This is a genomic window from Microbacterium sp. Root322, from assembly GCF_001425645.1.
In the GTDB taxonomy this organism is placed as follows: Bacteria; Actinomycetota; Actinomycetes; order Actinomycetales; family Microbacteriaceae; genus Microbacterium; species Microbacterium maritypicum.
Genome location: NZ_LMCS01000003.1, coordinates 55,849 through 112,010 on the forward strand (window position 1 = coordinate 55,849; position 56,162 = coordinate 112,010).

Below are 56,162 nucleotides of genomic sequence, written 5' to 3' on the forward strand. Positions count from 1 at the left end.
CCCCGCGAAGCTCGCGAAGGTGCACGACTACGTGCGCGCGCACCTCACGCTCGATCACGTGCCGACCGTCGGCGGCACGGCCGACGTGGCCGCCGTCCGTGCGGCACTGGGCGATGACGTGGCCGCGGTCTGGGTCGAGACGCCCAGCGCCACGGGAGCGGTCGAGGCCGCGCTGTCGGAGATCGCGGATGCCGCGCACGCGGCGGGCGCCGTGGTCGTCGTCGGCACCGACCCGATCGGCTACGGGGTGCTCACCCCTCCCGCGGTGGCCGGAGCCGATATCGTCACCGGTGACATCCAGTCCCTCGGCCTGCACCAGTGGTTCGGCGGCGCCCACGGCGGCTTCATCGCCGTGCACGACGATCCGACCTTCGTGATGGAGATGCCGTCGCGGCTGTTCGGGCTCGCCACCACCGATGTGCCCGGCGAGTACGGCTTCGGAGACGTGGCCTACGACCGCACCTCGTTCGCCCATCGCGAGGACGGGAAGGAGTGGGTCGGCACGGCCGCGGCCCTCTGGGGCATCGCTGCCGGGGTCTACCTCGCACTCATGGGACCTGCCGGCATGGCCGAGCTCGGCGAGGTGCTCCTCGCCCGCACACGGTACGCGCAGCAGGCGCTCGCCGCGGTGCCCGGTGTCGCGCTCGACGACGATGCCGTTCATCTGCGGGAATTCACGGTGACGACCGCCGACGTCACGGCGCAGGCGGTCGTCACCGCGCTGCGCGCCCGCGGCATCGAACCCGGGGTGGTCGTGGACGAGCACCGCCTGCTCGTCTGCGTCACCGAACTCACCTCCCAGGCCGACATCGACACTCTGGCGGGCGCACTCGCCGAGGTCACGGCATCCGATCTCTTCGCGAAGGAGCAGAACCGATGAGCCTCCCCGTCGCCCCGAAGCCGGCGCTGCGCCGCTTCCAGCAGGCTCGCTGGGACGAGCCGATCATCTTCGAGCTGACCACGCCCGGCGAGCGCGGCGTGCTGGTCTCGCAGGTCGAGCCCGGCGTGCGCGAGGCGGTGGGCGACGTGGTCGCCGCACTCCCCGCCTCCCTGCGCCGTGCGTCGAAGCCGAAGCTGCCCGAGATGGGGCAGATGCGTGTGCTCAAGCACTATCTGCGTCTGTCGCAGGAGAACCTCGGCGCCGACTTCAACGTCGACATCGGGCAGGGCACCTGCACCATGAAGTACGCGCCGAAGATCAACGACCAGCTCGCGAACACCCCGCAGCTCACCGCGATGCATCCGCACCAGGATCCGGCCGACGCACAGGGTGTGCTCGAGATCGTCTGGCAGCTCGAGCGCATGCTCGCCGAGATCTCCGGCATGGACGAGGTCTCGCTGCACACGCAGGGCGGGTCGGCCGCGATCTGGGCGAACATCGCCATGATCCGCGCCTTCCACGAGGCCAACGGCGAGGGCGAGCAGCGCCGCGAGGTCATCACAACAATCTTCAGCCACCCCTCGAACGCGGCCGCCGCGAAGGCCGCGGGCTACGAGGTCATCACCGTGTATCCCGACGCCGAGGGCTACCCCTCGCTCGACGCGCTGAAGGCGGCACTGTCGCCCCGTACCGCGGCGATCATGGTCACCAACCCCGAGGACACCGGCATCTACAACCCGGCGATCCGGGAGTGGGTGGATGCCGCGCACGCGGTCGGGGCCCTCGCCTCGTACGACCAGGCCAACGCGAACGGCATCCTCGGGGTCACGCGAGCCCGCGATGCCGGCTTCGACGTGTGCCACTTCAACCTGCACAAGACCTTCGGCACCCCGCACGGCAGCGGCGGACCCGGATCGGGCGCGAACGCCGTGAGTGCGGCGCTGGCCCCCTTCCTGCCGGGGCCGCGGGTGGTGCGCGACGATGACGGGACCTTCGCGGTCGCCGAGGGCGGAGAGCTCTCGATCGGTGCGGTCGGGCCGTTCTTCGGCGTCATCCCCGCCCTCGTGAAGGCCTACTCGTGGATCATGGCGCTCGGAGCCGAGGGGCTGCTGGCCGCGGCCGAGACCGCCGTGCTGAACAACAACTACCTGATGGCTCGCGTTCTCGGGATTCCCGGAGCCTCGGCCCCGTACGCCACCGGCCGCCGTCGCATCGAGCAGGTGCGCTATTCGTGGGAGGAGCTGTACCAGGAGACCGGCATCTCGTCGGAGGAGATCGGCGTGCGCATGACCGACTTCGGCATGCACTACTGGACCAGCCACCACCCCTACGTGGTGCCGCAGCCCTTCACGCTCGAACCGACCGAGTCGTACTCGATGGCCGAGCTCGACGAGTACGCGGCCACCCTGGCCGAAGTGGCGCGAGAGGCGCGCGAGACCCCCGAGGTGGTGCGCACCGCCCCGCACAACCAGACCGTGCACCACACACACCACGACGATCTGGACGACCCCGAACGGTGGGCGATCACGTGGCGCGCGTACCAGCGGAAGTACTTCCCCGCGGAGTCTGTCGCGTCGTGATCGGCCTCGTCGTCAACCCTGTCGCCGGAGTCGGCGGGCCTGCGGGCCTCGCCGGCTCCGACGGCGCGGACGTGCAGCGCCTCGCCCTCGCGCGCGGCGCCCGTTCGCGCGTGCAGGAGCGGGCGGTCCTCGCCCTGACGACGCTCGCCGAACGGCATCCCGGGCTCGTGGTGGCGACCGCCGCCGGTGCGATGGGCGCCGACGCCGTGCGCGCGGCCGGTCTGGTTCCGCGTGTCGTGGCTCCCGCGCCCGGTGTCGAGCGGAGCGAGACGGAGGCGGGGGACACCTCGCATGCGGTGGCGGCGCTCGCCGCGGACGGCGTCGACCTGATCCTCGTGGTCGGCGGTGACGGGACGCTGCGGGATGCGGTCGCGGGTCTCGAAGTGGCCGAGCATCCGTCGGGAGCCGGAACGGATGTCGGGAGACACGCCGAAAGATCCGCACCCGGGGGCATGGACGCCCGACAGGTGCACGCGGATGCCGAGCACGCCGATACGCGGATGCCCGCCGTGCTCGGGGTGCCGGCCGGAGTGAAGATGTACTCGCCCGTGTTCGCCGTCAGCCCGCGGGCGGCGGGGGCGATCGCCGCGGACTGGATCGACCTGGGAGGGCTTCCCACCGACGAGCGCGAGGTGCTCGACATCGACGAGGCCGCGATGCGGCGCGCCCGCGTCGACCCCACGCTGTACGGCATGCTGCGGGTGCCGTACCGGAGCGGCCGCACCCAGGCGCGCAAGGCGCCGACACCCGTGACCGAGGCGGCGGCGGTCGAGGCGGCGGCCCGTGGCGCCGTGGCCCGCATGCTCCCGGGCGTCCGCTATCTGCTCGGTCCCGGCGGCACGACCGCCGAGATCTCCCGGCAGCTGGGCGTCGAGGGATCCCCGCTCGGAGTCGATGTCGTGCTCGACGGCACGGTCGTCGTCTGCGGCGCGAGCGAGCAGGAACTCCTCGCCGCGATCGACCAGGGCCCCGCTCAGGCCGTGGTCACTGTGATCGGCGGCCAGGGATTCCTGCTCGGGCGCGGCAACCAGCAGCTCTCGGCTGCCGTCCTGCGTGCTCTCGGCGACGACCCGCTCCTCGTCGTCGCCCCCGAGCAGAAGCTCATCGATCTGCACGGCCGCCCGCTCCTCGTCGACACCGGCGACCCGGAACTGGATGCGAGACTCGCCGGACACATGCGCATCGTCACCGGCTCGGGTACCAGCAGCCTGTACGCCGTGAGCGCCCCCGAACTGATCCCCTGACTGCGTCTGACATCTTCTGAACGAACCCGAAAGGACACCCCATGCGTCTCGAGAACAAGAAGGCCATCGTCACCGGCGGTGCCGGCGGCATCGGTCGTGCCACCTCGCTCGCGCTCGCCGCCGAGGGCGCGGCCGTCGCTGTCGTCGACCTGAACGCGGAGGCGGCAGAGGCCGTCGCGCAGGAGATCCGTGCCGCGGGTGGCACCGCCATCGCGATCGCGGCCGACGTGGCGAGCGAGTCCGACATCGAACGCGTCGTCGCCACTTCTCTCCAGGAGCTCGGCGGAGTGAACGTCGTCTTCAACAACGCGGGGATCATCCGTCGCACCACGGCGGTCGAGACGACCGTCGAGGAGTGGGATCGCGTGTTCGGCGTGAACGTGCGCTCGATCTTCCTGATGTGCAAGCACATCGTGCCGATCATGGAGGCGGCGGGCGGTGGCTCGATCATCAACACCGGATCGGGCTGGGGCCTCAAGGGCGGCGGCCAGGCCCTCTCGTACTGCGCCTCGAAGGGGGCGGTCGTGAACATGACGCGTGCACTCGCGATCGACCACGGCCCTGCCGGCATCCGGGTGAACTCGGTCAACCCTGGCGACGTGAACACCGGGATGCTGCGCGACGAGGCCCGTCAGCTCGCGCAGGACACCGACGCCTTCCTCGCCGAAGCCGCCGATCGTCCGCTGCGACGGATGGGCGAGCCGAGCGAGGTCGCGCAGGCCGTGGTCTGGCTCGCGAGCGACGACTCCTCGTACGTCACGGGGTCGGCACTCGTCGTGGACGGCGGCGGGATCGCGTAGCTGCGGTGAGCCCGCGCACTCCGTCGAGTGCGCGGGCTCTCGACGTCGCGCCGTGTGCTCGACGACCGGCTCATGTGCCCCGCGGGCGCGGTCGGGCGTACCCCCAGGACACTCGCGTAAAATCAGCACAATGACCGACGCCCCCTCCGACGCTGCACCCGACCTCGGACCGGGCGTCGACCCCGACGATCTCGCCACGACTCTTCGCGTACTCGCCGAGCTGCACCAGATCGACAACGAGCATCCGGACTTCGTCGCCGTGCGCCATGCGACCGCGGCGATGTTCAAGGCCGTCAAGCGGGTGCGCCGCAAGGAGATCCGCGATGCGATCGCCGAGGCCGACAAGGCCGTGGTCGCCCGCACCGCCACCGGAGCGCCCGACCGCATCGACGACGAGACCCGCGGCAACGACCTCGCCACGAGCGTGATCGACGCCCCGATCGCGGGCGAGCTGCTCAAGCCCCGCAACTGCTACATCTGCAAGCAGCCCTACACGCAGGTGGATGCGTTCTACCACCAGCTCTGCCCGGACTGCGCCCGCTTCAGCCACGGCAAGCGCAACGCCCGTACCGACCTCACCGGCAAGCGCGCCCTGCTCACGGGTGGCCGCGCCAAGATCGGCATGCACATCGCGCTGCGGCTGCTGCGCGACGGGGCGCACACCACGATCACCACCCGATTCCCGCGCGACGCCGTCCGTCGCTTCTCTGCTCTGCCCGACTCGGCGGACTGGCTGCACCGTCTGCGCGTCGTCGGCATCGACCTGCGCGATCCCGCCCAGGTGATCGGCCTCGCCGACTCGGTCGCGGCCCAGGGTCCGCTCGACATCCTGATCAACAACGCCGCGCAGACCGTGCGCCGCTCGCCGGGCGCGTACTCGCTGCTGGCGGATGCCGAGCTGCAGCCGCTTCCCGACGGTCCGCTGCCCGAGATGGAGACCTTCGGTCACACGGCCGATCCGCACCCGCAGGCGCTGCAGGCATCCGTCGACGCGCATCCGCTGCTCTCGGTCGCGGCCCTCGGCGGCACGGTCGCCGAGCAGGGCGGCCAGGCGCTCACGGCCGAAGACCTCGCACGCCTCGCGATGGCCCCCGGATCCTCGTCGCTGGAGAAGCACGCCGACGGCACCGCGATCGACGCCGGCGGCCTCGTGCCCGACGTGAACCGCGTGAACAGCTGGGTGCAGTCGATCGAGCAGGTCGATCCGCTCGAGATGCTCGAGGTGCAGCTCGCCAACACCACGGCACCGTTCCTGCTCATCAGCCGTCTGCGCGCGTCGATGGCTGCCTCGGATTCGCACCGCAAGTACGTGGTGAACGTCTCGGCCATGGAGGGGCAGTTCTCCCGCCGCTACAAGGGGCCAGGCCACCCGCACACGAACATGGCCAAAGCCGCGCTCAACATGCTCACGCGCACCAGCGCGGGTGAGATGCTCGAGAAGGACGGCATCCTGATGACCGCCGTCGATACCGGGTGGATCACCGACGAGCGTCCGCACTACACGAAGGTGCGGCTGGCGGAAGAGGGCTTCCACGCCCCGCTCGACCTCGTCGACGGCGCCGCCCGCGTGTACGACCCGATCGTGCGCGGCGAGGCCGGCGAAGACATCCACGGCGTGTTCCTCAAGGACTACGAGCCCAGCCCCTGGTGAGCTCGCGCTCCCGTATCGGTTCATCCGTCGGGAGAAAGGGCGGATGTCGGGCCGAAGATCCCCATCTGCTCCGGCATCCGGAAGATCTTCCGACATCTGAACCGGGACGGGGACGGCAGCCTGGTCAGGCGGAAGGCTCGACCGGGTACGGATGCGGCAGCCACACCGTCACGATCAGGCCGCCGTCCGTCCGCGGGGTGAGCACCAGCGTGCCCCCGTGGGCCTGCGTGATGCGGTCGACGATCGCGAGACCGAGTCCCGCCCCGGCATGGTCGTCGCTGCGGGTGCGCTCGGCACCGCGCTGGAAGGGTTCGATGAGCGTCGCCACGCGGTGCGCCGGCAGCAGCTCGCCGGTGTTCTCCACGACCAGTGCGACGGCGTGGGGCATCGAGTGCGTTCGCACGGCGACGGCTCCGCCCGACGGCAGGTTGTGCACGATCGCGTTGAGCACGAGGTTCGTGACCAGCTGCGGCAGCAGCGTGGAGGAGCCGAGTACAGGGGCCGGGGCACCGCCCACCTCCACGGCGACGCCGCGACGGTCGGCGAGCGGCACCAGCGCCTCGACCGCTCCTTCCGCGAGGAGCGACAGATCCACGATCTCGCGGGTGAACGCGCGACGGTCCGCCCGGCTGAGCAGCAGCAGCGCTTCGGTGAGTTCGATCGCGCGGGCGTTGACCTCCTGCAGGCGGGCGATCAGCGCATCGACGTCGCGCTCGGGGTCATCGCGGGCGACCTCGAGCAGCGTCTGCGAGATCGCGAGAGGGGTGCGCAGCTCGTGCGAGGCATTGGCGGCGAACCGCTGCTGCTCGGCGACGTGGGCCTCTAGCTGCTCGAGCATCGAGTCGAAGACGTCGGCGAGGTCGCGGAACTCGTCGCGGGGGCCGGGGAGGGCGATCCGGTGCGAGAGCGACCCCTGCGCCGCCAGCCGCGCCGCGTCGCCGATGCGCTCGAGAGGCGCCAGCATTCGACCGGCGAGCAACCAGCCGCCGCCGAGTCCCAGGGCGAGCAGTACCACCATGACGACCGAGGCGACTGGCACGAACGCCCTGATCAGGTCGGAGCGGTTCGGCACCCGGAAGTCGATGTAGGGGATCTGCACGTCCGGTACGTAGCGCAGCAGATACAGGCCCACGGCGGCGAGAAGCAGCAACCCCGACACCAGCACGACAGCCGCATAGCTGAGCGTGAGCTTCAGGCGGGCGCTCATGCCGGGGCGCCTACGCATCGGCGTCCGTCCCGATCCGGTATCCGACACCCGGCACGGTGAGGATCAGCCATGGTTCCCCCAGGCGCTTGCGCAGCGAGGAGACCGTGATGCGCACGGCGTTCGTGAACGGGTCGGCGTTCTCGTCCCAGGCGCGCTCCAGCAGCTCCTCGGCGCTGACCACCCCGCCCTCGGCATCGACCAGCACCTCCAGCACGGCGAACTGCTTGCGGGTCAACGCCACATAGCGGTCGTCGCGGTACACCTCGCGGCGGAAGGGGTCGAGTCGGAGCCCCGCGACCTCCAGCACGGGCGGCCGGCTGCGCTGTCGTCGGCGGTCGAGGGCGCGCAGTCGCAGCACGAGCTCGCGCAGTTCGAACGGCTTCGTGAGGTAGTCGTCGGCGCCGATCTCGAAGCCGGTCGCCTTGTCGTCGAGGCGGTCGGCGGCGGTGAGCATCAGGATCGGGATGCCGCTGCCGGAGGCCACGATCCACCGGGCGATGTCGTCGCCGGAAGGGCCGGGAACATCGCGGTCGAGCACGGCGAGGTCGTAGGAGTTGATGCTCAGCAGCTCGAGGGCGGTGTCGCCGTCGCCCGCGATGTCGGCGGCGATCGCTTCCAGGCGCAGCCCATCGCGTACCGCCTCGGCGAGGTAGGGCTCGTCCTCGACGATCAGTACACGCATGGCTGCGATCCTACGCAGTGCGGCATATCGGCAGCGTATGCAAAAGCGCATACGCCCTGGCAACCGGCCCTCTTCTTCACTGGGAGCATGAACACCCGCACCACCCCTCTTCCGCTCCGAGCGCGCCGTCGCCGCAGGGTCATCATCACCGCGATCGCGTTCGCCGCCGCCGTGATCCTCGCGATCGCGGTGCAGCAGTCGCTGTCCGTGGCCTTCGCCGACGCCACGCATTCGGACCCATCGCCCGCGTCCACCCCCGTTCCGACCGGAGACATCACCGGATCCGTCATCGCCCCGAGCGAGGCCGACGGGGTGATCCGCGACGACGACAAGCCCACGGTCTTCGAGGTGGACAGAGTCGCCGTGGGTAACCTCGACCCCGCCCTGCTCGAGGCGCTGCAGCGCGCAGCATCCGATGCGGAGCGCGACGGCGTCACCTTCCGGGTGAACAGCGGATGGCGCTCGCCCGCACTCCAGGAGCGGATGCTGCAGGACGCGATCATCCAGTACGGATCCGAGAACGAGGCGCGCCGCTGGGTGGCCACCCCCGAGACCTCGGAGCACGTGACGGGCGGTGCCGTCGACCTCGGCCCCTGGTCGGCGCTCGACTGGCTCGCGCAGCGCGGTTCGCGCTACGGACTCTGCCAGATCTACGCCAACGAGTCCTGGCACTACGAGCTGCGCCCGGAGGCCGTCGACGACGGATGCCCCGAGATGCTCGCCGACCCGACCGCCGACCCGAGGACGAAGCGATGACCACTCTGCTCGCCACCGAACCCGTGACCTTCTCGCGCCTGCACGCGCCGACACTGTGCACCCTGCCCGATGCCGTCGCCGAGAACCTGAGGCGCGTGCGAGCCGTGACCGTCGTGCCGATCATGGCCGTGGTGAAGGCCGACGGCTATGGACACGGGGCCGTCACCGTCGCGAGAGCCGCGGTCGCCGCCGGCGCCGACTGGCTGGGGGTGACCGACGTCGCCGAGGCGGTCGCGCTCCGCGAGGCCGGACTCGACGTGCCGATCCTGTCGTGGTTGAACCCGTCGGGCGTCGATGCCGAAGCCGCCGCCGCGCACCGCATCGACATCGCGATCGGCTCGGTCGAAGAGCTGCGCCAGCTGATCGCCGACGCCGCGGAGCCGGTGCGCGTGCATCTGCATCTCGACACCGGCATGGCGCGGGGAGGGTGCCCTCTCGACGACTGGTCCGAGCTGTTCCGACTCGCGCGCTCCGGACGGGGCAGGGTCGAGGTCGTCGGGCTGATGGGTCACCTGCCACGAGCGGACGAGGCCGATCCCACGGCGAACGCGGCTGCGGTGCTGCGCATGCGGCAGGGACGCGATGCCATGCTGCGCGCCGGTCTGGGCCCTGTGCTCGTGCACCTCGCCGCGACATCCGGCGCCCTGACCGACCCCGCCACGCACTTCGGTATGGTGCGGATCGGCGCGGGGCTGGTCGGCATCGACCCCTCGGAGACGACCGCGCTGGTCGGTGCGTCGCGCTGGACGGCGCCCGTCGTGCACAGTGCTCTCGTGCCGGCGGGGACGGCCGTCGGCTACGGCGGCACCCACCTCACCGCTCGGGAGACGCATCTGGCCGTCGTCGGCGTCGGATACGCCGACGGTGTCCCGCGCGAGCTCGCGGTCGGCGCGGGGGTGGCGATCGGCGGGGTGCGGCATCCGATCGTCGGGAGGGTGTCGATGGATCAGATCGTGGTCGATACGGGCGCCGCGCTGTTGCCTCGGGGTGCGGTCGCGACGGTGTTCGGACCCGACGGAGGGGCCGTGCCCTCGGTGCAGGAATGGGCGCGGTGGGCGGGGACCATCCCGCACACGGTCGTCACCGGGATCGGGGCGCGAGTGCGCAGGAGCATCGCATGACGACGAAGGTGCTGGTCGTCGGCGGCGGGCAGAACGCCGAGCACGAGGTGTCGCTGGCGTCTGCTGCCGCGGTCGCCGCCGCCCTGCGGATGGGCGATCACGAGGTGACGTGCGTGACCATCGACCGCGACGGGATCTGGCGCGTCGACGGTCGCCCGAACGGGGGATCGCCTGCCGAGTCGCTGGCGCTGGCGCTTCCGCTGCTCACACGGACCGATGTCGTCTTCCCCGCGGTGCACGGTGCCCTGGGCGAAGACGGCGCTCTCGCGGCGCTGTGCGCGCTCGCCGGAGTGCGTGTGGTGGGTTCGGGGCTGCGCGCCGGGGCCATCGGCATGGACAAGTGGACGACGAAGCTGGTGGCGGATGCCGTCGGGCTCGGAACCGCGCGCGGTCGTCTCGTCTCGGCCGACGACATCGGCGACGTGGAGTTCGAGGGCGAGATCGTGGTGAAGCCGGTGTCGGCCGGGTCGAGCCACGGCGTGAGTCTTGTGACGCGCGAGGAGGATCTGCTCGCCGCGCTGCACGAGGCCGCGCGCTTCGACCGCCGGATCCTGGTCGAAGAGGTCGTGCGGGGGCGCGAGATCGACGTGGCGGTGCTGCGTGAGAAGGGCGGCATCCGCTGGGCGGCACCGCCCCTCGAGATCCATGCGACGGGACTGTTCGACACGGCCACGAAGTACGACGGCAGCGCGCGGTTCACGGTTCCGGCGCAGCTCGATGCGGCCGAGGTGGCCGCGCTCAAGCGGGCGGCGATCGCGGTGTTCGACGCCCTCGGATGCGACGGCGTCGCACGGATGGACTTCTTCCTGACCGATCGGGGCCCGGTGCTGAACGAGGTCAACACGATGCCAGGTCTGACGGCTGCGTCGCAGGTGCCGCGGATGTTCGCGGCGGCGGGCGTGACCTACGTCGACCTGGTGGCGCGGCTCGTACGCGCGGCGTCGTGACGGCGTCTCCTGCGCACCGCGTCGGATGGCCCGATGTCGCGAAGGGCATCTGCATCATCCTGGTGGTGCTCTGGCATGTGGTGACCAAGCATGCGATCGATGTGGCGGGCGCCGGTCCCGTGACCGACGCCTGGGCGATGCTGAACGCCCAGCTGCTGCCGTTGCGGATCCCGCTGTTCTTCCTGGTCTCCGGGATGTTCGCCGCACGGGCCGTGCTCGCCGACGACGGGCACTCGTGGCGACGACGGGCGGCACGGCTCTCGCTGCTCTACGTCGTCTGGGTGCTCATCCAGACGTTCGTGCTCGCCCTCGCGCCCGACTTCGACACGGCGCGGGCGACCGACGGGTGGGAGCTGCTCGCGCAGCTGACCATCAGCCCGACGAACCTCTGGTATCTGCTTGCGCTCGCCGTATACCTGGCGATCGGTCGGCTGACCCGCGCCCTGCCGACCGCCGTGGTGCTGTCGGTCGCCTTCGTGGTCGCGGCGGCCGCCGGGGCCGGAGTCATCCCCGATCTCGGCAACCTGTGGCAGCTGGTGCAGAACCTGTTCTTCTTCCTCGTGGGGCTGCGGCTGCGTGCGGTCGTCGAACGCTTCGCGAAGAGCGTCGGGGTGTGGCGCACGCTCGCGCTCGCGGCCGTGTACGTCGCGGCGCTGGCGCTCGTGGCAGGCCTCGCCATCCGCCTGCTGCCGGGAGTGTGGCCCGCGCTCGCGCTGATCGCGGTGGCGTTCGGGGTGTCGCTCAGCGTGCTCCTCGATCGGCGGGTGGGAGTGATCGCGCGACCGTTGCGCTGGATCGGACAGCGCACCCTGCCGATCTACGTGCTGCACATGATGCCGCTCGCGCTCATCGATGCGGGGCTGGATGCTGCGGGAGGGAGGACGACGCCGGTGCTCGAAGCCATCGGCCCCATCGTGCTGACGGCGGCCGTGATCGTGATCTGCCTGGGCGTGCATGCGCTGCTGATGCGCTGCGGGCTCGGGGTACTGTTCGACCCCTTGCAGGCGACCGACCGCCTGGTGCCGCGACTGCGCCGATGAAGGGCGCCGATGAAGGGCCTCGACAATCGGCGGAGGACGGCGGATGCTGGAACCATGGCGGCCTTCACAGCGGACAACGCATTCAGCGGATTCAGCGTCGACGACATCGACGCGGCGGAAGAGTTCTACGGCACGGCCCTCGGGCTCGATGTCGAGCGCAACGCGATGGGCTTCCTCGATCTGCGGCTGCCGAGCGGCGGGTCGATCCTCGTCTACTCGAAGCCGAACCACACGCCGGCGAGCTTCACGATCCTGAACTTCCCTGTGGCGGATGTCGATGCCGCGGTCGACGAGCTCATCGCCCGGGGCGTGCAGACCAAGATCTACAGCGACGAGGAGTTCCCCTCCGATGAGCGCGGTATCGTCCGCGGCAACGGTCGCGGCCCGGACATCGCGTGGTTCCGCGACCCGGCCGGCAATGTGCTCGCTGTCATGCAGGCCTGACGACGAACTCAGAGGGGACGGCACCCCGGAGACCGAGGTCCCCGGGGCGCCGTCGTGCGGCCGTGCGGATCAGTCGAAGACCGCGTCGGGGTAGAGCTCCTCGGCGATCAGCCGCACCGCCGATACGTTGCCGAGCGTGCCGGGGAACAGGTCGGTCGAGGGCACCGCGATCAGTCGCCCGTCGCGCACGGCGGGCATGTCGGGGAAGGTCGCTGCGAGGTACGAGCGGACAGCGGCCTCGTGCGCGGAGTCGGTCACCGCGAACACGAGTGCATCGGGTGCTTCGGCGGCGAGGGATTCCGGGGTGATCTCGGCGGCGAAGAAGTCGGCGAATGCGGGGTCGTCCGGTGTGAAGACGTTGTCGGCGCCGGCGCGCTGCAGGATGTCGTACTCGATGCCGGCGCCGATCGCGGTGAGGGTCGTCCCCTCCACGAAGACCTGCGCGACGCGCGGGCGGTCCTGCCCCTCGATCGCGGTGTCGACGGTGGCGAGCTCGGCCTGGGACGACGCGATCAGGTCGTTCGCCTCCTTCTCGACCTGGAAGATCGCGCCGAGGTTGTCGAGGTCGATGAAGAGGTCGTCGACGGTGCCCTCCATGCGGCGGTCGAAGCATCCGCCGGTCGCGGTGTACGCGGCGACACCGGCGTCTGCGAGCTGCTCGATGCTGGCGAAGCCCTGCTCAGCGGTGAACTCGTAGGTGGTGGGCGAGTACACGAAGTCGGGTTCGACGGCGAGCAGTTCCTCACGGCTCGGCGGGGAGTCTCCGCCGATGACCGGCACCTCGGCCGCCATGCCCGCGACGTCGGCCGGCAGCTTCTGGGCCGTGGCCTGCGCTTGACCGACGAGTGAATCGGCGAGACCGAGGCGCAGCAGCAGCTCGGTCTGCGACGGGTGCAGCCCGACGACGGCGGTCGGCGTGGTCGGGATCTCGACCGTGCGGCCGCAGTTCTCGATCGTGATCGCCTCGCCGGCGGAGTCGGGTGCGGATCCGGCGGAGACGCCGCCGCCGCATCCGGTGAGGGCAATCGCGCCCAGTCCGACGGTGACGGCGGCGAGCAGACGGGTGGTTCGGGTACGGGGTGTCATTCTTCTTCTCCTTGGTAGGGGTGTGGGTTCAGGTGTCGAGCGGATCAGCCGGCGGACTGTCGCGGATGGAACGTCATCGCCCGCGCCCCGGTGTCGACCTCGATGGCGACGCGGGCGGTGACGTGGAAGACCTCGTCGACGAGCGTGGGGGTGAGCACGGTGTCGGGCGGACCGAAGGCGACGAGCCTGCCCTCGTCGAGCACGGCGACGTCGTCGCAGAACGCCGCGGCGATGTTGAGGTCGTGCAGGGCCGCGATCACGGTCGTGCCGAGTCCGCTCACGACGCGCATCAGGTCGAGCTGGTGCGCGATGTCGAGGTGGTTGGTCGGTTCGTCCAGCACGAGGATCTCGCCGCTCTGCGCGAGCGCACGGGCGAGCATCACCCGCTGGCGCTGACCACCCGAGAGCCGTCGCACCAGGCGGTCGCCGAGGTCGTGCACGTCGGCGGTGCGCAGGGCCTCGTCGACGATGCGCTGATCCTCCGCGGTGTCCCGGCTGAAAGGCGGACGATGCGGCGAACGGCCCACGAGCACGGTCTCCCGCACGGTCAGATCGAACTCGGACGGGGAGTCCTGCAGCATGACCGACACGGTGCGCGCGAGTGTGCGCGGGGCCAGCTGCGACACGTCGGCGCCGTCGATCAGGACGCGTCCGGCGTGCGGACGCTGACCCGTGAAGAGCGCGCGCAGGAGCGTGGACTTGCCGCTGCCGTTGGGGCCGAGGAGTCCCACGATGCGCCCGGTGCCGACCTCGAGGTCGATGCCGTGCAGCACGGTGCGACCGCCGCGTGCGACGCTCACGTCGTCGAACAGCACGCTCATCGGTCGAACCCCGCCCGCTCGCCGCCGCTGCGCATCAGCCACAGGAAGAACGGAGCCCCGACGAACGCGGTGAGGATCCCGAGGGGGATCTCGGTCGGCATCGCGACCGTGCGGGCGAGCAGATCGGCGACCATGAGGAACAGCGCGCCGCCGAGGACCGTGATCGGCAGCATCCGCCGATGATCCGAGCCGACGAGGAGTCGGGCCATGTGCGGCACGACGAGGCCGACGAAGCCGATGCCGCCGCTCACGGCGACGATCGCACCGGTCAGGAGCGAGGCGAGCACGAGCAGCAGACCGCGCAGCCGGGTCGTGCGCACGCCCACCGCCATCGCGGATTCGTCGCCCGCGAGCAGCGCGTTCATCGACCGCGAGAGCCCGAACACGGCGATGCAGGCGATCGCGAGCGCGACCGCGGGGATCAGCAGCGACGACATGTCGGCGGCCGACACGCTGCCGAGCAGGAAGAACATCACGCTGACGACGTTCTGGGCGTCGGTGGTGAGCGTGAGGTAGCTGGTCACGGCACTCAGCAGGGCGCCGAGTGCGACACCGGCGAGGATCATCCTGGTCGGCGACAGCTCTCCGCGGATGCGCGCGAGCATGGCGACGAGGATGCAGGCGAACATAGCGCCCACGAAGGCCGCCCCGCTCATCGTGAGGCCGAGGAACGTGGCCCCGCCCGAGACGATCACCAGTACAGCGCCGACACTCGCCCCGGACGAGACGCCGAGGATGTACGGCTCGGCGAGCGGGTTGCGCACGACGGCCTGCATCATCGCCCCGGCGAGAGCGAGCCCTGCGCCCGAGAGCGCGGCCAGGAGCGATCGCGGCACCCGGAACTGCCACACGGCCTGGTCCTGCAACGGGGTGAGCGTGCCATCGGACATCCAGGGCATGCCGGGGATCAGATGGCCGATCACGATCTTCGCGGCGTCGAGGGGGGAGACGGCGACGGGCCCGGTGGCCGCGGAGAGCACGAGGACGAGCACGGCGAGCACGGCGATGGTCGTCACGGTAGGGCCGACCGGCAGCATCCGGCGGCCTCCGCTCCGGGCCCGGCGGCGCTCGCCGCCTCGGCGCCGGGGGAAGCGGATGCGCCGTTCGCGCCGTTCGACGAGGGTGGCGGTCGATGCGCTCACAGGGAGGCTCCGTTCGGGGCGTCGGAGGGCATGGCGGTCGTGACCTCGGCCGCGAAGTCGAGCACGGTGAGACCGAGCGCGTGCAGGGCAGCGGATTCGTTCGCGCCGTGCCCTGCTCCGGCGGCCGTCCAGAGGCGGGCCGAGCCGCCCGCCTGCTGCAGCGCCTCGACCATCCGGTGCGTGTCTCGGGCAAGCACCCGGGTGTCCTCACCGAGCACGACACCGAGGTAGGAGGGGATCGGAGTCCCGACCGGGAGTGCTTCGGCCTGAGCGAGGGGAGAGAGGGTGCGGAGGCGAGCGCGTGATCCCGGGGTGCCGTCATCGCCGAACTCGGCTCGCCAGCGCGCCCCGAGCGGATGATCGTCCAGGGCGAGCAGGTCGAGGGGAGCGGCGGTGGTCACGAAGCCCGCGCACAGCTCCGGATGCTCGATCGCGCACCTGGCCGCGATGACCCCGCCCAGGGAGGCCCCGGCGAGCACGAGCAGATCGGGGCGGGTGATCCCGGCCGCGATGAGTCCGCGTGCGACGTCGGCGAGGTCGGCGATCGTGCGATGCTTGCGGGCGCCGTGGCCCGCTTCACGCCAGGCCCTTCCGCGCTCGCCGCCACCGCGGAGCTGCGCGGAGGCGTAGGCGCCGCCGAAGGCGACCCATGCGGGCACGGTGGGTTCGAACAGCGGGAGATGGGGCACGCCGAAGCCGCCGTAGCAGGTCAGGATCAGCGGCACCGGGCCCTCTGCGCCCGGCGGAGCGGTCACGTGGACGGTCAGGGTCGCGCCGTCGTCGGCGGGCAGATCGTGGCGCACGGTGGCACCGAGGGTCTCCGCGGGAGAGGGAGCGATCGTGGCGTTCTCCTTCGTGCGCTCGACGATCCGCGGTGGGGTGAGCGGCCCTTCGACGCCCAGGTGCAGCACACCGTCGTCGAACCCGATCGCCGTCGTCGTGAGGGTGTCGGTGCTGGCCGAGTCCGCTTCGGAGCGTTCGATCTCGACGCCGTCGACCAGGTCGACGAGCACGCTGCGCCCGTCGGCGACGGCGAGCACGATGACACGGTCCCCGTGCGCTGCGACATCGACGATCTGCGCGTCGGGATCGCTCCAGCGCCAGAGCAGGCCGTGCTTCGCGTCGCCGTCGACGCCTGCACCGTCGTTCGCCACGGCATCGAGCCCGCCGTCGTGCCACACCAGCACGCCGGCGTCGAGCGGTGCGGCGCGCAGGAGCGCGGGCCACCGTCCCAGAAGGGTCCCGGTGGCCCGGTCGGTCAGCGTCGTGCCTCGGGAACCCGAGCTCAGGGCGCACAGTCCGCTCTTCCCGCCCGGGAACAGCCGCAGTCGCGCCTCGGACTCGAGGGGGACCGCCCGTCGTGTATCCGTCTCGAGGTCGAGGGTCACGAGCATTCGGTCGCGGCTCGAGACGACGTCGAGGCTCCGCGAGTCCGCTGCCCACACCACGGTGTCGTAGCGCAGGCGGATGTCGGGATGCAGGCGCAGCGTGCCGGCGGCGACGTCGACGATGCCGAACACGGCGTTCTCGTCGGCGGAGGGTGCCCACTCGACGGCGACGAGTCGGCGGTCGGGGGAGGGGAAGATCCGGTGCAGGTGGCCGTCGGGCTCGATCACGGTCGTGCCGTCGACGCGGTGGATGCCGCGGCGGGAGCGGTCGTCCGCTCTGCCCAGCGTGAAGCCGCCGACCGGCAGGCCCGGACGGCCGTGGCGCTCGGCGCGCGCGAGGGCGTCGTCGAGCAGGGATCGGTGCGCGCTCATCGCCCCACCAGGTCGTCGATGCGGTCGCCGCCACCCGCCCACAGCAGGTGTCCGCCCTCGTCGAGCGGGGTGGGCAGCTCGATCGTGGAGATGCCCTCATCGTCGAGGAGGAGGATCGTGCCGTCTCCCCCGCTGGTGACCGCGATCGTTCGGGTCCTGGGATCGATCGTGAGGGAGCGGCGCTGCGCGGGACGACCATCGACGCCGTCCCACGGCAGCTGTCCTGCGCGGGGCGGGTGTGTCATCGCCGGGATCGGAGTGATCCGCGAGACGCGCGCCTGTGCACGATCGATCACCACCACGACATCGCCGTCGGGGTGGATCACGCACACCGCCGCGATGCCCGTGGCGAGTGCGAACCGGAAGGCGAGTCCCGGTGGCAACGGCACGGAACGGGTCGCTCCCGACGCGAGGTCGATCTCGACGAAGGTGTTGGTCCACTCCGGCCACGCTCCGGGGGAGGCCGGTCCGCCGCGGACGATGCCCGTGGCTCTTCCCGTGTCACCGGCGAGGCGCAGGTAGTACGCGCGTCCGGGGACGGGCCAGGGGACGATGCCGATGGCGCGGGGCAGCCCGGCGTCGACGACGAACCGTTCGAGGCCGCGGCTCGTCGCGATGCCGACGACACCGGAGCCCGGGTCCATCACGTCGCCGTGGCCGTCTGCGGCGAGGTCGTCGAGGAGGTGTCCGCGCAGAACCGGGGCGTGGGCTCCGACGTCGAGGGCTCTCGCCAGGGGCAGCGCCTCCACCGCGCCGGGCTCGCGATGGCGGAGCACGATCGTCGGTTCTCCAGAGGCCTGATCGGGGGCGAGCACGACCCCGGGTTCGCCCGTGCGCACCCGGAAGCGCACGGAGGAGTCGGTCGTGAGGTCGACGACCGACACCAGGTCGCTCCACGCCTCCTCGTTCATCCCCAGACCGGAGGTGACGACCACGTGGCGGCCGCTCGGATCGCAGGCGAGGTGCTCGGCGGGGATGGCGATCGGGATGCGCCGCACGGCGTCCGTGTCGCCGACAACCAGCGCGCCGCCGCGGTCGTCGGCGAAGGCCCAGCGCCCGGCTGCTCCGGTGGGCAGGCGGAGGAAGCCCGCGTGCTCGGCGAGCCAGCTGTCGGCGACCGCGACACGCCGGGAGCCGTCGTGGATCTCGTAGACGACTCCGGCCCGGTGATCAGCGGCGAGGAGGGGTGTGGAGGAGGACATGTCAGCGATCCTAGTAGATATTGAGAATCATTATCATTTAGGGTCGTCAGTGTTCACACATCGTGAACCCGCCCCGCACACCGCGGGACGGACCACCTCACTGAAGGAGAACGAAATGGAAAAGCAGATCCTCGCCGAGATCGAAGAGTCCGAGCAGCTGGCGCACCTGTCGGCATCGCACTCGAACGCACTGGTCGAGAACCCCTTCGACTGATCGCGGATCCTTCCGTCGCGCTTTCGAGCGCACTCCCGTCCGGCCGGGCGTTCGCGCCCGGCCGGGCCCATCACCGAGAGAATCCATGACTTCCGAACCCCGCATCCTGCCGCTCCCCGGCTCCGGCGCCCATCTCGTCGTCGGTGCCGACGGTCGCCCCCGGATCCGCCTGCGCACCGGACGATTCGCCCTGGTCGACGCGCCGCCCGCAGAGCTGTTCGGCGCCCTCGAAAGCGACGCCGAGAGCGGCGCCGCTGTCACCCTCGACCGCGTCACCCGTGAGGTGCAGGAGCGCGAGGCTGCCGACGCGCTGCGCCGGTGGCCGGTGGATCGCCGTGCTGTCTGCCTCATCGGCACCGGCCCGTTCGTGGACGAGCTGGAGCGCATGCTCGCGGGCTGGGGCGCGCAGGTCACCGTCGTGGACACCGCGTCGGAACCGGTGGACGACGCCGCCCTCGTGATCGCCTACGCCGAGGGTGCGCACGATCGTCGACGATGGGCCGCCCTCGATCGTCTTCCGCACCGCGGAATCGCCTGGCTCCGCGTCCACAGGGAGGGCGAGAGCATCCTGATCGATCCGCTCGCGATCGATGCGAGCGACCCGACCTCCAGCCAGGTGGCCACACGGCGGCTGGCGGCCAGCAGTGCGCCGGCGTCGAGCGAGGCCTGGCAGCAGGCGGGTCCGCCTGCCGCCGTCCCCGTCGACGACGCGACCAGGGTGCTCGCCCTCGCCCGAACGCTGCACGTGATTCTCACCTGGGCGCAGGACGGTGCGGAACTCGACCGCCTGCGCACGACCCTCTGGAAGCTGGTGCCGGCGACCGGCGCCGTCAGCGAGCACACGGTGCTCCCCTTCCCCGCGGCCCCGCGCCGGGTGCTCCGATGACCCCGCCGCGTGATGCCCGCCTCCACACCGTCGTCGCGGATGACGGCGCCCTGTTGCGCGGCTGGGCCTGGGAGCCCGCCGATCCTCGGGGCGTGGTGATCATCCGCACGCCCTACGGGGCCTGGCGTCACGGCGACACCGCCCGCGCCTGGACCGGCCGGGGCTACCGCTGCGTGATCCACGACGTGCGCGGACGACACTCGTCCGACGGCGAATGGCACCCCTACCTCGCGGAACGCAGCGACGGACGCGCGGTGGTCGAGGCGGTCAGGGCCGAGAACCCCGGGCTCCCCCTCGTGCTGTCCGGCGGCTCGTACGCCGCGCACACCGCGCTCGAAGCCGCCAGGGCCGCCGACGTCGACGCGCTGGTGCTCCTGGTCCCCGCGCTCGGGCTTGCCGAGACCGCCTGGGACGAGAACGGGCGCCCCCACCTGCACCACCGAATCGGGTGGTGGCACCAGCACGGCCGGGGAGCGCGCTCCCAGCCGCCGCTGACCGATGAGGAGCTCGCGGCACGCGTCGCGCGGGCGACCGAGGTCGGCGTGCACCGGGCTGCCGAGGAGTGGGGCTGGTCGCGCGTGGCACTGTCCGGGTGGCGACGACTCTGGTCCGCCCCGGCTGTGGACCTCGACCGTGCGTACGGCGCGCTTCGCGCGCCGCTGCTGCTGATCCGCGGCGATCACGACTTCTTCTTCGCGGATGCCGGTCGGCTCGCTGCCGCCTGGCGAGGGCCCGTCCACCTGGTCGACGGTCCGTGGGGGCACCGGCTCGCCGCAGACATCGACGACGACGAGATCCGCTCCCGGTTGCGCCGCGCAGGCGGCATCGGACGCGTGCTCGATTCCTGGCTCGCCGAGAACGGGCTGCCAGCGGAGGAATCGGCGCCCGTGTCCGCGCCGGCATCCGCCGCGCGCGAGCCGGGACCGCCCGTGCTCCGCCGCACCCGATCCGCCTTCGAACCCGACACCGGTCGCTGGCGATACGAGAGGACAGCATGACCGCGCACGACACCCTCGACCACGCCCCCGACCGCGCGACGCTCCCGGCCGAGGCGCTGGTCGATGCGGAGACCGGCATCATCCGTTCCGTGCGGGAGGTGCCGCACCCGGTCGGTGCCCCGCACCGATACCTGGCGCTGACGGCATCCGTCGCCGACGCGCGCATGCTGGGCGAGTGGCCCGCCGACCGGGTCTCCCTCGGTACGTCGTTCGGCGACCCCGCCCAGGCACGCATCGCCGCGATCGGCGAGGGGGTGGAACGGTACTGCGGCAACTGGCTGCCCGATTTGCTCCCTCGTGACGAGCTGCGCGTCGCCACCGCGCAGGAGCTGCGCGCCGAAGGGGAGAGCGTCATCGACGAGGACGATCTCCCGCGTTTCGCCGACTGGCAGCTCACGCGCCCCGGCTTCCCCTATCAGCGGCTGCTTTCCTCGACTCCGACGCTCTGGGCGCGCTGCGAAGACCTCGACGGCGGCTCGGTGTGGATGCCGGACGCGCTCGTGCACCTGAACTGGCGGCAGTCGCGCTTCCGCTCGCTGCCGCGGACGCACCACCTGAACTATGCGGGCATCGCCACCGGGGCGGGTTTCGACGACGCCCGCGACCGCGGGGTGATCGAGGTGATCGAGCGGGATGCGCTCGAGGTGTGGTGGCACCTCGACGGGCCGACGTTCGGCATCGACCCGGCAACGGTCCCCGGTCTTCTCGACGATCTGCGAGGCAGCAGCCTGCGCGTGTGGCTGGTGGCGATGCCCTCGGAGTTCGCCCCGGCGATCGGCGCGCTCGTGCACGACGAGGAGCGCGGGCTCTACGCCGCCGGCTTCTCGGCCGCGCTCGATCCGGCACGCGCGGCGCGGAAGGCGGTGCTCGAAGCCGTGCACACCTGGATCTACACGCAGGGCTGCACGACCGCGGACGGATGGGTGTTCCGTGCGGTCGCCGAGGGGTTGATGGCGAAGGGCCTGACCCTCGACTTCCGCCCAGACGCCGGCTACACGGCCGCTGCGGGGTCGCAGTTCGAGAACGTGATCGACCTCGGAGCGCACGTGCAGGTGTGGCTCGACCCGACCGTGCACGACCAGGCGCGTCGCTTCCGTGCGCCCGCGCAGGGGGTGCATCCGCTGAGCACGATGAGCCCGGTGACGATGGACGAGGTGTACGAGCGCCTGCGCGCTCGTGGACACCGTGTGCTCACGCGCGACCTCACGACCACCGATGTGCGCCGGACCGCCCTGCGCGTGGTGCGCTCGATCGTGACGGGGCTCGTGCCCAACGCTCCGGCGGCGTTCTCGTACCTCGGGATGCCGCGGTTCCAGGAGGCGGCGGAGGATCGCGGCTGGCGCGCGACGTGGACCGGGGCCCCGGAGGACTTCACGCTCCTCCCGGCCCCGCACATGTGAGGTCGGCCATGAGCCCATCGATCAGCGCGCTCCCGGGTCTTCCCGCCCCGCTCGACGAGGCGCCGACGTCGCGCCTGCCCGCGGGTGCATTGCCGCCGGGGCCGCGGACGAACGCCTGGCACCGCACCGGCGCGGTGGCGGATGAACCCCACCGGGGTGTGCGGGAGCTCGTGGATGCCCTCTGGCACCCGGGGCGGTTCCATCGGAGTGCGGACGGGCTGAGCACACGCATCCGTCAGCGTGCTGTCCCGTCGGCCGGGGCGTGCTACCCGGTGCAGACGCACCTGATCGACGGGGCCGGCACCCACTGGGCGGTCGATCACGAGGAGGGCATCTTCCGCCGTCGCGACCTCGCCGCCGATCGTGCGGACGGATGGCCATCGCCCGCCGCGCACGACGGCATCGCGCGCGTGGTGTTCACGGTGCTGCCCGGTCGTTCTTTCGGTCGCTACCGGCATCGGGCGTGGCCGCTATGGATCGCCGATGTCGCCTACGCGGTCGCCGGCGTGCTCTTCCTGCTGGGGGTGCAGGCCGGACCGGTGGAGGTCGGCCCCTCGACCCGGCTCCGTTCTCTGCTCGGGGTGCCGCGCGCGACGGATGCCGATGCCTGGATCCGTCGCGGGCTCGCGCCGGAGATCCCGCTCGCTGCGATCGAGATCCCCCACGACCCGGTGCCGGATCCCGCGGCTCGTCGTGCTCTCGGAGCCCGGCGCTCGCCCGCGACCGCGGAGTTCGGTGCCCGGATCGGCGGCACGCCCGCTCCCGCGATCGAGCGCATCGCGAGAGCTTCCGGGCAGGCCTGGGTGCGCGGGGCGACCGAGGTCCACTCCTGGTCGGTGCCGATCACGGCCCCTTCGACCGTCGTCGACGCCGCGCTCTGGAGCGCCCATCTCGACGCGGCTCGCCTCTGCTACGAGGCCGCGCTCCTCGGGGACAGGGGCACCCGCCCCGTCTCCGGCTTCTCTGCGACCGGTGACCGGTGGATCCTCCATGCGCTCGCCTTCCTCGACTCTCCCGGAGGTGCACGATGATGATCGTCCCCGAGCTGTGGCGCGAGGCGCGACGCCATCCCTGGCTCCTGACGGGGAGCATCCTGCTCCTGCTCCTCGTGTTCGCCACGCACCTCCTGCAGGCGCTCGCGCTCGCCTGGTCGCTCGCGGCATTCGTGCGCGGCGACGCGGCGGGGGCCGTGGGAGGCATCGGCGCGATCCTCGCGATCGGGCTCCTGCGGATGGTGCTGACGCTCGTGCAGGGTGATGTCGCCTCCCGCCTGGGCGGAAGGGTGAGAGAAGACCTGCGGGGCGCGGCGGTCGCGGCAGTCCTCGTACCCGAACGGCTGCACGACGCCCGCCTCCGCGACGGCTCGACCCAGCTGGCACTCGGCGACGGCATCGACGGCACCGACGCCTACGTGTCGAAGTACATCCCTGCCGTGATGCAGCTCGTCGTCGGCAGCGTGGTCGTGGTGTGCCTGGTCGCAGTGCTGTCACCCCTGATCGCGCTGTGCGTCGCCGCGGGGATCCTGCTCGCGGTGCTGGGCCCTCTGCTGTGGAAGCGGATGCTCGCCCGGCGCGGATTCGAGCACTGGGACAGCTACGAGACTCTCAGCGGCGACCTGCTCGAGGCGCTCCGGGGCATGTCGACGCTGCGTGCGCTGGGCGACGTGCCGGCCACGCGGTCGCGCCTGCACACCAGGTCGGAGGCACTGCGGGCGGCCACCGAACGCGTGATGCGGTCATCGCTCGCGGAGACCGCCATCACCGACTTCGCCGTGCAGGCGGGAGTGGTGATCGCCGCCGGGCTCGCGGTCGTCTCCGTCATGACCGGGCAGCCGCCGGCTGTCGAGGTCTACGCGCTGCTGCTGCTCTCCTCGGAGGCGTTCCGTCCCGTGCGCGAGCTCTCCCGCCACTGGCACGCCGGATTCCTCGGGCTCACGGCCGTTCCGGGCCTCTCCGCGCTCGGGGCGTTCCGCCGGTCGCCCGCAGCTGCGACGGAGCGCGAGACGACACCGGCGACCTCCGCCGACGTGCTCCGCATCTCCGGGCTCTCCTACCGCTACCCCGGCGCCGATCACGATGTGCTCCGCGGCGTCGAGCTCCACGCCGAGCGCGGCCAGGTGCATGCGATCGCCGGCCCGTCCGGCGCCGGCAAGTCCACCCTCTTCGACCTCGTGCTCGGCTTCCTGCCGGCCACGGCGGGCACGGTCGAGCTCGACGGGCGTCCGCTGCACCCGAGCGACGTGGCCGTGGTCTCGCAGCGGCCGGTCCTGTTCGCCGGAACCATCAGAGAGAACGTCGATCTGTTCGACGCCGGGCAGGAGGCGCTGGAACGCGCGTGCGCGGCGGCAGGGGTGCTCGATGAGATCCGAGCGATCCCGGGAGGCTTCGACGCGATGGTGGCCGAGGCGGGGACGAGCCTGTCCGGCGGGCAGCGGCAGCGCCTCGCCCTCGCCAGGGCGCTGCTCGCCCACCGCCCCGTGCTGCTCGTGGACGAGCCGACCAGCGCCCTCGACGACCGCAGTGCCCTGACCGTGGCCGAGACGCTCGAACGCGTCGCCGCAGAGAGGATCGTGCTCATGATCAGCCACCGTCCCGAGGCCCTGGCCCGGGCCGCCGACGTGCGGGTGCTCCGCGACGGAGTGCTCGTGAAGGAGGCCTCATGACCTCGTCGGCAGGCATCCTCGCCCGGTTGCTCCCGCCGCTGAGACCGGAATGGCGACGCATCGCCGGCAGCTACCTGATCGCCACCACGAGCCTGTGCGCCCTCGCGGCCATCGGGGTGCTCACCGCCCTCGGTGTGGGCGGGGCCGTCGTGCACGCGGAGTGGCCGCCGGTCGGCTGGTGGCTCGCGCTCGGCACCCTCGTGCTGCTGCGCACGTTCCTCACCTGGCGCGAGATGGACGTCTCGCACGCCCTCGCCTACCGGGTGCTCGCCCGGTTGCGGATGGCGTTGTTCGACGCCTACGCGCGCAGCGTTCCCGGGCGCCGACGCGAGCACTCCGGGCGTGCGGCATCCGTGGCGATGACCGACATCGAGAAGCTGGAGTTCTTCTACGCGCATACGGTCGCTCAGATCGGCGCCGCGCTCACGCTGTTCGCCGGAGCGCTGGTGTGCGCGTTCCTCGTGATGCCGGTGGCGGGGGTCGTGATGCTCGGTGGAGCGGCGGCGGTCGCCCTCACCGCCGGGGCCGGAGCGGGTCCTGCGCGACGGATCGGTGCGCGCGAACAGCGGGAGCGGGAGGAGCAGTCCGAACGGCTGGTCGACGCGCTCGGTGCGCTGCGCGAGATCCTCGCCTACGGCCTGCAGGATCGGGTGGTGCGCGAGGCCGTCGCGGGAACGCGGAGGTCGGCGCGCATCAGCCGCCGGCGCGAGGCCATCGCCCACCTCGTCGACGGGATGCGCGAGCTGATCCTCACCGCCGTCGTGATCGGCGTGATCGCGGCGACCCTGGCTCTCGACGGCACGGTCGGGGGCGCACAGGCCGCGCTGCTGCCCGCCGTGATCGCACTCGCCGTGGCCGGAGTCGCCGCGGTCGCGGATGCCGCGCACACCGTGTCCGAGCTGCATCCGCTGATCGCCAGTGCCGCTCGCGTGGGTGCGGGGCTCGACCGCCCACCGGTGGTGTCGCCGGTCGATCGTCCGCTGCCGCTGCCCGACGGTCCGCTTGGCGTGCGCTTCGAGAAGGTGTCGTTCTCGTACGACGACCGCACGGAGGTGCTGCACGGCTGGTCGATCGACGTCGATCCCGGGGAGCACGTCGGGCTCGCGGGGCCGTCCGGAGCCGGCAAGAGCACGGTCATCGCGCTCGCGGCGCGGCTGTGGGATCCCGCTGCGGGCACGGTCGCGCTCGTCGATGCCGCAGGTCTCGCGTACCCCCTCGGCCACATCCGTGACGACGATCTCCGCCGGACCGTGGCCGTGGTGGAGCAGGATGCGCGACTCTTCCACGGCACCGTGCGCGACAACCTCGTGCGCGGCGCCGACGCCCGCACCGACGAGGAGCTGCGTCGCGCGCTCACGCGGGTGGGCGCCGACGGCTGGATCACCCTCGACGACGACCTCGGCGAGCACGGGGTGCGTCTTTCCGGTGGTCAGCGTGCGCGGCTGGCGCTGGCTCGTGCGCTGTGCCGGGAGCCGAGGGTGCTCATCGTCGACGAGATCACCGCGAGCCTGGATGCCGAGTCGGAGCGCATCATCTCCGACGTGCTCGAGGACTTCGACGGGACGGTCATCGCCGCCTCCCACCGGCGGGAGACGCTGGGGAGATTCGGACGGGTGGTCGGTGTGGAGAGAGAAGGTGTGGAGCGCGAGGAGGCTGCGGCTACAGCCGGTCCACTCCGGTGACCGTGACGACGGCCTGACCTGCGTCGTCGGAGTCGGCGAGGTCGATCGTCGCGGTGATGCCCCAGTCGTGATCGCCGGCGGGGTCGTCGAAGATCTGCCGCGCGCTCCAGGAGGTGGCGCCTTCGGTGAGGATCAGCAGCTTCGAGCTGCGGGCATCGGCACCGGTGAGGATCTCGTCGTGGTCGGCGAAATACCCGTCGAGGGCATCGGACCAGGCGTCGGCGCCGAAGCCCGGATCGAGCTCGGCCAGCGTGTCCACGTCTTCCCTCGCGGCGAGCTGCACGCGGCGGAACAGCTCGTTGCGCACCAGGATGCGGAACGCGCGGATGTTGCTCGTGAGGCGCTTGGGCGCGGGCGGGACGATCGGCTCGTCGGGCGCGTGCGGATCGAAGCGCCCGTTGTCGACGCCGGCGATCAGCTCCTCCCACTCGTCGAGCAGGCTGGAGTCGACCTGTCGCACGAGCTCGCCGAGCCATTCGATCAGGTCGCGCAGATCCTCGTCCTTGAACTCCTCCGGGATGGTCTGCGAGGCCGCCCGGTACGCGTCGGAGAGGTAGCGCAGCACCACGCCCTCGGAGCGCGCGATCTTGTAGTACGCGACATATTCCCCGAACGACATGGCGCGCTCGTACATGTCGCGCACGACCGACTTGGGGTGCAGCTCGAAGTCGCGGATCCAGGGCTGCGCCGCGCTGAAGGTCTCGAAGGCCGCGGTCAGCAGCTCGTCGAGCGGTTTCGGGTAGGTGATCTGCTCGAGCAGCTCCATGCGCTCGTCGTACTCGATGCCCTCGGCCTTCATCGCCGCGACCGCTTCGCCGCGGGCCTGGAACTCCTGCTGGCTCAGCACCGCGCGCGGATCATCGAGCGTCGACTCCACGATCGAGATCATGTCGAGCGCATACGAACCGGTACCAGTGCCGGCGGAGGGATCGGGGTCGAGCAGCTCGAAGGCGGCCAGGGCGAACGGCGACAGCGGCTGGTTGAGGGCGAAGTTCGGCTGCAGATCGACCGTGAGGCGGATGTCTCCCTCGGGGGTCTTCTCGACGATGCCCGATTCGCGGAGCGTGCGGTAGATGCCGATGGCCCTGATGGCGAGCTCGCGTTGGCGCTTCCGCGGCTCGTGGTTGTCGTATACCAGCGCACGCATATTCGCGAACACGTCACCGCCACGGGCGATCACGTTGAGCATCATCGCGCTCGTGATCTGCATGTGCGAGGTCAAGGTCTCCGGCACGGCGTCGATGAGCTTGCGGAAGGAGGGCTCTCCCCACGACACGAACCCGTCCGGCGCCTTCTTGCGGACGATCTTGCGCTTCTTCTTCGGGTCGTCGCCGGCCTTCTTCACGGCCGCGACGTTCTCGCTCTCGTGCTCGGGCGCCTGTGCGACCACCGTGCCGGCGGTGTCGTAGCCCGCACGTCCTGCGCGACCGGCGATCTGATGGAACTCGCGGGCGTTCAGCTGCCGCATCCTGGTGCCGTCGAACTTCGTGAGCGCGGTGAGCAGCACGGTGCGGATCGGCACGTTGATGCCCACGCCGAGGGTGTCGGTGCCGCAGATCACGCGCAGCAGTCCGCGCTGGGCGAGCTGCTCGACCAGTCGCCGGTACTTCGGCAGCATGCCGGCGTGGTGCACGCCGATCCCCGCGCGCAGGAAGCGGGAGAGAGTCTTGCCGAACGCGGTCGTGAAGCGGAACTCGGCGATCAGCGCCGCGATCTCGTCACGCTGCTCGCGGGTGGCGACCTTCGTGCTGGAGAGCGCCTGGGCCCGCTCCATCGCCGCGGCCTGAGAGAAGTGCACGACGTAGATCGGCGCCTGTCCCGTGCTCAGCAGGTCATCGATGGTCTCGTGAATCGGCGTCGTCTCATAGAAGAAGTGAAGGGGGACGGGACGCTCGACACCGGTCACGGTCGCCGTCTCGCGACCGGTGCGCCGGGTGAGGTCGGTCGCGAGCTCTGTCACGTCGCCGAGAGTCGCCGACATCAGGATGAACTGGGCCTGCGGCAGCTCGAGCAGGGGCACCTGCCATGCCCAGCCGCGGTCGGGGTCGGCGTAGAAGTGGAACTCGTCCATCACGACCTGACCGACGTCGGCATCGGTGCCCTGGCGCAGCGAGAGGTTCGCGAGGATCTCCGCCGTGCAGCAGATGATCGGGGCATCGGCGTTCACGGAGGAGTCGCCCGTGACCATGCCGACGTTCTCCGCGCCGAACACGTCGACCAGCGCGAAGAACTTCTCGCTCACGAGCGCCTTGATCGGCGCGGTGTAGTAGCTGCGGCGTCCGGCGACGAGGGCGCTGAAGTGCGCGCCGATCGCGACGAGCGACTTCCCCGTGCCGGTGGGGGTCGAGAGGATCAGGTTGTTGCCGGAGACGATGTCGATGACCGCCTCGTCCTGCGCCGGGTAGAGGCTGATGCCGGTGGACTCCGCCCACTCGACGAACGCGAGGTAGACGGCATCCGGATCCGCGGCGTCCGGAACGAGGGCGGGATCGAGCCGCGGAGTGGAAGTCATGGTCCCTCGATCATCCCATCCGCCCGCGACGGTCGCGCCCGGGGCATTCTGAGCCGGTATATTCGCGCGGCTTTCGTAGGTGGCCGCACGCTCCCCGTGGCATCATCGACGGACCACGGAGCGGTGACCGCACCGCCCAGGGGGGACGACGATGCCCGACCAGATCTTCACGTTCGCAGCACTCGCACTGTACTTCGCGGGGATGCTGCTCATCGGCTGGATCGCCTTCCGGCGAACCGGCGATCACGAGGACTACATGCTCGGCGGTCGGAACCTCCCGCCGTGGGTGGCCGCGCTCAGTGCCGGCGCCTCCGACATGTCGGGCTGGCTCGTGATGGGTCTCCCGGGGGCGATCTACGTCTCCGGTCTCATCGAGGCGTGGATCGCGATCGGCCTCACGATCGGCGCCTACCTGAACTGGCTGCTCGTCGCGCCCCGTCTTCGCGCATACACGCAGGTGTCGCGCAACTCCATCACGGTGCCGAGCTTCTTCGAGAATCGGCTCCGCGACACGACGCGACTGCTCCGCGTGGTGTCCGGCGTCGTCATCCTCGTGTTCTTCACCCTCTACATCTCCTCGGGCATGGTGGCCGGTGGCGTCTTCTTCGAGAGCTCGTTCAACGGCGACTATCTCACCGGCATGCTGCTGGTGACAGGTGTCACCCTCGCGTACACGCTCTTCGGCGGGTTCCTCGGAGCGTCGCTGACCGACGTCGTGCAGGGACTCATGATGGTGATCGCGCTGATCGTGATCCCCGTGGCGGCGATCGTCGCCATCGGTGGATTGGCCGAGACGGGCGCGCTGATCGACGAGGTCGCGCCGGACCACCTCTCGATGCTCTCCGGGACGGCCCTCACCGGCGGCACCGTCCTCGCCATCGTCTCCTCCCTCGCCTGGGGTCTCGGGTACTTCGGACAGCCGCACATCATCGTGAGGTTCATGGCTCTGCGCTCGCCGCAGGAGGCGAAGAGCGCCCGACGCATCGGCATCTCCTGGATGGTCGTCTCCCTCGGGGGCGCTGTGCTGTCGGGTCTCGTGGGCCTCGCCTACATCGCCAAGACGGGCATCGACCTCGCCAACCCCGAGACCGTCGTGCTTCTCATGTCGCAGACGCTGCTGCATCCGTTCGTCGCCGGCCTGGTGCTCGCAGCCGTGCTCGCCGCGATCATGAGTACGATCTCCAGCCAGCTGATCGTCTGCTCCTCGGCGCTCATCGAAGACCTGTACGGCGTGTTCCGGCGCACGCCGCCCTCGCAGAAGACCCTCATGCTGATGGGGCGACTCGGGGTCCTCGGCGTCGCCATCATCGCGGCGGTGCTGGCGATCACGCCGAACGACACGATCCTCGGACTCGTGTCGTTCGCGTGGGCGGGATTCGGCGCCGCATTCGGGCCCGTCATCCTGCTCAGCCTCTACTGGCGCAAGCTCACCAACTGGGGTGCGCTGGCAGGCATGTTCGTCGGTGCCGCGACGGTGTTCATCTGGAAGGCGCTCGACACCGGGCTCTACGAACTGCTTCCCGCCTTCGTGTTCGCCCTGATCGCGGCGGTCGGTGTGAGCCTGGTCACCTACCGGCACGACGATGAGATCCAGCAGGAGTTCACCGACACCGGCGTCATGCTGGCGCTGCCCCGCCCGCACGCCGTCGGCGACACCCCGTAGCTTCCGTGCGGGGGCGGCGGCCCGCCGAGCTACGCGGTCGCGGCGCGCAGGGCGATGCGGATCATGTCGCCGAAGGTCTGCTCGCGCTCCTGCGCGGTGGTCTCCTCGCCGGTGACGATGTGGTCGCTGACCGTGCAGATCGCGAGAGCCCGCCGGCCGTAGTACGCCGCGAGCGTGTAGAGGCCGGCGGCCTCCATCTCGACGCCCAGGATGCCGTGCTGCACGAACGGCTCCGTGAGCTCGGGGCGGGTGCTGTAGAACTGGTCGCTCGAGAACAGCTGCCCCACGTGCACGGCCGATTCCAGGGGCTCGGTCTCACTCGCCTCGACCGCGGCGCGCAGCAGCGAGAAGTCGGCGACGGGTGCGAAGTCGAGGCCATGGAAGCGCACCCGGTTGATGCCGGAGTCCGTGCTGGCGCCGTTCGCGATGATGATGTCGCGGATCTTCACCTTCTCGGTCAGTGCGCCGCACGAGCCGACGCGAACGATCGTCTGCACCCCGTAGGCGTCGAACAGCTCGTTCGCGTAGATCGCCATCGACGGCTGCCCCATGCCGGAGCCCTGCACCGAGACGCGGTGCCCCTCCCAGGTGCCGGTGAAGCCCAGCATGCCCCGCGTCTGGGAGTACAGCTCGGCATCGTCGAGGAAGGTCTCGGCGATCCACTTCGCCCGCAGCGGGTCGCCGGGGAACAGGACGATGGGGGCGATCTGACCGGGTTCTGCGGCGATGTGGGTGCTCATGGCCTCAGCGTAGTCAGCCTCATCCCGGTGCGCCCGCGAGCCCGAGCGCGGTGATGAGCTCGTAGGCGGCCGAACGGGCCTGCACGATGACGGTCCCCACCTGCACCCCCTTCGCCGACACCGACAGGAGCAGCTGACCGTAGGGGGCGAGGATGAAGCTGAGCAGCGACAGCTGACTCTGCCCGATCGACACCGAGACCACGGCGGAAAGGCTCGGTTCCGTTCCCTGCGAGATGATCTCGGCCTCGGCCCTGGCGACGGCGAACAGCGAGCCGTTCATGGCGGCCAGGCGGTCGCCGGTCTCCCCGAGGGTGCCGACCGATGCGATGTGCAGGCCGTCGGCGGTCGAGAGGACCGCCGTCGTCAGCTCGGGGAATCGCTCCTCGAGGTGACGCAGCCGGGTGAGCGCCGCCTGGCTCACCACGCCGGACCAGAGCGCCCAGTTCGCGGCGAGGTCCGGATGCATGAGCACGGCGTCCTGCGCCGATGCCGGTTCTGTCGTCGGAGCGGGGCCATCCGCTCGAGTGGAGGCGTTCATGACTCCTCTTCCGGGAGGTCCAGTGCCGCGCAGGCCGCCCGCATGACGCTCTCGCGGTCGCGGGCGTCCGTCGCGAGAACACGCGTGGGCGGTATGCCGTATCGCTCCAGGCTCTCGGTGAGCGCGGCGCGCACGGTGTCGATCGCGTCGTCGGTGCAACGGGTCACGGCGATCGCCAGCCGATGGTGGTCGCCGGTGAAGCGCGGCAGCCAGTCGTCGGCGTCGTCGGCGATGCTCTCGCTGTCGGCGCGCAACCACAGCAGGATGCGCGTGTCGGACGAGGAGGAGCTCTGCCGCGCGTGGGCGAAGCGGTCCTGTCCGGGGAACCCGATGAGGGCCACCGAGATCTCGGCCGTGGGCTTCCAGGCTCCGTAGTCGAGTCCGACCGTGGTGGTCTTCTTTCCTGCGTCGCCGTACTCTGCGGAGCCCGCCGAGATGGGAACGTCGGTGTCCACGGGGGCGACGTCGCTCAGTGCGCGCACCGCTGTGGTCTTGCCGGCGCCGACCGGCCCGGCGAAGACGAGCCGCAAGCGCGTCGGCAGGCTCACGCGTCGCCAGCGCGCGCGCCTCGTCGGAAGATCCGACAGGGTGGCACGCACCCACGACTCGCTCTCGGGGCTGTCGGCTCCGACGGCCCCGCCGCTCAAGCGTTCAAGGCCGCCACGTGGCGGTTCACGGCGGAGCGGAGGAGGGCGAGGTTCGTCGCCTGACGGTCGGCTGCGAGGTAGATGAAGGTATCGCCCTCGATCATCTTGATCAGGTGCAGCTGGGTGTCGAGCGTCAGCAGCATGTCTTCGAGGGTGGCCTCGAGGCGGAGCGCGTCGATCGTCTTCCGCTTGTTCTTGACCATCTCGCTGTTGTACGCACTGGCCACGTCGAGGTCGAAGTCCGGTCGGACCGAGTGCGATGCGAGCGGCAGGCCCGACTCGACGTCGACGACGGATGCGCCGATGAAGCCGTTGATGTCGCTCGCGATGTCGGCGATGAGTGCGTTCAGTTGATCTTGCGTAGCCATGATGATGCGTCCCCAGTTCCGCTCGCAGGTACCGGCGACCGCACCTTGCGATCGCCCCCAGTGCACATGCGAGTGGATAAAGTGTATAACGTTACCGACTGTGCGAGGCGACACGTTGCGGACACGCCAGGTCCGAGGCTCTTCCCTCCGGCGCTCAGCCCTCGCGGCGCCGGACGATCTCGCCGATCCAGAGCGGTGCGAACGGCGAGGTGCACCCGGGTGCGGTCGGGTAGTCGGCGAGCACCTGCAGGCGTTCGCCGATCGCCAGCGCCCTGGCACGATACCCGGGGTGGAAGATGCCGATGTTCGCGAGGGTCTCGTTCATCGCCCACTGCAGTCGTGCGGGCGCATCCTTCATGTCCCGCTCGATCAGGTCGAGCAGGTGCGGCAGGTCCAGACCGTCGGAGTCCTTCGTCACGCGCACGGTCGTGAGAGACCAGGCTGCGGCGGCCACGGTCGGGTCGGCGTCGTCGAACCAGCGCAGCCGCAGCTCCTCGGCGAGCGGCGTCTTCTTGGCGACGTAGTTGACGAACCAGTCGTTGACCTTGGGCGGGCGCGTCTCGCGCAGCATGGCGTCGAGCTCGTCGGCGGTGAAGTCGCGCGGGCGGCAGATCAGCAGAGCCAGCAGTCGCGCGGGCGTCTCGCCGGTGGCCCACAGCTCCTGCGCGAGGGGCTGGTCGGTCTTGATCCGCTTCGCCAGTGCGCGCATCCGGCTGAGGTTGATGCCGTGGTCATCGCCGCGCTTCTCGTTGGCGGCGCGCATCTTCGGGTCTTCCAGGGCGGCCAGTTCCCCGAGGGCTTCCGCGACGGTCATGTCGGACATGCCTCCAGGGTAAGCGGGGTCAGTCCTCGTCGAGCAGCTCTCCCCTGATCCGGCGCAGATCTTCCATGAGCGAGCCGATCAGGATCCAGTGCTGTGACGAGGGCGGCCGGATCACGAGCGGGGCGGTGAGCGCGGGGATCGCCGAGGTCATGGTGTCGGGCTCCGGCGAGGCATCGGCGATCTGCACCGCCAAGCGCACATCGTGCCCGGCTCGCCGCAGCTGCTCGGCGATCGCGGCGACGGCGGGTTCCTCGCCGATCTCATCGTCGTAGTGGTCGAAGTAGGCGCGGGTCATGCCGATCGTCTGGGTCACGATGGGCGAGAGCCGGTCGAGCAGCGCCCGCATCTCCCGCAGATCGGCACGGTGGGTCGAGCGGCGCGGGTTCAGGGTGAGCGACTCCTCCCCGGCGGCGATCGATGCCTCTGCGGCCTCCTTCATCGGCCGCAGCAGCCGCACCTCCAGCATCAGCTCCTGCAGCCTCGCCGGCGTCTGCGGCTCGGGCAGCGCGTCGGCCAGGCGGTCGAGGCTGGCGGCGAGCTCGCGGCCGAGCAGTCCCACATCTCGGCGAGCCGGTGCCACCAGAACCGGAGGCACGATCAGGGCGTTCACCACGATGCCGATCGCGACCCCGATCAGCGTCTCCACGATGCGTGCGAACGCGTACTCGGGACTCGACGACCCCAGCGCCAGCACCAGCATCGCCGAGATCGCCACCTGGTTGCCCGTGCCCGGCGAGGCGCGGAAGATCCACGCCACCAGCATCGCCACGACGATCGCCAGCAGCACGATCCAGCTCGGCGAGCCGAACAGCAGTCCCAGCCCGACGGCGATCACGACACCGGCGATCACTCCGATGCTGCGCTCGAGCGCCTTCGACAGCGACTGGTTCACGCTGGGCTGCACCACCAGCAGCGCGGCGATCGCGGCGAAGACCGGCAGCTGCGCGGGGAACACCCATCCGGCGATCAGCCACGCGGCGATCGTCGCCGCGGCCGACTTCACGACCTGCAGCAGCGGGGAGCGCTGGGAGGCGCGGATCGCGGCGGGGATGCGCATGCCCTCCACGGTAGTCGTGACGTCCTGTGCCCGTGGCTCTTGCGTCGCAGGGAGATGCGGGGTTACGCTCTGCCTAACTAATAGTCGTTAGGTAGATGATGACCAGAGCAACGATCCTCGCGGAGGCCCGCACGATCTTCGCGCGTCAGGGGTACGCCGAGACGAGCCTGCGCGAGATCGCCGAGGCCGTCGGGATCAAGACGCCCTCCCTCTACGCGCACTTCCCCAGCAAGGAGGCGCTGTACGCCGAGGTGTACGCCGGGGTCTCGGTCGATCACACCGCGTTCTTCGACGAGCTCCTCAGGAACAGCTCCGAGTTGGAGCCGCTCGCGCGCCTGCACCACATCCTCGGGGGCATCGAGGCGTACTACCGCGACCGACCCGACCTCGCGGAGTTCAGCCTCAGGGCCGCTGTCACCGAGTACGGTCCCGGTGGCGAGCAGCTGCGACAGATCTTCCTCGACTCGGAGTCGACCCTCGCGGCCGCCGTGCGCCAGACCTATGAAGACGGTGTCGCGGCAGGCACCTTCGCCGCCGGTGACGCCGAGGGCTTCACGGCTCTGGTGTTCGTGGTCATGGACGGCCTCTTCCTCCAGCTCACCCACTACACGCCCGAGATCTACCGCGAGCGCTTCGATCAAGCCTGGCGACACCTCTCCACGATCCTGTCCCGATGAATCCCGCCGCACCGATGCGGCGGACACCATCACCCCTCGCCGGCACGGAGCCACGAACTCCGACCCGGCATCGCACGACCCGGCCGCACAGACAGGCCGCCCCCGACCCGCCCTGCGAGTCGTCCGCATTCCGGGAACCCGAATCCCCGCCGACGACTCGCAGGGCCACTTCTCAAGGAAAAGATGATGACCACCACCGACTATGAGCACGGCGTCGTGCCGCAGGACCAGCGCAAGAGCTGGCTGTCGATCGCCACCGTGTGGATCGCGATCGGCATCGACCTTTCCGGGGCGTTCCTCGGCGTCTCTCTCGCTTCCGGCATGGCCTTCTGGCCGGCGATCGGCGCCACGATGCTCGGATCCCTTCTGCTCGGACTGCTCGCGATGGCCTGCGCCTACGTCGGCGCCGCCACCGGGCTCTCCACCGCCATGATCTCCCGCGCCGTGTTCGGCCGCATCGGCGGCGCGATCCTCGCCCTGGCGATCGCCGTGAGTCTGGTCGGCTGGTACGCCGTGCAAGCCGGATTCTTCGGCGCGAACGCGCAGATCGCGTTCGCCGAGTTCACCGGCATCGACGTGCCCGTGCAGGTGTTCACCGCGATCGGCGGCGTGCTCATGGCGGTCACCGCATTCTGGGGCTACCGCTCCATCAACCGTCTCAGCACCCTCGCGGTGCCGCTGCTGCTTCTGCTGCTGATCGTCGGCGTCATCGTCGCCTTCACGGTGAACGGTGCGGCGGGCCTCCAGGCCCCGGTCGAGGCGACCTTCACCTTCGGCGGAGCGGTGTCGCTCGTCATGGGCATCTTCATCCTCGGCGTCGTGCTCGCCCCCGACATGGCGCGGTGGGCGAAGACCCCGAAGCAGGCCATGATCGCCGGTTTCGTGGGGTTCTTCTTCGGCAACTCGATCATCCTGGTCGTCGCGATCCTGCTCGCCCGCATCATGGACGGCACCGAGCTGATGGCGATCTTCTTCGCGCTCGGCCTCGGCGGTGTCGCCGTGATCGTGCTGATCCTTGCGCAGTGGACCACGAACACGACCAACCTCTACTCGGCCGGACTCTCGTTCGCGTCGATCAGCGAGCGGCTGAGCCGTCGCACCGTCACGATCGTGCTCGGCGCCATCGGCATCATCGTCGGGGTGATCGGCGCTGCCGACTACTTCGTGCAGTTCATCCTCGTCATCGGCACGATCATCGCCCCCTACGGCGGCGTGTACCTGGCGTCGTTTTTCACGGGTCGAAAGACGGCGCGCTGGGCGCACGGCGCCACCGTGCCGCTGGTCGACGGCTGGTCCATCGCGGCCTGGGTGGCCGGGATCTTCGTCGCCGTCGCGACGACGAATCCGGCGGATGGCCCCGGCTTCGGCTGGTTCACCCTCACGTCGATCTCGGCTCTCGACGGACTCCTCGTGGGCTTCGTCGCGTATCTCGTGCTGCTGCCGCTGCGTCGTCGCGTGACGCCGGCGTCGGCCCCCGTCACGGATGAGGTGAGCGCATGAGCGCTGTTGTCACGACGCCTGTGATCACGGAAGCCGACATCGACGAGATCGCCCTCGGTGCCGCCGTGCTCGGCACCGGAGGAGGCGGCGACCCGCATGTCGGCTCCCTGATCGCCAAGCGACTCATCCGCCTGCACGGGCCGGTCCCGCTGATCGCCGTCGACGACCTGAGCGATGACGACTTCGTCATCCCGATCGGAGGGATCGGCGCCCCCTCCGTGAGCGTGGAGCGCATCCAGGCCGAGTCCGAGCTGCTCGCGGCCCTGCACGCTATCGAGCGCGCCGTGGGTCGCAAAGCGACAGCGGTGATGCCGATCGAGGTCGGCGGCGGCAATTCGATGATCCCGATCGCGGCTGCGGCCCTCGCTGGCCTCCCGGTGGTCGACGGCGATGCGATGGGTCGGGCGTTCCCCGAGGCGCAGATGGTCACCTTCCACCTGGCCGGCTACGGACCCGGCACGACCGTGCTGGTCGACCATCACGGCAATGAGGTGGTGAGCCGCCCGATCGACGGCGGATGGTCGGAGCGCATCGCGCGGGCCGTCACCGTCGAGATGGGCGGAGGGGCGACCATGATCGACTACGCGTACGGCGGCGACGTCGTGCGCGAGTGCGCGATCCCCGGCACCCTCGGACTCGCTCAGCGCATCGGGCGCATCCTGCGGGGCCGGGATACCGCCGGACGCGAGCTCCGCGACGATGAGCGCATCGACGCCCTGTGCGCCGACCTCGACGCCGTGCGGCTGTTCGACGGCAAGGTCGCCGATCTGCAGCGCGCCGTGGACGGTGGATTCACGCGCGGCGCGGCCGAGCTGGTCGGTGTCGGCGTCGACCGGGGGAGCGCGTTCCGGCTCGATTTCCAGAACGAGATGCTGCTCGGACGCCGCGACGGCGTGCTCGCGGCCGTGACCCCCGATCTGATCGCCGTGCTCGACCTGGCGACGGGCATGCCGATCACTACCGAGTCCCTCCGGTACGGCGCGCGGGTCGCGGTGATCGCGATCCCCTGCCACGACAAGTGGCGCACGCCCATCGGGCTGGAGACCGCCGGACCCGCCCACTTCGGGTACGACGTGGAGTGGGTTCCGGTCGAAGACATCGCGCAGCGCTCCGGTGCGCGCACGACGGATGAGGAGGCCGCGTGATGGCCGGCAGGTATCGCATCGGCATCGACGTCGGCGGCACGAACACCGACGCCGTCATCCTCGACGAGCGGCTCGACGTCGTCGCTTCGGTCAAGCGGCCCACCACGGCCGACACCGGCGACGGTGTGGCCGCGGCGATCGACGCGGTGCTCGCGGCCTCCGGCGTCGACGCCGCCCTGATCGGGCACGCCATGCTCGGCACCACCCACTGCACCAACGCGATCGTCGAGCGCCGCGGGCTCGGCCGCGTCGGCATCCTCCGACTCGGTGCACCGGCCACCACCGCCGTCCCTCCGCTGGAGGGGTGGCCGGACGATCTGCGTGCGGCGATCGGTGAGCACGCGCAGCTGCTGGCCGGCGGCTTCGAGGTCGACGGCCGGGTGCTCTCCCCTATCGATGAGGATGCCGTGCGCGAGGCCTGTGCACGGATGCGCGGCGAGGTCGACGCGGTCGCCGTCGTGGGGGTGTTCGCCCCGATCGACGAGAGCCAGGAGGAGCGGGTCGCCGCCATCGTCACGGAGGAGCTGGGTGTTCCCGTGTCGCGGTCGGCGCGCATCGGCTCGCTCGGCCTGCTCGAGCGCGAGAATGCGACCGTGCTGAACGCGGCGTTAATGCAGACGCTCCGGCAGATGGCCGCAGGCTTCGTGGCGGCCCTGCGCGAGCGCGGCATCCCCGCCACGCCCTACTTCGGCCAGAACGACGGCACCCTCATGCAGCTCGAGTACGCGCTCGAGTTCCCGGTGCTGACGATCGGGTGCGGGCCCACGAACTCCATCCGTGGCGCCGCGCACCTCTCCGGGGCGACGGATGCCCTGGTGGTCGACATCGGCGGCACCACGACCGACATCGGCGTGCTCGTCGACGGGTTCCCGCGCCAGTCGGCCCACGCGGTCGAGATCGGCGGCATCCGCACCAACTTCCGCATGCCCGACGTGCTGTCGGTCGGACTCGGCGGTGGCACGATCATCCGCGAGACCGAGGCGGGCACGACGGTCGGCCCCGACAGTGTCGGCTATCGGCTTCCTCAGGAGGGCCTGGCCTTCGGAGGGGACACCCTCACGGCCACCGACATCGCCCTCGCGGTCGGCGGGGCCGGGATCGATGGTCTCGAGGCTCCCGCGGTTCCTGAGACGGTCGGCGCCGCGGCCTGGAGCGCGATGCGCGAGATCCTCGAGGACTCGATCGACCGGATGAAGCCGAACGCCGCACCGGTCCCGGTCATCCTGGTCGGGGGTGGCGGCATCATCGCTCCGACCGAGCTCGACGGGGTCGCCGAACTGATCCGCCCCGACCATTTCGGCGCGGCGAACGCAGTGGGCGCGGCCCTCGGCGAGGTCGCCGGGCAGGTCGAGAAGATCTACCGGGTCGACCCGTCCGACCAACGGGCCTCCCGCGCAGATGCCGCCGCCGAGGCGACCGAGCGCGCGCGGCTCGCGGGCGCGGACCCGGCGACGATCGAGGTCGTCGCGGTGGAGGAGCTGCCGGTGGCCTACTCCGACGGTACAGCCGTGCTCATCCGTGCCAGAGCGGTCGGTCGCCTGGCGGCCTGAGACGAGCAGCGCCGGCGCGCGTTGTACGATCGCGGCATGACGAAGAGCACGTTCAAGCCGGGTGACGACGTCGTCACTCCTCGTTCACGGGGAAAGATCATCGACGTCTGCGCCACACCGTCGGGGCAGTTCATCTTCGGTATCGAGGATGAGACGGGGGAAGTCACCTACTTCACCCCCAAGGCTCTGCAGCACGCCTGAGGAACTCCTCCGCTCCTCGGGATGCGGCGAACCGCCGGATGCGGTGAGCGGGGCTTCCGCCCGTCATGGGTGCGTGCTTGCATGGGGCGCATGGAGCAGGACGCGAAGCTGCGCGGCGAGACGAGGGCGGTCTGGGCGACCGTCATCTGCTTCGGGGTCGGCACGGCGGTCGCCGTGCTCATCCTGGCCGGTGACGCGCGCCCGCTCACGGGGGAGGGCGCACTCGCGATGCCGGCCGCCGTCATTGCGGGCGTGATCGCCTCCGCCGCGTTCCTCGCGAGCACGCTGATGCACCGCCGCGGGGAGACGAGGTCGATGCCGCGCTGGCAGGCGGTGATCTCCGACCTCTCGACGGGCGCCCTCACCGTGGCGTTCGGCGCCGTCACGATGATGGGAGTGCTGCTCGCCGCCGAGGTGTTGGCTGCCGGTCTCCAAGGGCTGCAGCTCGCGGCGCTCGGCGGAGGGCTCCTGACGGGGGTGGTCTCGGCTGTCGGTGGGCGCTTCGCGTTCGGAGCCGGTGTCGGCCTGCGCACAGCCGACCTCGCCGCGCTGCTGTTCGGCTTCCTCGTGATCGGCACGCTGTTCGCCATGGTGACCGCGGACGACCCGCGCTGGTGGGAGCAGAACTTCTCGCAGCTGGGCTCCGGGTCGTGGGCGTTCAACGGCACCCTCGTCGTGGCAGGTCTGCTCGTCGCGACCGTCGGTTCGTACATCGGGCGCGACCTGCACCGTCTGCGCGGCGACGGGTTCCTCTCCCGCATCGCCGTCGTCGTCGCGCTGTGGGCGGCGACCGGCGTCGCGCTCGCCGCGGTCGGGCTGCTGCCACTGAACCGGGTGCCGATCCCGCATGACATCGCCGCCTTCGCGTCGCTCGTGCTTTTCGCCGTGGCGGCCGCGGCCACGTTGATCTCGATTCCCGGGCACCCTCGTGCGCTCCTGGTCACCTCGGTCGGCGTCGGGCTGCTCCTCGTGCTCGCGCTCGTGCTGTGGATCCCGCTCGGCCTGTACTCGGCCACAGCGGTCGAGGCGATCGTCGTGGGGCTCGGACTGCTGTGGATGGCGACGCTCGTCCGCGTGCTCGCGATCGTCGCACCTGAGGGGTCCCGTCCCTCGGCGCGCCCGTCGCTGAGGCGCGCCCGGCATCCTTCGGGCGGGCCATCGGAAAGTCGGGGGCGCGCTCGCGGGGATGGCGTGGTACGGTAGGCAACGTGCCTCTTCCCGGAGGCGTCATTCATCACCGGCCCGCGAACGCTTGCTGCGACGTGTGTGGCCCGACATCTGGATCCGAATTCTGCGCCGATTGGTTCGGCACGGATCCCCTGAAAACTTCGCCCCTTCCGTTCGGAGGGAGGCTCACTCGTATCCTCCGGTTCTTCCGGTGCGATGCACAAGCCGTGTAAAACAGCGGCTAGATCAACAGAAAGTAGAAACACATGGCCACTGGCACTGTGAAATGGTTCAACGCGGAAAAGGGCTTCGGCTTCATCGCTCCCGATGACGGCTCGGACGACCTCTTCGCCCACTACTCGGCTATCGCCGGCTCCGGTTTCAAGGAGCTCCGCGAGAACCAGAAGGTCGAATTCGACGCTGAGCGTGGCCCCAAGGGCATGCAGGCGGCGAACATCCGCGCTCTCTGAGCGCGCGCTGACTTCCTGAAACCGGTCGGATCCTCACGGATCCGGCCGGTTTTTTCGTGCCTCCGTCGTCGGAACCTCGGGAAGATCCGGGGTGAGGTTCACCTAACCTCCGTGTTAGATTAGGCCAGGCTTACCAAAGGCTGGGCGCTTCATCCGCGCCGCCCTCTTACCCCGAACCCGAAGGGAACGCCTGTGCGCACCTCTCGAATCCTCGCCATCGGCGCGGCCGCCGCGCTCGCCATCGGCCTCTCCGCCTGCGCGTCCTCCGCGCCGGAGTCGACCTCGACCACCGGCGGCAACCCCGCATCCGACGACGCCTTCCCCGTCACCGTAGAGCACGTCTACGGCGAGACCACGATCACCGAGAAGCCCGAGCGCGTCGCTACCGTCGCGTGGGCGAACCACGAGGTGCCGCTGGCCCTGGGCATCGTTCCGGTCGGCATGAGCAAGGCGTCGTGGGGTGACGACGACGACAACGGCGTGCTGCCCTGGGTCGAGGAGAAGCTCGATGAGCTGGGCGCCGAGACGCCGGTGCTGTTCGACGAGACCGACGGCATCGACTACGAAGCCGTCGCCGATACCGAGCCCGACGTGATCCTCGCCGCCTACTCCGGCCTCACGCAGGAGGAGTACGACACCCTCTCCAAGATCGCTCCGGTCATCGCGTACCCGACGGTCGCCTGGGGCACCTCGGTCAACGACATGATCGAGATGGACTCCAAGGCCCTCGGCCTCGAGAAGGAGGGCAAGGCTCTGATCGAGCAGCTGGACGCCGACGCGCAGAAGGCGCTGGAGGCCAACAGCGTGCTGAAGGACAAGAAGGTCCTCTTCTCCTACATCGACCCGACAGACCTCAGCCAGGTCGGGTACTACACGGCGATCGACACCCGCCCCGGTTACCTCCACGGCCTCGGCCTGCCGTTCCCCTCGATCGTCGAGGAGAACAAGGACAGCGACCAGTTCTACCTGACGGTCAGCGCCGAAGAGGCGCAGAAGTTCGATGACGTCGACCTGTTCATCACGTACGGCGATGAGACGATCATCCCCTTGCTGCAGGCCGACCCGCTGCTGTCGAAGATCCCCGCCATCGCCGAGGGGCGCATCGCCGTCCTTCCGGACGCCACCCCCATCGCGGCATCGGCGAACCCGTCGCCGCTGTCCATCCCGTGGGGCCTCAGCGACTACCTCGCGCTCCTGGCTGCACCGCTCGCGCCGTAGTCGTTCGATCCGCCGCAGCGGAGTGAATGCTCAGTGACCTCAGCAACCGTCATCGCACCGGCACCGGGCGCCGCAGACCTGCGGCGCCCGGTGCTGGTGAGAACCATCTGGCTCCTCGTCGGGATCGTGGTGCTCGTCGTCCTCAGCATCCTGTCGATCTCGTTCGGCGTGCGGGCGGTCTCGTTCGACGACATCGCGGCGGCCCTCACCGGCCGCACCGACACGATCGCCGAGGCCGCGATCGTCAAGCGCATCCCCCGCACTGTCCTCGCGCTCCTCGTCGGCGCGGCACTCGCCCTCTCCGGAGCGACCATGCAGGCGGTGACGCGGAACCCCATCGCCGACCCCGGCATCCTCGGCGTCTCGAACGGCGCCTCGCTGGCCGTCGTGTGCGGCATCGCCTTCTTCGGCCTCGCCGATCCCTACGGACAGATGGCCTTCGCGATCGCGGGAGCCGGGATCGCCGCTGTCTTCGTCTACACGGTCGGATCGCTCGGCCGCGGGGGAGCGACTCCCCTCAAGCTCGCACTCGCGGGTGCCGCCACCTCGGCCGCCTTCGCCTCGCTCATCAGCGCCGTCATGCTCCCTCGCGTCGATCTGCTGCAGACGTTCCAGTCCTGGCAGATCGGCGGCGTCGGCGGGGCGGAGTGGCCGCGCATCGCCCTCACGGCACCCGTCCTCGCCGTCGGCGCCCTCATCTGCTTCCTCTGCTCCCGGGGGATGAACTCCCTCGCGCTCGGCGACGAGATGGCCAAGGGGCTCGGCGAGAACGTCTTCCGCACGCGCCTGATCTCGGCGCTGGGTGCGGTGATCCTCGCGGGAGCCGCCACCGCGATCGCGGGGCCCATCGGCTTCGTCGGATTGATCATCCCGCACGTGTGCCGCATGCTCGTGGGCACCGATCACCGTTGGCTGCTCCCGTTCTCGGCCATCGCCGGTGCCGCGCTGCTGACCGCGAGTGACATCGTGGGTCGCGTGATCGCCCCGTCGTCGGAGGAGATCCAGGTCGGGATCATCACCGCCATCATCGGAGCGCCGTTCTTCATCTGGATCGTCCGTCGGCAGAAGGTGCGTGAGCTGTGAGGTCGACCGAACACGCCGTGCACACCCTCGACCGGGTGGACGAGCCGGCATCTGCCCGGATCGCCAGGATCGTCGCGGGCCGTCGCTCGCGTCACCGTCGGCACGCGGTCGCCACGGTCGTCCTCGGCGTCCTGGTGCTCGCCCTCTTCGCGGTCGCTCTCATGGTGGGAAACACGTTCTACACGCCCGACGAGGTGATCCGCGTGATCCTCGGTGAGACCGTGCCCGGTGCATCGTTCACCGTCGGCGACCTGCGGCTGCCGCGAGCGGTGCTCGCCGTCCTCACCGGGATCGCCTTCGGCATGGCGGGTGTCTGCTTCCAGACGATGCTGCGCAATCCGCTCGCGTCTCCCGACATCATTGGCATCTCGAACGGTGCCGGTGCCGCGGCCGTGTTCGGCATCATCGTGCTCTCGGTCAACGGTCCTGTCGTGTCGCTGCTCGCCCTGGGCGGCGCCGTCGCCACGGCCCTGGTGATCTATCTGCTGTCGATCAAGGGCGGCTTCGCCGGCACCCGACTCATCCTGATCGGGATCGGGGTCGCGGCGATGCTGCAGAGCATCATCTCGTACATGCTGTCGAGGGCGGCGAACTGGGACATCCAGACCGCGATGCAGTGGTTGACCGGAAGCCTCAACAACGCATCGTGGGAGCGCGTGCTCCCGATGGCGATCGCCGCGGTGGTCATCGTGCCGCTGATGCTGTCGCAGGGGCGTTCGCTCGGAGCTCTCCAGCTCGGAGACGACTCGGCGGCGGGCCTCGGCATCCGGGTCAACGCCACGCGTCTGCTGCTCATCCTCGGTGCGGTCGCGCTCCTCGCTTTCGCGACCGCGGCCACCGGTCCGATCGCGTTCGTCGCGTTCATGGCCGGACCCATCGCCGCACGTATCACCGGTCCTGGTGCCAACCTGCTCCTGCCGTCGGCGTTCGTCGGCGCCGTGCTCGTGCTCGGCGGCGACCTGATCGGACAGTTCGCCTTCGGCACCCGCTATCCCGTCGGCGTCATCACCGGCGTGGTCGGCGCGCCGTACCTGATCTACCTGCTCATCCGCACCAACCGCTCCGGGGGTTCGCTATGACCGTCTCGCACAGCCTGTCCGCTGACGGGGTGACGCTCGCTTACGGCGACCGCACCATCATCGACGGGCTCGATCTGCAGATCGCGCCCGGCCGCATCACGACGATCGTCGGAGCCAACGGATGCGGCAAGTCGACGCTGCTGCGCTCACTCGCGCGCCTGCTCTCGCCGACCGACGGTCAGATCGTGCTCGACGGCAAGTCCGTGCACGCCCGTCCCACCAAGGAGGTCGCGCGCATCCTCGGCCTGCTGCCGCAGTCGCCCGTCGCCCCTGAGGGCATCGCCGTCGCCGACCTCGTCGGTCGCGGAAGGCACCCGCATCAGAAGATGCTCGCGCGGTGGAGCACGCACGACTACGAGGTGGTGGCGGACGCCCTCGACGCGACCGGCATCTCCGACCTCGCCGACCGCAGCGTCGATGAGCTCTCTGGCGGTCAGCGCCAGCGCGTGTGGATCGCGATGGCGCTCGCGCAGGAGACCGACATCCTGCTGCTGGACGAGCCGACGACGTTCCTCGACGTCGCCCACCAGGTCGAGGTGCTCGATCTGCTCACCGATCTGAGCGTCTCGCGCGGCACGACCATCGTGATGGTCCTCCACGACCTCAACCTCGCCGCCCGCTATGCGGACGAGCTGGTGGCCATCAAGGACGGTCGGGTGCACGCGGCGGGGGCCCCGAAGGACATCGTCACCGCCGAACTCGTCGAAGAGGTCTTCGGCCTCGCCAATCAGATCACCATCGATCCGGTCTCCGGCAAGCCGATGGTCACACCCATCGGGAGGCACCATGTCCGCTGAGACGACCACGACCGACCGTCCGACCTACATCCTCACCCGCGCCGAGGTGCGGGCCGTCGTGCGCGTCTCGCCCTCGTTCGTGCGGGTGACCTTCGGCGGCGACGAGCTGAGCGAGTTCGGCACGCCGGGTGAGGTGTTCGACAGTCGCATCAAGCTGGTCTTCCCGCCCGCGACCGGTGTTCTTCCCGACCTCGACCGGGCATCGGACAACTGGTGGCAGGCCTTCCTCGCGGTGCCGGAGGAGGAGCGCGGATCGATGCGCACCTACTCCGTGCGCGAGCTGCGCGTCGACGACGAGACCGGGACCGAGGTCGACGTCGATTTCGTGCTGCACCTCGAGCCGGGCCTGACCGGACCCGCGTCGCTGTGGGCGAGCCAGGCCGCGGTCGGGCAGGAGCTGTACCTGGTCGGACCGCGTCGCGGCGTCGATGTCGGCGCGCACGGTGGCGCCGAGTTCGCCCCCGGCACCGCCGCATCGGTCGTGCTCGCGGGTGACGAGACGGCCGCTCCGGCGATCGCCCGCATTCTGGAGGACGCACCTCGTGGCCTGCGCGGCGTCGCCTTCATCGAGGTGCCGTCGCCCGCCGACATCCTGCGCATCGACGTGCCGACCGGCGTCGAGGTGCACTGGCTGCCGCGCGATGCCGGTGAGCCGCACGGTCTGCGCCTGATCCCCGCCGTGCTCGGCCACCTGGGTGACGCCGACGCCACGGACGAGATCCGGGTGAAGGACATCGACGGCGAGGATCTGCTGTGGGAGACGCCGGAGTACTCCGGGCTCGGCGAGGAGATCGCCGCGGCCGACGCCCCGGCCGAGCGCTACTTCTGGATCGCGGGGGAGAGCGGCGTGGTCACCACGCTCCGTCGCCACCTGGTCAAGGACCTGGGCATCGATCGTGGTCAGGTGGCCTTCATGGGCTACTGGCGTCGCGGTGTCGCCATGCGCGGCTGAGGCGCTGCTGGCGTCGGCCTGATCGCACATCGCCCCCGTCGCACTCTCCGTCGCTGTCGAGGATCTCGAGCGACCGGAAGGGCGACGGGGGCGGATGCGGCGCGGAGGACCTACTTCGCGAGGAAGGTCTTCAGTGCGGAGTTGACCTCGTCGGCGTGGGTCCACAGCAGACCGTGCGGAGCGCCCTCGACCTCGACGTAGTCGGCCTCCGGCACCGCCTGGTGGAACCGGCGGGCGGTCGCGTCGATCGGGAGGATGTTGTCCTTCGTGCCGTGCAGGATCAGCGTGGGCTTGCCGGCGGCGCGCACGGCCTCCACGTCGGAGCGGAAGTCCTCGATCCATGCCGGCACGACCGCGTAGGCGGCCACGGGGGCACTGCCGATGGCCACGTTCCAGCTGCCGGTGACGGCCTGCTCGCTGATGCGCGATCCGAGGTTCTCGTCGAGGTTGTAGAAGTTCTTGTAGAAGTCGGTGAACCACGCGAAGCGGTCGCCCTTGGCGGCAGCCTCGATGCCGTCGAAGACCTCCTGCGGAACACCCTCGGGGTTGTCGTCGCGCTGCACGAGGAACGGTTCGAGCGAGGCGAGGAAGGCGAGCTTCGCCACGCGCTCGTGGCCGTAGCGGGCGACGTAGCGGGCGAGCTCTCCCGTTCCCATCGAGAAGCCGACGAGAACGACGTCGCGCAGGTCGAGTGTCTCCAGCACCGTGTGGAGGTCGGCGGCGAAGGTGTCGTAGTCGTAGCCGGTGTTGACCTTCGACGATCCGCCGAACCCACGGCGGTCGTAGGTGATGACGCGATAGCCCTGTGCGAGCAGCTCGCGGGTCTGGCGCTCCCAGCTGTGGCCGTCGAGCGGATAGCCGTGGATCAGGACGACGGGCTGACCCGATCCCTGGTCTTCGTAGTAGAGCTCGACCGAGGTGCTGTTCTCGTTGCCGACGGTGATGTAACCCATGATCCTGATCCTTTCGATCCCGGCGAGAACGATCGTTCTCGCTCGATGTCTCAAATGTAGAGAACGTTCGTTCTCGTGTCAAGTAGACTTCTGGTCATGACCGAAGACGAGGCCCGCGAGCGCATCCTGACCGCCGCCGAAGAGCTTTACTACCGCAAGGGGTACGCGGCCGTGGGCATGGACGAGCTGCGTCAGTTCGCCGGGGTCTCGTTGCGTCGCCTCTACTCGCTCTTCCCCGCGAAGACCGACATCGTCGCGGCGGTCCTCGAGCGCAAGCACGCCCAGTGGGAGTCGGGGCTGTCGGAGGCGGTGGCGGGCGCTGGTGACGATCCTCGTGCGCGGCTGCTCGCCGTCTACGGATACCTCGAGAACTGGTTCTGCGCCGACGACTTCCGCGGCTGCGCCTTCATCAACGCATTCGGCGAGCTCGGCGGCACGAATCCCGAGGTCGCCGAGATCGTGCGCGCACACAAGGCGTCGTTCCAGCAGTACATGGCAGACCTGGTCGCCGAGACGGGCGCTCCCGCGGCGCTCGCCCCACAGCTGTCGATCCTCGCCGAGGGGGCGCAGAGCACGGCCGCGATCTCCGCCGATCCGGCTGTCGCCGTGCAGGCTCGGGGTGCCGCCGAAGTCCTGATCGACGCGGCGTTCGCTCGCTCCTGATCCGAGAGGCGCATTTGCCTCACCTGGTTAGCGAAACGGGGATCGGGTGTCAACCCCGATGCGCTCCGCTCGCGGCCCCCGTATCGTTCGACGCATGGAATCACGCACGAAGGGCATCGGTCGCCAGACGCTGATCATCTCCGCGGCGACGTTCATGCTGATCGCGGCCACCATCGGGGCGGGAGCTTTCGGTGGAACATCCGTCGACGACCTGCAGGACGGCGCGCTCTCGGCGCAGGGGTCGTATCTCGCCCCGGCGGGACCGGCCTTCTCGATCTGGTCGCTCATCTACCTCGGCTTGATCGCCTACACGGTGTGGCAGGCGTTCCCGGCGCAGCGGCAGGATCCTCGCCAGCAGGCCGTGGGCGGATGGATCGCCGCATCGATGGTGCTGAACGGCCTGTGGCTGGTGACGGCGCAGTACCTCACGCTGTGGCTCACGGTCATCGTGATCGCGCTGCTGCTGGCCGTGCTCGCCCGGGTGATCGTGGTGCTCGGACGCTTCCCGGCACGCAACCTCGCCGATCGCATCCTCACCGACGGCGCGAACGGTCTGCACTTCGGCTGGGTCACGATCGCGACCGTCGCGAACACGGCTGCCTGGCTCACGCAGATCGCTCCCGAGAGCTGGGCGCAGGCGGCGGATGCCTGGGCGATCGCCGTGCTGGCCGTTGTCCTGATGATCGGCGCAGCCGCGGCATGGGTCACCGGACGCATCGCTCCGGCCCTCGCGACGGCCTGGGGTCTGTCCTGGCTCGCCGTGGGCAGGCTCACGGGGGAGCCTGCGAGTACCCCGACCGCCGTCGCTGCGATCGTCGTGGCCGTCGTGCTGGTGCTCGTCGCCGTCGTCGCCGCTATCCGTCGGAGGAGTTCCGCGGCTCAGAGCACCAGTCGGTAGCCCATCCCGGCTTCGGTGAGCAGGTGCACGGGAGCACCGGGCGCCTGTTCGAGCTTCTTGCGCAGCTGCGACATGTACAGGCGCAGGTAGCCCGAGTCGGAGACCTGCTCGCTGCCCCAGATCTCCTTCAACAGATCCTGGCGCGTGACCAGAGCCCCCGGATGCCGGGACAGGTGCTCGAGCATCCGCCACTCGGTCGGGGTCAGGTGCACGCGCGCGCCGCCGCGGGTCACGGTCTTGGTCGCGAGGTCGACCACCACGTCGCCGAATGCCACGGTCGATTCGCCACTGGCCGGGATCGATCGACGGGAGAGCGCGCGCAGACGTGCGAGCAGCTCGTCGACCTGGAACGGCTTGGTCACGAAGTCGTCGGCTCCGGCGTCGAGCGCCTCCACCTTGTCGGCCGAGCCCGTGCGGCCGGACACCACGATGATCGGCACGTTGGTCCACCCGCGCAGCGCCTGGATCACCTCGATGCCGTCGAGTCGGGGCATGCCCAGGTCGAGCATGATGAGGTCGGGGTGGGTCTGCGCGGCGGCGGCGATCGCGGCGGCGCCGTCGGGGGCCACCACCACCTCGTATCCGTGCGCGGCCAGGGTGATCCTCAGGGCTCGAACCATCTGCGGGTCGTCGTCGGCGATGAGGAGCTTCACTCCGTGCCCTCCGTGTCGCGGGGTCCTGCAGCCAGCGGCAGGGAAATGACCATGGTGAGGCCTCCACCAGGAGTGTCCTCGGGTGTCAGGGTACCGCCCATCCCCTCGGTGAACCCGCGCGACAGGGCGAGTCCGAGCCCGAGTCCTGTCGTGTTGTCGGTGTCGCCGAATCGCTGGAACGGCTGGAAGATGCGGTCGCGCCGCTCAGGCGAGACGCCTTCTCCGCGGTCGATGATGCGGATCTCGGCCCGATCACCGAGGGCGCTCGTGGACACGATGACCCGGGTGTCATCCGGGGAGTGCCGGTGCGCATTGGCGATCACGTTGACCAGCACGCGCAGGAGCAGCACCGGGTCGGCGTGCAGCGGGGGCAGGTCGGGGTCGAGGGCGAGCTCGACGTCCGACGGACCGAGGCCCAGTTCGTCCACGGCCGCGAGCACGCAGCCGGCGGCATCCATCCGAGACGAGGACACGGCGAGCACGCCCGCCTGCACGCGGCTCACGTCGAGCAGATCGGTGACCAGCGTCGACAGCGTCGCCAGACTCTCGTCGGCGGTGGCGAGCAGCTCCTCGCGATCGGATGCCGACAGGCCGTGGGAGCCGCGAAGGCCGCCGATGGCCGCGACCGCCGAGGCGAGCGGGCGCCTGAGGTCGTGGCTGACGGCCGACAGCAGGGCGCTGCGCACCTGATCGGTCTCGGCCAGCGCCTCGGCCTCGCTCGCGGTCGCACGAAGGTCGGTGTGCTCGATCGCGGCCGACAACTGGGCGACGATCGCGTCCAGCAGACGACGCTCGGGTCCGGCGAGAGGCTCACCGTTCAGCTCCAGCACCGCGCGGGGTCCGCCGCCGGGGACGACACCGACAGGGATGGTCGTGGCACGCCCGTCGGCCAGGGGTTCGCCGTCGCTGGCGAGCACCTCGCCGTCGGGTGCGAGCAGGCGCACGCCGCTGAGGCCGAACGCCTCCCTGGTGCGGCTGACCAGCGCCAGCACGGCGTTGTCACCGCGGAGCACGTTGCCGGCGACCGCGGCGAGCAGCTCGGCTTCGGCCGCGGCGCGCTGGGCGGTGCGGGCGCGACGCGCGGCCTGGTCGACGATGATGCTGACCAGGATCGCGATGACGACGTAGAGCGAGAGGGCGAGCGCGTGCAGCGGATGGGCGATCGTGATCGTGAAGAGCGGAGCGACGAAGAGGAAGTCGAGCGTGACGCCCGAGAGCACCGCCGCGAACACCGCGGGGCGGATGCCGCCGATCAGGGCCACGACCACGACGAGCAGCTGATACGCGAGAACCTCGGCGGTGATCGACTCGGGGCTGCGGAACGTGAACATGATCCACGAGAGGATCGGCCCGAAGAGGAGGGCGACGCCGAAGCCGAGCAGCTGCCGCCGCCAGCCCAGGGCGCCGCCGGTGATGCGCGGGAGCACCATCCGCCCACCCGCCGCGGCGTGGGTGACGATGTGCACGTCGATGTCGCCGGAGCGGCGGATGACCTCCGAGCCGATGCCGGGGCCGGTCAGTGCGGCGGTGAGCCGACTGCGCCTGCTGACGCCGATCACGAGTTGCGTGGCATCGGCGCCCTGCGCGAACTCGACCAGTGTGGCCGGGATATCGTCGCCGACGACCTGGTGGTAGGTGCCGCCGAGCGACTCCACGAGCGTGCGCTGCGCGGCGAGGGCGCCGGGAGTCTCGTCGCGCAGGCCGTCCTGTGCCGAGATGTGCACGGCGAGCAGCTCGCCGCCGGCGGAGCGCGCGGCGATCCTGGCGCCGCGGCGCAGCAGCGTCTCGCCCTCGGGGCCGCCGGTCAGGGCGACGACCACGCGTTCTCTGGCCTGCCAGGTGCCCTCGATGCCCTGCTCGGCGCGGTAGCTGCGCAGGGCGCTGTCGACCTCATCGGCGAGCCAGAGCAGGGCGAGCTCGCGCAGCGCGGTGAGGTTGCCGAGGCGGAAGTAGTTCGACAGGGCGGCGTCGATCCGCTCGGCCGGGTAGACGAACCCGGCGGAGAGCCGATCGCGCAGGGTCTGCGGGGCGAGGTCGACGACCTCGATCTCGTCGGCGGCGCGGACCACGGCGTCCGGGATGGTCTCCTGCTGCGCGATGCCGGTGATCTTCTCGACCACGGCGTTCAGCGACTCGATGTGCTGGACGTTGACGGTGGTCATCACGTCGATGCCCGCGTCCAGCAGCTCGTCGACGTCCTGCCAGCGCTTCGCGTTGCGCGATCCGGGGGCGTTGGTGTGAGCCAGCTCGTCCACGAGGGCGATCTCGGGCGCCCGATCCAGCACGGCGTCGACATCGAGCTCGGTCAGGGCGATGCCCCGGTGCAGATCGACCCGCCGCGGCACCTCGGGGAGCCCGGCGGTCTGCGCCTGCGTGGCGGCGCGCTCGTGCGTCTCCACGATCGCGATCACGACGTCGTGACCCTCGTCGAGCATGCGACGCCCCTCGGCGAGCATCTCGTAGGTCTTGCCCACGCCGGGGGCGGCTCCGAGGAGTACTCGGAGCCGCCCCCGGCGTGAGTGGCCGTGAGATCGACGAAGCGGCGCTGCGGTCATTCGCCCTCCCGTTCATCGAGCGCGAGATTGAGCTCGGCGACGTTGATGCGTTCCGCGCCGAGGAATCCCAGATCCCGCCCTTGAATCCTAGACTCCACGATGTCGCGCACCTCCTGTGCGGACAGTCCGCGGGCCTCGGCCACGCGCGGCACCTGGAGCAGCGCGTACTCCACGCTGATGTGCGGGTCCAGGCCCGAGGCCGAGGCGGTGACCGCATCGGCCGGCACCTGCGACGGGTCGACGCCCTCGCGCTCCGCGATCGCGGCCTTGCGCTCCTCGATCGAGGCCACCAGGTCGGCGTTCTCCGGGCCGAGGTTGCTGCCGCTGGAGCCGGCGCCGTCGTAGCCGTCGCCCGCGGCGGACGGACGCGACTGGAAGTACTGCGGGAGCGCTTCGCCGTCGGCATCCGTGAAGGACTGGCCGATCAGCGAGCTGCCCCGCTCATCGGGGAGGGGGGAGCCGTTCGCCTGCCAGGGGAGCAGCAGCTGGCCGATGCCGGTGACCAGCAGCGTGTAGCCGACGCCGAGCACGAGGGTGAGGACGAGCATCGCGCGGACGGCGACACCGGTGGTGCGGGCCGCGGTGCGTGTGGAGGACATGTCTGGATTCCTTTTCAGAGCCGGGTCAGAAGCCCGGGATGAGGCTGATCACGAGGTCGATGAGCTTGATGCCGATGAACGGGGCGATCACGCCGCCGAGGCCGTAGATCAGCAGGTTGCGCTGCAGGATCTGCGAGGCGCTCGCCGGCCGGTACTTCACTCCGCGCAGGGCGAGGGGGATCAGGAAGACGATCACGATCGCGTTGAAGATGATCGCGCTGGTCACCGCGGAAGCCGGCGAATGCAGCTGCATGATGTTGAGCGCCGCCAGTCCGGGGAAGACTCCCATGAACATCGCGGGGATGATCGCGAAGTACTTCGCGATGTCGTTCGCGAGCGAGAACGTGGTGAGAGCTCCGCGGGTGATGAGCAGCTGCTTGCCGATGCGCACGATGTCGATCAGCTTGGTCGGATCGGAGTCGAGGTCGACCATGTTGCCGGCCTCCTTCGCCGCCGACGTGCCGGTGTTCATCGCCACACCGACGTCGGCCTGCGCGAGAGCGGGGGCATCGTTGGTGCCGTCGCCGGTCATCGCGACCAGCCGACCGCCCTGCTGCTCGTGGCGGATCAGCTCGAGCTTGTCCTCGGGAGTCGCCTCGGCGAGGAAGTCGTCGACACCGGCCTCGGCGGCGATCGCCTTCGCTGTGAGCGGGTTGTCACCCGTGATCATGACCGTGCGGATGCCCATCGCGCGCAGCTCCTCGAAGCGTTCGCGCAGGCCGTCCTTGACGATGTCCTTGAGGTGCACCACCCCGAGGACGCGGCCGGGGGCACCGGGCGTCATCACCGCGACCACGAGCGGGGTGCCGCCGCTCTCGGCCACCGAGTCGGTGCGCGTCGTGAGCTCGATGTCGTCGCCGTCGAGTCCGAGCCAGGCCCGCACCGCGGAGCCGGCGCCCTTGCGGATCTGCGTGCCGTCGCTGAGGTCGAGGCCCGACATGCGCGTCTGCGCCGTGAAGGGGACGACCACCGCGTCATCCGGTGCTGTCACCTGGATGCCCAGTCCCGCGGCGAGCTCGACGATCGAGGCGCCTTCGGGGGTCGGGTCCGCGAGGGAGGACAGGGCCGCGACGCGGAGGAGTTCGTCCGCATCGGTGCCGGGAAGGGGCAGCACCTCGTGCGCACGACGGTTGCCGTAGGTGATGGTTCCGGTCTTGTCGAGCAGCAGCGTGGTGACATCTCCTGCCGCTTCGACCGCGCGTCCCGACATCGCGAGCACGTTGCGCTGCACCAGGCGGTCCATGCCCGCGATGCCGATCGCCGACAGCAGCGCCCCGATGGTGGTCGGGATCAGGCAGACGAGCAGGGCGATGAGCACCGGGATGCTGACGGGGGATGCAGCGTACGAGGCGATCGGGTTCAGGGCCAGCACCACGACCACGAAGATGATCGACAGGCTCGCGAGCAGGATGTTCAGGGCGATCTCGTTGGGGGTGCGCTGACGACTCGCGCCCTCGACGAGCGCGATCATGCGGTCGACGAAGGTCTCGCCCGGCTTCGAGGTGATGCGCACCACGATGCGGTCGGACAGCACGCGGGTGCCTCCGGTCACGGCGCTGCGGTCGCCGCCGGATTCGCGGATCACCGGGGCGCTCTCGCCCGTGATGGCGGATTCGTCGACCGTGGCGATACCCGCGACGATGTCGCCGTCTCCGGGGATCAGCTCGCCCGCGGTGACGATCACGATGTCGTCGCGCTGCAGCTCGGCGGACGAGACCTGGGCGGTGGCGGTGCGCTCGGCTGCGGCGTCTGCGGCCTTGTCGTAGCCGACCACCCGACGGGCCATCGTGCTGGTTCGGGTCTTGCGCAGGCTCGCGGCCTGGGCCTTTCCGCGGCCCTCGGCGACGGATTCGGCGACGTTCGCGAACAGCACGGTGAGCCACAGCCAGATCGCGATGCCCCAGGTGAAGGGCGCCGGAACCGGGGTGCCGCCCGAGTCGGCCGGGCCGCCCAGGAACGGCTCGGCGATCGCGAGCACCGTGGTGAAGGCGGCGCCGACCCAGACCAGGAGCATGACAGGGTTTCGGACCAGGGCTGCCGGGTTGAGCTTGCGCAGGGCTCCGGGAAGGGCCTGCACGAGCTGCGACCAGCCGAAGGAGCGTGGCGGTTCTGCGGGGGTGGATGCCGGGGCATCCTGCTGTTCGGAGGGAGTGGTGATGAGGGTCATGGTCAGACGAGTCCTTCAGCGAGGGGTCCCAGTGCGAGCACGGGGAAGTAGGTGAGCGCGGTGACGATGACGGTCACGGCGAGGAGCAGGCCGACGAACTGCGGTCGGTGCGTGGGCAGGGTGCCGGATGTGGCGGGGATGCGCTCCTGTGCGGCGAACGAGCCGGCCAGGGCCAGCACGAGCACGATCGGCAGGAAGCGTCCGAGCAGCATCGCGATACCGAGCGCGGTGTTGAACCACGGGGTGTTCGCGGTGAGTCCGGCGAACGCGGAGCCGTTGTTGTTCGACGCCGAGGTGAACGCGTAGAGCACCTCGCTCATGCCGTGCACGCCCGGGTTCAGGATGCTCGTGGACTCCACGTCTTCGCGGATGCCGGGAACGGCGAAGCTCAGCGCGGTGCCGACCAGCACGAGTGTCGGGGTCACCAGGATGTACAGGCTCGCGAGCTTGATCTCCCGCGGACCGATCCGCTTGCCGAGGTACTCCGGGGTGCGGCCGACGAGCAGTCCGCCGACGAACACCGCGATGATCGCGAGCACGAGCATGCCGTAGAGGCCTGAGCCGACGCCGCCGGGGGCGACCTCGCCGAGCATCATGTTCAGCATCGGCATCATCCCGCCGAGCGCTGTGTACGAATCGTGCATCGAGTTGACCGCACCCGTCGATGTGAGGGTGCTGGCGCTTCCGAACAGCGTCGAGCCCAGGATGCCGAAGCGCACCTCCTTGCCCTCCATCGCCGCTCCGGCGAGTTCGGGTGCGGTGCCGCGGCCGGCGAGTTCGAGCGCCGAGAGCGTGAAGGTCGACACCAGGAAGATCGTGCCCATCACGGCGGCGATCGCGTAGCCCTGGCGGTGGTCGCCGACCATGCGCCCGAAGGCGCGGGGCAGGGAGAACGGGATCACGAGGATCAGGAGCACCTGCAGCAGGTTCGTGAAGCCGGTCGGGTTCTCGAAGGGATGGGCGGAGTTGGCGTTGAAGAAGCCGCCGCCGTTCGTGCCCAGGAGCTTGATCGCCTCCTGCGAGGCGACCGGACCGCCGGGGATGGTCTGGGTGCCACCGGAGACGGTGGTGATGTCGGTGAAGCCGGCGAAGTTCTGGATCACGCCGCCGGCGAGCAGCGCCACCGCGCCGATCAGGGCGATCGGCAGCAGGATGCGCCCGAGGCCGCGGATCAGGTCGACCCAGAAGTTGCCGATGGTGGTCGAACCGCGACGGGCGAGACCGCGGATCAGCGCGATCGCGATCGTGATGCCGACTGCTGCCGAGACGAAGTTCTGCACCG

General features: G+C 70.4%; 52 protein-coding genes (2 of these 52 only partly in view). 32 read left to right on the top strand and 20 right to left on the bottom strand.

The window, feature by feature from the left end; genetic code table 11:
- The 5 genes from gcvPA to ASC55_RS12690 form a co-directional block, all read left to right on the top strand.
- On the top strand, window positions 1-880 hold the 3' portion of the coding sequence (gene gcvPA, locus ASC55_RS12670; RefSeq protein ID WP_055876280.1) for an aminomethyl-transferring glycine dehydrogenase subunit GcvPA. Its footprint begins 509 nt before the window's first position; only the last 880 of its 1,389 coding nucleotides appear in the window; its start codon lies off the left edge, out of view; it ends in the stop codon at window positions 878-880.
- Window positions 877-2,460, top strand: coding sequence for an aminomethyl-transferring glycine dehydrogenase subunit GcvPB (gcvPB, locus tag ASC55_RS12675; RefSeq protein ID WP_055876283.1), 1,584 nt, complete (start codon window positions 877-879; stop codon window positions 2,458-2,460). Before gcvPA ends, gcvPB begins: the two co-directional genes overlap by 4 nt.
- Window positions 2,457-3,704, top strand: a complete 1,248-nt coding sequence (locus tag ASC55_RS12680) for an ATP-NAD kinase family protein (protein WP_055876287.1) — start codon at window positions 2,457-2,459, stop codon at window positions 3,702-3,704. The genes gcvPB and ASC55_RS12680 overlap by 4 nt, the downstream gene beginning before the upstream one ends.
- Window positions 3,705-3,745: 41 nt before the next feature.
- A complete protein-coding gene (locus tag ASC55_RS12685; RefSeq protein WP_055876290.1) occupies window positions 3,746-4,504 on the top strand; it encodes an SDR family NAD(P)-dependent oxidoreductase in 759 nt (252 codons plus the stop codon).
- Between the two features lie 130 nt (window positions 4,505-4,634).
- Window positions 4,635-6,155 carry an SDR family NAD(P)-dependent oxidoreductase gene (locus ASC55_RS12690; protein ID WP_055876293.1) on the top strand — a complete coding sequence of 507 codons (1,521 nt, stop codon included), beginning with the start codon at window positions 4,635-4,637 and terminating at the stop codon, window positions 6,153-6,155.
- 124 nt (window positions 6,156-6,279) lie between these two features.
- Here ASC55_RS12690 and ASC55_RS12695 read toward each other — a convergent pair whose 3' ends face one another.
- Complete coding sequence (locus tag ASC55_RS12695; RefSeq protein WP_055876296.1) at window positions 6,280-7,362, bottom strand: sensor histidine kinase; 1,083 nt, start codon at window positions 7,360-7,362, stop codon at window positions 6,280-6,282.
- A gap of 10 nt (window positions 7,363-7,372) precedes the next feature.
- The gene (locus tag ASC55_RS12700) at window positions 7,373-8,044 is read right to left on the bottom strand and encodes a response regulator transcription factor (RefSeq protein WP_028503005.1); all 672 of its coding nucleotides are present in this window, start codon (window positions 8,042-8,044) and stop codon (window positions 7,373-7,375) included.
- Between the two features lie 87 nt (window positions 8,045-8,131).
- Between ASC55_RS12700 and ASC55_RS12705 the strand changes: the two genes are divergently transcribed.
- From ASC55_RS12705 to ASC55_RS12725, 5 genes are read left to right on the top strand one after another with little or no spacing between them, the layout of a single operon-like run.
- A complete protein-coding gene (locus tag ASC55_RS12705) occupies window positions 8,132-8,800 on the top strand; it encodes a M15 family metallopeptidase (protein ID WP_055869243.1) in 669 nt (222 codons plus the stop codon).
- On the top strand, window positions 8,797-9,921 hold the full coding sequence (alr, locus tag ASC55_RS12710) for an alanine racemase (protein ID WP_055876299.1): 1,125 nt from the start codon (window positions 8,797-8,799) through the stop codon (window positions 9,919-9,921). The genes ASC55_RS12705 and alr overlap by 4 nt, the downstream gene beginning before the upstream one ends.
- Window positions 9,918-10,868, top strand: coding sequence for a D-alanine--D-alanine ligase family protein (locus tag ASC55_RS12715; protein ID WP_017831208.1), 951 nt, complete (start codon window positions 9,918-9,920; stop codon window positions 10,866-10,868). Before alr ends, ASC55_RS12715 begins: the two co-directional genes overlap by 4 nt.
- Complete coding sequence (locus ASC55_RS12720) at window positions 10,865-11,908, top strand: acyltransferase family protein (RefSeq protein ID WP_055876302.1); 1,044 nt, start codon at window positions 10,865-10,867, stop codon at window positions 11,906-11,908. Before ASC55_RS12715 ends, ASC55_RS12720 begins: the two co-directional genes overlap by 4 nt.
- A 54-nt stretch (window positions 11,909-11,962) precedes the next feature.
- Window positions 11,963-12,352, top strand: coding sequence for a VOC family protein (locus tag ASC55_RS12725; RefSeq protein WP_029260102.1), 390 nt, complete (start codon window positions 11,963-11,965; stop codon window positions 12,350-12,352).
- Window positions 12,353-12,421: 69 nt separating this feature from the next.
- Here ASC55_RS12725 and ASC55_RS12730 read toward each other — a convergent pair whose 3' ends face one another.
- Genes ASC55_RS12730 through ASC55_RS12750 form a run of 5 tightly spaced genes read right to left on the bottom strand, consistent with a single transcriptional unit; the run spans window position 12,422 to window position 18,363 of the window.
- Entirely contained in the window at window positions 12,422-13,438 is a 1,017-nt protein-coding gene (locus ASC55_RS12730) for an ABC transporter substrate-binding protein (RefSeq protein WP_082524355.1), read from the bottom strand.
- Window positions 13,439-13,482: 44 nt separating this feature from the next.
- Window positions 13,483-14,259: an ABC transporter ATP-binding protein gene (locus ASC55_RS12735; RefSeq protein WP_055869249.1), complete on the bottom strand. Its 777-nt coding sequence runs from the start codon at window positions 14,257-14,259 to the stop codon at window positions 13,483-13,485.
- Window positions 14,256-15,401: a FecCD family ABC transporter permease gene (locus ASC55_RS12740; protein ID WP_200935181.1), complete on the bottom strand. Its 1,146-nt coding sequence runs from the start codon at window positions 15,399-15,401 to the stop codon at window positions 14,256-14,258. The genes ASC55_RS12735 and ASC55_RS12740 overlap by 4 nt, the downstream gene beginning before the upstream one ends.
- Window positions 15,398-17,161 (bottom strand): prolyl oligopeptidase family serine peptidase, encoded by a 1,764-nt coding sequence (locus ASC55_RS12745; RefSeq protein WP_082524356.1) that lies wholly within the window; start codon window positions 17,159-17,161, stop codon window positions 15,398-15,400. Before ASC55_RS12745 ends, ASC55_RS12740 begins: the two co-directional genes overlap by 4 nt.
- Window positions 17,158-18,363 (bottom strand): hypothetical protein, encoded by a 1,206-nt coding sequence (locus ASC55_RS12750; protein WP_055876311.1) that lies wholly within the window; start codon window positions 18,361-18,363, stop codon window positions 17,158-17,160. The genes ASC55_RS12745 and ASC55_RS12750 overlap by 4 nt, the downstream gene beginning before the upstream one ends.
- Before the next feature lie 115 nt (window positions 18,364-18,478).
- On the opposite strand from ASC55_RS12750, the gene amiA reads away from it, so the two are divergent.
- The 7 genes from amiA (at window position 18,479) to ASC55_RS12780 (ending at window position 26,205) form a co-directional block, all read left to right on the top strand.
- Complete coding sequence (gene amiA, locus ASC55_RS17790; RefSeq protein ID WP_017831216.1) at window positions 18,479-18,577, top strand: streptamidine family RiPP; 99 nt, start codon at window positions 18,479-18,481, stop codon at window positions 18,575-18,577.
- An 85-nt stretch (window positions 18,578-18,662) separates the two neighbouring features.
- Window positions 18,663-19,463 (top strand): hypothetical protein, encoded by an 801-nt coding sequence (locus tag ASC55_RS12755; RefSeq protein WP_055876315.1) that lies wholly within the window; start codon window positions 18,663-18,665, stop codon window positions 19,461-19,463.
- On the top strand, window positions 19,460-20,461 hold the full coding sequence (locus ASC55_RS12760) for a CocE/NonD family hydrolase (protein WP_055876318.1): 1,002 nt from the start codon (window positions 19,460-19,462) through the stop codon (window positions 20,459-20,461). Before ASC55_RS12755 ends, ASC55_RS12760 begins: the two co-directional genes overlap by 4 nt.
- Window positions 20,458-21,861 (top strand): YcaO-like family protein, encoded by a 1,404-nt coding sequence (locus ASC55_RS12765; RefSeq protein WP_055876321.1) that lies wholly within the window; start codon window positions 20,458-20,460, stop codon window positions 21,859-21,861. Before ASC55_RS12760 ends, ASC55_RS12765 begins: the two co-directional genes overlap by 4 nt.
- Window positions 21,862-21,869: 8 nt before the next feature.
- Window positions 21,870-22,892 carry a hypothetical protein gene (locus tag ASC55_RS12770; RefSeq protein WP_055876325.1) on the top strand — a complete coding sequence of 341 codons (1,023 nt, stop codon included), beginning with the start codon at window positions 21,870-21,872 and terminating at the stop codon, window positions 22,890-22,892.
- Window positions 22,889-24,523, top strand: a complete 1,635-nt coding sequence (locus ASC55_RS12775) for an ATP-binding cassette domain-containing protein (RefSeq protein ID WP_055876328.1) — start codon at window positions 22,889-22,891, stop codon at window positions 24,521-24,523. Before ASC55_RS12770 ends, ASC55_RS12775 begins: the two co-directional genes overlap by 4 nt.
- Window positions 24,520-26,205 carry an ATP-binding cassette domain-containing protein gene (locus ASC55_RS12780; RefSeq protein ID WP_055876331.1) on the top strand — a complete coding sequence of 562 codons (1,686 nt, stop codon included), beginning with the start codon at window positions 24,520-24,522 and terminating at the stop codon, window positions 26,203-26,205. The genes ASC55_RS12775 and ASC55_RS12780 overlap by 4 nt, the downstream gene beginning before the upstream one ends.
- Here ASC55_RS12780 and ASC55_RS12785 read toward each other — a convergent pair.
- Window positions 26,183-28,717, bottom strand: a complete 2,535-nt coding sequence (locus ASC55_RS12785) for a DEAD/DEAH box helicase (protein WP_055876334.1) — start codon at window positions 28,715-28,717, stop codon at window positions 26,183-26,185. The genes ASC55_RS12780 and ASC55_RS12785 overlap by 23 nt on opposite strands.
- A 151-nt stretch (window positions 28,718-28,868) precedes the next feature.
- Between ASC55_RS12785 and putP the strand changes: the two genes are divergently transcribed.
- Complete coding sequence (gene putP, locus ASC55_RS12790) at window positions 28,869-30,380, top strand: sodium/proline symporter PutP (protein ID WP_055876337.1); 1,512 nt, start codon at window positions 28,869-28,871, stop codon at window positions 30,378-30,380.
- A 29-nt stretch (window positions 30,381-30,409) separates the two neighbouring features.
- On the opposite strand, the gene deoD is transcribed toward putP, so the two are convergent.
- From deoD to ASC55_RS12820, 6 genes are all read right to left on the bottom strand, one after another.
- Window positions 30,410-31,120 carry a purine-nucleoside phosphorylase gene (deoD, locus tag ASC55_RS12795; RefSeq protein WP_055876340.1) on the bottom strand — a complete coding sequence of 237 codons (711 nt, stop codon included), beginning with the start codon at window positions 31,118-31,120 and terminating at the stop codon, window positions 30,410-30,412.
- Window positions 31,121-31,139: 19 nt separating this feature from the next.
- Complete coding sequence (locus ASC55_RS12800; protein WP_055869262.1) at window positions 31,140-31,658, bottom strand: hypothetical protein; 519 nt, start codon at window positions 31,656-31,658, stop codon at window positions 31,140-31,142.
- Complete coding sequence (locus tag ASC55_RS12805; RefSeq protein WP_055876342.1) at window positions 31,655-32,305, bottom strand: hypothetical protein; 651 nt, start codon at window positions 32,303-32,305, stop codon at window positions 31,655-31,657. The genes ASC55_RS12800 and ASC55_RS12805 overlap by 4 nt, the downstream gene beginning before the upstream one ends.
- The gene (locus ASC55_RS12810) at window positions 32,302-32,673 is read right to left on the bottom strand and encodes a hypothetical protein (protein WP_055869264.1); all 372 of its coding nucleotides are present in this window, start codon (window positions 32,671-32,673) and stop codon (window positions 32,302-32,304) included. Before ASC55_RS12810 ends, ASC55_RS12805 begins: the two co-directional genes overlap by 4 nt.
- A gap of 154 nt (window positions 32,674-32,827) precedes the next feature.
- The gene (locus ASC55_RS12815) at window positions 32,828-33,496 is read right to left on the bottom strand and encodes a DNA alkylation repair protein (RefSeq protein WP_055876345.1); all 669 of its coding nucleotides are present in this window, start codon (window positions 33,494-33,496) and stop codon (window positions 32,828-32,830) included.
- A 19-nt stretch (window positions 33,497-33,515) separates the two neighbouring features.
- Window positions 33,516-34,553, bottom strand: coding sequence for an FUSC family protein (locus ASC55_RS12820; RefSeq protein WP_055869266.1), 1,038 nt, complete (start codon window positions 34,551-34,553; stop codon window positions 33,516-33,518).
- A gap of 98 nt (window positions 34,554-34,651) precedes the next feature.
- Between ASC55_RS12820 and ASC55_RS17585 the strand changes: the two genes are divergently transcribed.
- The 12 genes from ASC55_RS17585 (at window position 34,652) to ASC55_RS12875 (ending at window position 46,392) form a co-directional block, all read left to right on the top strand.
- Window positions 34,652-35,230, top strand: a complete 579-nt coding sequence (locus tag ASC55_RS17585; protein ID WP_055869267.1) for a TetR/AcrR family transcriptional regulator — start codon at window positions 34,652-34,654, stop codon at window positions 35,228-35,230.
- Window positions 35,231-35,416: 186 nt separating this feature from the next.
- On the top strand, window positions 35,417-36,730 hold the full coding sequence (locus ASC55_RS12830) for a cytosine permease (RefSeq protein WP_235563375.1): 1,314 nt from the start codon (window positions 35,417-35,419) through the stop codon (window positions 36,728-36,730).
- Window positions 36,727-37,875, top strand: a complete 1,149-nt coding sequence (locus ASC55_RS12835; protein WP_055876353.1) for a DUF917 domain-containing protein — start codon at window positions 36,727-36,729, stop codon at window positions 37,873-37,875. The genes ASC55_RS12830 and ASC55_RS12835 overlap by 4 nt, the downstream gene beginning before the upstream one ends.
- The gene (locus ASC55_RS12840; protein ID WP_055869270.1) at window positions 37,875-39,425 is read left to right on the top strand and encodes a hydantoinase/oxoprolinase N-terminal domain-containing protein; all 1,551 of its coding nucleotides are present in this window, start codon (window positions 37,875-37,877) and stop codon (window positions 39,423-39,425) included. Before ASC55_RS12835 ends, ASC55_RS12840 begins: the two co-directional genes overlap by 1 nt.
- A 36-nt stretch (window positions 39,426-39,461) precedes the next feature.
- The gene (locus ASC55_RS17655) at window positions 39,462-39,626 is read left to right on the top strand and encodes a hypothetical protein (protein WP_200935182.1); all 165 of its coding nucleotides are present in this window, start codon (window positions 39,462-39,464) and stop codon (window positions 39,624-39,626) included.
- Between the two features lie 90 nt (window positions 39,627-39,716).
- Window positions 39,717-40,829 carry a DUF998 domain-containing protein gene (locus tag ASC55_RS12845; protein WP_235563376.1) on the top strand — a complete coding sequence of 371 codons (1,113 nt, stop codon included), beginning with the start codon at window positions 39,717-39,719 and terminating at the stop codon, window positions 40,827-40,829.
- Window positions 40,830-41,059: 230 nt separating this feature from the next.
- On the top strand, window positions 41,060-41,263 hold the full coding sequence (locus ASC55_RS12850) for a cold-shock protein (protein WP_017831237.1): 204 nt from the start codon (window positions 41,060-41,062) through the stop codon (window positions 41,261-41,263).
- A 192-nt stretch (window positions 41,264-41,455) separates the two neighbouring features.
- Window positions 41,456-42,481 (top strand): iron-siderophore ABC transporter substrate-binding protein, encoded by a 1,026-nt coding sequence (locus ASC55_RS12855; protein WP_055869272.1) that lies wholly within the window; start codon window positions 41,456-41,458, stop codon window positions 42,479-42,481.
- Window positions 42,482-42,514: 33 nt separating this feature from the next.
- Window positions 42,515-43,564: a FecCD family ABC transporter permease gene (locus tag ASC55_RS12860; protein WP_055869273.1), complete on the top strand. Its 1,050-nt coding sequence runs from the start codon at window positions 42,515-42,517 to the stop codon at window positions 43,562-43,564.
- Complete coding sequence (locus ASC55_RS12865; protein ID WP_157559460.1) at window positions 43,561-44,643, top strand: FecCD family ABC transporter permease; 1,083 nt, start codon at window positions 43,561-43,563, stop codon at window positions 44,641-44,643. The genes ASC55_RS12860 and ASC55_RS12865 overlap by 4 nt, the downstream gene beginning before the upstream one ends.
- Window positions 44,640-45,440, top strand: coding sequence for an ABC transporter ATP-binding protein (locus tag ASC55_RS12870; protein ID WP_055876359.1), 801 nt, complete (start codon window positions 44,640-44,642; stop codon window positions 45,438-45,440). Before ASC55_RS12865 ends, ASC55_RS12870 begins: the two co-directional genes overlap by 4 nt.
- Window positions 45,430-46,392 carry a siderophore-interacting protein gene (locus tag ASC55_RS12875; RefSeq protein ID WP_055876362.1) on the top strand — a complete coding sequence of 321 codons (963 nt, stop codon included), beginning with the start codon at window positions 45,430-45,432 and terminating at the stop codon, window positions 46,390-46,392. The genes ASC55_RS12870 and ASC55_RS12875 overlap by 11 nt, the downstream gene beginning before the upstream one ends.
- A 110-nt stretch (window positions 46,393-46,502) precedes the next feature.
- Here ASC55_RS12875 and ASC55_RS12880 read toward each other — a convergent pair whose 3' ends face one another.
- Window positions 46,503-47,345: an alpha/beta fold hydrolase gene (locus tag ASC55_RS12880; protein WP_055876364.1), complete on the bottom strand. Its 843-nt coding sequence runs from the start codon at window positions 47,343-47,345 to the stop codon at window positions 46,503-46,505.
- A gap of 96 nt (window positions 47,346-47,441) precedes the next feature.
- Here ASC55_RS12880 and ASC55_RS12885 point away from each other — a divergent pair, with 96 nt between their 5' ends.
- Together ASC55_RS12885 and ASC55_RS12890 are read left to right on the top strand one after the other, a co-directional pair.
- Window positions 47,442-48,008: a TetR/AcrR family transcriptional regulator gene (locus tag ASC55_RS12885; RefSeq protein WP_055876367.1), complete on the top strand. Its 567-nt coding sequence runs from the start codon at window positions 47,442-47,444 to the stop codon at window positions 48,006-48,008.
- Window positions 48,009-48,102: 94 nt separating this feature from the next.
- Window positions 48,103-48,906 carry a tryptophan-rich sensory protein gene (locus ASC55_RS12890; protein ID WP_055876370.1) on the top strand — a complete coding sequence of 268 codons (804 nt, stop codon included), beginning with the start codon at window positions 48,103-48,105 and terminating at the stop codon, window positions 48,904-48,906.
- On the opposite strand, the gene ASC55_RS12895 is transcribed toward ASC55_RS12890, so the two are convergent.
- The 5 genes in view from ASC55_RS12895 to kdpA are tightly spaced (at most 25 nt apart) and all read right to left on the bottom strand, a layout consistent with a single transcriptional unit that may run on beyond the window.
- Window positions 48,888-49,559, bottom strand: coding sequence for a response regulator (locus tag ASC55_RS12895; protein WP_017831246.1), 672 nt, complete (start codon window positions 49,557-49,559; stop codon window positions 48,888-48,890). The genes ASC55_RS12890 and ASC55_RS12895 overlap by 19 nt on opposite strands.
- Window positions 49,556-52,114, bottom strand: coding sequence for an ATP-binding protein (locus ASC55_RS12900; protein ID WP_055876373.1), 2,559 nt, complete (start codon window positions 52,112-52,114; stop codon window positions 49,556-49,558). Before ASC55_RS12900 ends, ASC55_RS12895 begins: the two co-directional genes overlap by 4 nt.
- The gene (kdpC, locus tag ASC55_RS12905) at window positions 52,111-52,713 is read right to left on the bottom strand and encodes a potassium-transporting ATPase subunit KdpC (protein ID WP_017831248.1); all 603 of its coding nucleotides are present in this window, start codon (window positions 52,711-52,713) and stop codon (window positions 52,111-52,113) included. Before kdpC ends, ASC55_RS12900 begins: the two co-directional genes overlap by 4 nt.
- Window positions 52,714-52,738: 25 nt before the next feature.
- The gene (gene kdpB / locus ASC55_RS12910) at window positions 52,739-54,880 is read right to left on the bottom strand and encodes a potassium-transporting ATPase subunit KdpB (RefSeq protein WP_055876374.1); all 2,142 of its coding nucleotides are present in this window, start codon (window positions 54,878-54,880) and stop codon (window positions 52,739-52,741) included.
- Window positions 54,881-54,882: 2 nt separating this feature from the next.
- Window positions 54,883-56,162 carry the 3' portion of a potassium-transporting ATPase subunit KdpA gene (gene kdpA, locus ASC55_RS12915; RefSeq protein ID WP_055876377.1) on the bottom strand. It continues 400 nt past the right edge of the window, so the window shows 1,280 of its 1,680 coding nt (coding positions 401-1,680); the start codon falls outside the window, past its right edge; its stop codon occupies window positions 54,883-54,885.

Bases quoted from the DNA above. Each gene is read 5' to 3' on its own strand.
- ASC55_RS12695 (WP_055876296.1), bottom strand. From the start codon at position 7,362: ATGAGCGCCCGCCTGAAGCTCACGCTCAGCTATGCGGCTGTCGTGCTG.
- ASC55_RS12815 (WP_055876345.1), bottom strand. From the start codon at position 33,496: ATGTCCGACATGACCGTCGCGGAAGCCCTCGGGGAACTGGCCGCCCTG.
- ASC55_RS12780 (WP_055876331.1), top strand. From the start codon at position 24,520: ATGACCTCGTCGGCAGGCATCCTCGCCCGGTTGCTCCCGCCGCTGAGA.
- gcvPB (WP_055876283.1), top strand. From the start codon at position 877: ATGAGCCTCCCCGTCGCCCCGAAGCCGGCGCTGCGCCGCTTCCAGCAG.
- ASC55_RS12900 (WP_055876373.1), bottom strand. From the start codon at position 52,114: ATGACCGCAGCGCCGCTTCGTCGATCTCACGGCCACTCACGCCGGGGG.
- ASC55_RS12755 (WP_055876315.1), top strand. From the start codon at position 18,663: ATGACTTCCGAACCCCGCATCCTGCCGCTCCCCGGCTCCGGCGCCCAT.
- ASC55_RS12810 (WP_055869264.1), bottom strand. From the start codon at position 32,673: ATGGCTACGCAAGATCAACTGAACGCACTCATCGCCGACATCGCGAGC.
- ASC55_RS12845 (WP_235563376.1), top strand. From the start codon at position 39,717: ATGGAGCAGGACGCGAAGCTGCGCGGCGAGACGAGGGCGGTCTGGGCG.
- ASC55_RS12685 (WP_055876290.1), top strand. From the start codon at position 3,746: ATGCGTCTCGAGAACAAGAAGGCCATCGTCACCGGCGGTGCCGGCGGC.
- ASC55_RS12745 (WP_082524356.1), bottom strand. From the start codon at position 17,161: ATGAGCGCGCACCGATCCCTGCTCGACGACGCCCTCGCGCGCGCCGAG.
- ASC55_RS12700 (WP_028503005.1), bottom strand. From the start codon at position 8,044: ATGCGTGTACTGATCGTCGAGGACGAGCCCTACCTCGCCGAGGCGGTA.
- ASC55_RS17655 (WP_200935182.1), top strand. From the start codon at position 39,462: ATGACGAAGAGCACGTTCAAGCCGGGTGACGACGTCGTCACTCCTCGT.
- ASC55_RS12870 (WP_055876359.1), top strand. From the start codon at position 44,640: ATGACCGTCTCGCACAGCCTGTCCGCTGACGGGGTGACGCTCGCTTAC.
- ASC55_RS12835 (WP_055876353.1), top strand. From the start codon at position 36,727: ATGAGCGCTGTTGTCACGACGCCTGTGATCACGGAAGCCGACATCGAC.
- ASC55_RS12885 (WP_055876367.1), top strand. From the start codon at position 47,442: ATGACCGAAGACGAGGCCCGCGAGCGCATCCTGACCGCCGCCGAAGAG.
- ASC55_RS17585 (WP_055869267.1), top strand. From the start codon at position 34,652: ATGACCAGAGCAACGATCCTCGCGGAGGCCCGCACGATCTTCGCGCGT.
- ASC55_RS12730 (WP_082524355.1), bottom strand. From the start codon at position 13,438: ATGACACCCCGTACCCGAACCACCCGTCTGCTCGCCGCCGTCACCGTC.
- alr (WP_055876299.1), top strand. From the start codon at position 8,797: ATGACCACTCTGCTCGCCACCGAACCCGTGACCTTCTCGCGCCTGCAC.
- ASC55_RS12690 (WP_055876293.1), top strand. From the start codon at position 4,635: ATGACCGACGCCCCCTCCGACGCTGCACCCGACCTCGGACCGGGCGTC.
- ASC55_RS12800 (WP_055869262.1), bottom strand. From the start codon at position 31,658: ATGAACGCCTCCACTCGAGCGGATGGCCCCGCTCCGACGACAGAACCG.
- ASC55_RS12840 (WP_055869270.1), top strand. From the start codon at position 37,875: ATGGCCGGCAGGTATCGCATCGGCATCGACGTCGGCGGCACGAACACC.
- ASC55_RS12725 (WP_029260102.1), top strand. From the start codon at position 11,963: ATGGCGGCCTTCACAGCGGACAACGCATTCAGCGGATTCAGCGTCGAC.
- amiA (WP_017831216.1), top strand. From the start codon at position 18,479: ATGGAAAAGCAGATCCTCGCCGAGATCGAAGAGTCCGAGCAGCTGGCG.
- ASC55_RS12775 (WP_055876328.1), top strand. From the start codon at position 22,889: ATGATGATCGTCCCCGAGCTGTGGCGCGAGGCGCGACGCCATCCCTGG.
- kdpC (WP_017831248.1), bottom strand. From the start codon at position 52,713: ATGTCCTCCACACGCACCGCGGCCCGCACCACCGGTGTCGCCGTCCGC.
- ASC55_RS12875 (WP_055876362.1), top strand. From the start codon at position 45,430: ATGTCCGCTGAGACGACCACGACCGACCGTCCGACCTACATCCTCACC.
- ASC55_RS12715 (WP_017831208.1), top strand. From the start codon at position 9,918: ATGACGACGAAGGTGCTGGTCGTCGGCGGCGGGCAGAACGCCGAGCAC.
- ASC55_RS12735 (WP_055869249.1), bottom strand. From the start codon at position 14,259: ATGAGCGTGCTGTTCGACGACGTGAGCGTCGCACGCGGCGGTCGCACC.
- ASC55_RS12785 (WP_055876334.1), bottom strand. From the start codon at position 28,717: ATGACTTCCACTCCGCGGCTCGATCCCGCCCTCGTTCCGGACGCCGCG.
- ASC55_RS12770 (WP_055876325.1), top strand. From the start codon at position 21,870: ATGAGCCCATCGATCAGCGCGCTCCCGGGTCTTCCCGCCCCGCTCGAC.
- ASC55_RS12820 (WP_055869266.1), bottom strand. From the start codon at position 34,553: ATGCGCATCCCCGCCGCGATCCGCGCCTCCCAGCGCTCCCCGCTGCTG.
- ASC55_RS12830 (WP_235563375.1), top strand. From the start codon at position 35,417: ATGACCACCACCGACTATGAGCACGGCGTCGTGCCGCAGGACCAGCGC.
- ASC55_RS12850 (WP_017831237.1), top strand. From the start codon at position 41,060: ATGGCCACTGGCACTGTGAAATGGTTCAACGCGGAAAAGGGCTTCGGC.
- kdpB (WP_055876374.1), bottom strand. From the start codon at position 54,880: ATGACCCTCATCACCACTCCCTCCGAACAGCAGGATGCCCCGGCATCC.
- ASC55_RS12705 (WP_055869243.1), top strand. From the start codon at position 8,132: ATGAACACCCGCACCACCCCTCTTCCGCTCCGAGCGCGCCGTCGCCGC.
- ASC55_RS12760 (WP_055876318.1), top strand. From the start codon at position 19,460: ATGACCCCGCCGCGTGATGCCCGCCTCCACACCGTCGTCGCGGATGAC.
- deoD (WP_055876340.1), bottom strand. From the start codon at position 31,120: ATGAGCACCCACATCGCCGCAGAACCCGGTCAGATCGCCCCCATCGTC.
- ASC55_RS12880 (WP_055876364.1), bottom strand. From the start codon at position 47,345: ATGGGTTACATCACCGTCGGCAACGAGAACAGCACCTCGGTCGAGCTC.
- putP (WP_055876337.1), top strand. From the start codon at position 28,869: ATGCCCGACCAGATCTTCACGTTCGCAGCACTCGCACTGTACTTCGCG.
- ASC55_RS12765 (WP_055876321.1), top strand. From the start codon at position 20,458: ATGACCGCGCACGACACCCTCGACCACGCCCCCGACCGCGCGACGCTC.
- ASC55_RS12890 (WP_055876370.1), top strand. From the start codon at position 48,103: ATGGAATCACGCACGAAGGGCATCGGTCGCCAGACGCTGATCATCTCC.
- ASC55_RS12750 (WP_055876311.1), bottom strand. From the start codon at position 18,363: ATGTCCTCCTCCACACCCCTCCTCGCCGCTGATCACCGGGCCGGAGTC.